Source organism: Micromonospora sp. NPDC049004 (genome assembly GCF_040649315.1).
GTDB lineage: Bacteria > Actinomycetota > Actinomycetes > Mycobacteriales > Micromonosporaceae > Micromonospora.
Window position 1 is genome coordinate 268,206 of the sequence record NZ_JBEZFG010000005.1, and the last position, 57,671, is coordinate 325,876.

The 57,671-nt window shown below is 70.9% G+C and carries 50 protein-coding genes (2 of these 50 cut by a window edge); 24 read left to right on the top strand and 26 right to left on the bottom strand.

All coding sequences use genetic code 11. From position 1 onward, the window contains the following. Both AB0B97_RS17505 and AB0B97_RS17510 read right to left on the bottom strand, forming a co-directional pair. On the bottom strand, positions 1 to 1,432 hold the 5' portion of the coding sequence (locus AB0B97_RS17505) for a DEAD/DEAH box helicase (RefSeq protein WP_357494585.1). The gene continues 698 nt to the left of window position 1, outside the view; the window shows 1,432 of its 2,130 coding nt (coding positions 1–1,432); the start codon lies at positions 1,430 to 1,432; its stop codon lies beyond the left edge, outside the window. A gap of 56 nt (positions 1,433 to 1,488) precedes the next feature. After that, positions 1,489 to 3,222 carry a BTAD domain-containing putative transcriptional regulator gene (locus tag AB0B97_RS17510; RefSeq protein ID WP_357494587.1) on the bottom strand — a complete coding sequence of 578 codons (1,734 nt, stop codon included), beginning with the start codon at positions 3,220 to 3,222 and terminating at the stop codon, positions 1,489 to 1,491. A 142-nt stretch (positions 3,223 to 3,364) separates the two neighbouring features. Between AB0B97_RS17510 and AB0B97_RS17515 the strand changes: the two genes are divergently transcribed. Beyond that, entirely contained in the window at positions 3,365 to 4,183 is an 819-nt protein-coding gene (locus AB0B97_RS17515; protein WP_357494589.1) for a hypothetical protein, read from the top strand. 99 nt (positions 4,184 to 4,282) lie between these two features. Here the strand turns inward: AB0B97_RS17515 and AB0B97_RS17520 are convergent, their stop codons facing one another. The 7 genes from AB0B97_RS17520 to AB0B97_RS17550 form a co-directional block, all read right to left on the bottom strand. Then, positions 4,283 to 5,029: an SDR family oxidoreductase gene (locus tag AB0B97_RS17520; protein WP_357494591.1), complete on the bottom strand. Its 747-nt coding sequence runs from the start codon at positions 5,027 to 5,029 to the stop codon at positions 4,283 to 4,285. A 98-nt stretch (positions 5,030 to 5,127) separates the two neighbouring features. Further along, positions 5,128 to 6,237 (bottom strand): branched-chain amino acid ABC transporter permease, encoded by a 1,110-nt coding sequence (locus AB0B97_RS17525; protein ID WP_357494593.1) that lies wholly within the window; start codon positions 6,235 to 6,237, stop codon positions 5,128 to 5,130. Continuing rightward, positions 6,234 to 7,124, bottom strand: coding sequence for a branched-chain amino acid ABC transporter permease (locus AB0B97_RS17530; protein ID WP_234582425.1), 891 nt, complete (start codon positions 7,122 to 7,124; stop codon positions 6,234 to 6,236). The genes AB0B97_RS17525 and AB0B97_RS17530 overlap by 4 nt, the downstream gene beginning before the upstream one ends. After that, positions 7,121 to 7,843, bottom strand: coding sequence for an ABC transporter ATP-binding protein (locus AB0B97_RS17535; protein WP_234582437.1), 723 nt, complete (start codon positions 7,841 to 7,843; stop codon positions 7,121 to 7,123). The genes AB0B97_RS17530 and AB0B97_RS17535 overlap by 4 nt, the downstream gene beginning before the upstream one ends. Next, a complete protein-coding gene (locus tag AB0B97_RS17540; RefSeq protein WP_139586386.1) occupies positions 7,843 to 8,586 on the bottom strand; it encodes an ABC transporter ATP-binding protein in 744 nt (247 codons plus the stop codon). The genes AB0B97_RS17535 and AB0B97_RS17540 overlap by 1 nt, the downstream gene beginning before the upstream one ends. A gap of 3 nt (positions 8,587 to 8,589) precedes the next feature. Next, on the bottom strand, positions 8,590 to 9,789 hold the full coding sequence (locus AB0B97_RS17545) for a substrate-binding domain-containing protein (protein ID WP_234582424.1): 1,200 nt from the start codon (positions 9,787 to 9,789) through the stop codon (positions 8,590 to 8,592). A gap of 497 nt (positions 9,790 to 10,286) precedes the next feature. Continuing rightward, complete coding sequence (locus tag AB0B97_RS17550) at positions 10,287 to 11,399, bottom strand: glycerophosphodiester phosphodiesterase (RefSeq protein WP_357494596.1); 1,113 nt, start codon at positions 11,397 to 11,399, stop codon at positions 10,287 to 10,289. A gap of 142 nt (positions 11,400 to 11,541) precedes the next feature. Between AB0B97_RS17550 and AB0B97_RS17555 the strand changes: the two genes are divergently transcribed. Both AB0B97_RS17555 and AB0B97_RS17560 read left to right on the top strand, forming a co-directional pair. Continuing rightward, a complete protein-coding gene (locus AB0B97_RS17555; RefSeq protein ID WP_357494598.1) occupies positions 11,542 to 12,876 on the top strand; it encodes a potassium transporter TrkG in 1,335 nt (444 codons plus the stop codon). 17 nt (positions 12,877 to 12,893) lie between these two features. Then, positions 12,894 to 13,562, top strand: coding sequence for a TrkA family potassium uptake protein (locus AB0B97_RS17560; protein WP_357494600.1), 669 nt, complete (start codon positions 12,894 to 12,896; stop codon positions 13,560 to 13,562). 39 nt (positions 13,563 to 13,601) lie between these two features. Here AB0B97_RS17560 and AB0B97_RS17565 read toward each other — a convergent pair whose 3' ends face one another. From AB0B97_RS17565 to AB0B97_RS17595, 7 genes are all read right to left on the bottom strand, one after another. Beyond that, positions 13,602 to 15,245 carry a serine/threonine-protein kinase gene (locus AB0B97_RS17565; RefSeq protein WP_357494602.1) on the bottom strand — a complete coding sequence of 548 codons (1,644 nt, stop codon included), beginning with the start codon at positions 15,243 to 15,245 and terminating at the stop codon, positions 13,602 to 13,604. A 71-nt stretch (positions 15,246 to 15,316) separates the two neighbouring features. Continuing rightward, positions 15,317 to 16,879 (bottom strand): fused MFS/spermidine synthase, encoded by a 1,563-nt coding sequence (locus AB0B97_RS17570; protein ID WP_357494604.1) that lies wholly within the window; start codon positions 16,877 to 16,879, stop codon positions 15,317 to 15,319. A 36-nt stretch (positions 16,880 to 16,915) separates the two neighbouring features. Next, positions 16,916 to 17,929 carry a hypothetical protein gene (locus tag AB0B97_RS17575; protein ID WP_234582418.1) on the bottom strand — a complete coding sequence of 338 codons (1,014 nt, stop codon included), beginning with the start codon at positions 17,927 to 17,929 and terminating at the stop codon, positions 16,916 to 16,918. Positions 17,930 to 18,119: 190 nt separating this feature from the next. Continuing rightward, on the bottom strand, positions 18,120 to 18,929 hold the full coding sequence (locus AB0B97_RS17580) for an inositol monophosphatase (RefSeq protein ID WP_234582417.1): 810 nt from the start codon (positions 18,927 to 18,929) through the stop codon (positions 18,120 to 18,122). Beyond that, positions 18,922 to 19,374: a response regulator gene (locus tag AB0B97_RS17585; RefSeq protein ID WP_234582416.1), complete on the bottom strand. Its 453-nt coding sequence runs from the start codon at positions 19,372 to 19,374 to the stop codon at positions 18,922 to 18,924. Before AB0B97_RS17585 ends, AB0B97_RS17580 begins: the two co-directional genes overlap by 8 nt. Then, the gene (locus AB0B97_RS17590; RefSeq protein ID WP_357494607.1) at positions 19,371 to 21,104 is read right to left on the bottom strand and encodes an ATP-binding protein; all 1,734 of its coding nucleotides are present in this window, start codon (positions 21,102 to 21,104) and stop codon (positions 19,371 to 19,373) included. The genes AB0B97_RS17585 and AB0B97_RS17590 overlap by 4 nt, the downstream gene beginning before the upstream one ends. Next, positions 21,101 to 22,300: a fused response regulator/phosphatase gene (locus AB0B97_RS17595; RefSeq protein WP_357494609.1), complete on the bottom strand. Its 1,200-nt coding sequence runs from the start codon at positions 22,298 to 22,300 to the stop codon at positions 21,101 to 21,103. Before AB0B97_RS17595 ends, AB0B97_RS17590 begins: the two co-directional genes overlap by 4 nt. 328 nt (positions 22,301 to 22,628) lie before the next feature. Here AB0B97_RS17595 and AB0B97_RS17600 point away from each other — a divergent pair, with 328 nt between their 5' ends. Next, positions 22,629 to 25,049, top strand: coding sequence for a M28 family peptidase (locus AB0B97_RS17600; protein ID WP_357494611.1), 2,421 nt, complete (start codon positions 22,629 to 22,631; stop codon positions 25,047 to 25,049). 93 nt (positions 25,050 to 25,142) lie between these two features. On the opposite strand, the gene AB0B97_RS17605 is transcribed toward AB0B97_RS17600, so the two are convergent. Then, positions 25,143 to 26,084, bottom strand: coding sequence for a threonine/serine dehydratase (locus tag AB0B97_RS17605; RefSeq protein ID WP_234582412.1), 942 nt, complete (start codon positions 26,082 to 26,084; stop codon positions 25,143 to 25,145). A gap of 41 nt (positions 26,085 to 26,125) precedes the next feature. Beyond that, positions 26,126 to 27,145 carry a hypothetical protein gene (locus AB0B97_RS17610; RefSeq protein WP_357494962.1) on the bottom strand — a complete coding sequence of 340 codons (1,020 nt, stop codon included), beginning with the start codon at positions 27,143 to 27,145 and terminating at the stop codon, positions 26,126 to 26,128. A 279-nt stretch (positions 27,146 to 27,424) separates the two neighbouring features. Between AB0B97_RS17610 and AB0B97_RS17615 the strand changes: the two genes are divergently transcribed. Then, positions 27,425 to 28,240: a hypothetical protein gene (locus tag AB0B97_RS17615; RefSeq protein WP_357494613.1), complete on the top strand. Its 816-nt coding sequence runs from the start codon at positions 27,425 to 27,427 to the stop codon at positions 28,238 to 28,240. Next, positions 28,240 to 28,581, top strand: coding sequence for a hypothetical protein (locus AB0B97_RS17620; protein WP_357494615.1), 342 nt, complete (start codon positions 28,240 to 28,242; stop codon positions 28,579 to 28,581). Before AB0B97_RS17615 ends, AB0B97_RS17620 begins: the two co-directional genes overlap by 1 nt. A gap of 54 nt (positions 28,582 to 28,635) precedes the next feature. Here the strand turns inward: AB0B97_RS17620 and AB0B97_RS17625 are convergent, their stop codons facing one another. Then, a complete protein-coding gene (locus AB0B97_RS17625) occupies positions 28,636 to 28,884 on the bottom strand; it encodes a hypothetical protein (protein ID WP_357494617.1) in 249 nt (82 codons plus the stop codon). A 227-nt stretch (positions 28,885 to 29,111) separates the two neighbouring features. Here AB0B97_RS17625 and AB0B97_RS17630 point away from each other — a divergent pair, with 227 nt between their 5' ends. The 6 genes from AB0B97_RS17630 to AB0B97_RS17655 all read left to right on the top strand — a co-directional run bounded on the left by AB0B97_RS17630 (position 29,112) and on the right by AB0B97_RS17655 (position 36,047). Next, entirely contained in the window at positions 29,112 to 30,386 is a 1,275-nt protein-coding gene (locus AB0B97_RS17630; protein ID WP_357494619.1) for a helix-turn-helix domain-containing protein, read from the top strand. 110 nt (positions 30,387 to 30,496) lie between these two features. Beyond that, positions 30,497 to 31,075, top strand: a complete 579-nt coding sequence (locus AB0B97_RS17635; protein ID WP_357494621.1) for an AAA family ATPase — start codon at positions 30,497 to 30,499, stop codon at positions 31,073 to 31,075. Between the two features lie 1,040 nt (positions 31,076 to 32,115). Beyond that, positions 32,116 to 33,144, top strand: a complete 1,029-nt coding sequence (locus AB0B97_RS17640; protein ID WP_357494623.1) for a hypothetical protein — start codon at positions 32,116 to 32,118, stop codon at positions 33,142 to 33,144. 14 nt (positions 33,145 to 33,158) lie between these two features. After that, positions 33,159 to 33,788 carry a hypothetical protein gene (locus tag AB0B97_RS17645; protein ID WP_357494625.1) on the top strand — a complete coding sequence of 210 codons (630 nt, stop codon included), beginning with the start codon at positions 33,159 to 33,161 and terminating at the stop codon, positions 33,786 to 33,788. 581 nt (positions 33,789 to 34,369) lie between these two features. After that, positions 34,370 to 35,200, top strand: coding sequence for a DUF5984 family protein (locus tag AB0B97_RS17650; RefSeq protein WP_357494627.1), 831 nt, complete (start codon positions 34,370 to 34,372; stop codon positions 35,198 to 35,200). Positions 35,201 to 35,405: 205 nt separating this feature from the next. Continuing rightward, positions 35,406 to 36,047: a site-specific integrase gene (locus AB0B97_RS17655; RefSeq protein WP_357494964.1), complete on the top strand. Its 642-nt coding sequence runs from the start codon at positions 35,406 to 35,408 to the stop codon at positions 36,045 to 36,047. 57 nt (positions 36,048 to 36,104) lie between these two features. Here the strand turns inward: AB0B97_RS17655 and AB0B97_RS17660 are convergent, their stop codons facing one another. From AB0B97_RS17660 to AB0B97_RS17670, 3 genes are all read right to left on the bottom strand, one after another. After that, on the bottom strand, positions 36,105 to 36,359 hold the full coding sequence (locus AB0B97_RS17660; protein WP_088987488.1) for a Smr/MutS family protein: 255 nt from the start codon (positions 36,357 to 36,359) through the stop codon (positions 36,105 to 36,107). Between the two features lie 121 nt (positions 36,360 to 36,480). Further along, a complete protein-coding gene (locus tag AB0B97_RS17665; protein ID WP_357494629.1) occupies positions 36,481 to 36,849 on the bottom strand; it encodes a tetratricopeptide repeat protein in 369 nt (122 codons plus the stop codon). A gap of 89 nt (positions 36,850 to 36,938) precedes the next feature. Next, complete coding sequence (locus AB0B97_RS17670; protein WP_357494631.1) at positions 36,939 to 37,709, bottom strand: ROK family protein; 771 nt, start codon at positions 37,707 to 37,709, stop codon at positions 36,939 to 36,941. 62 nt (positions 37,710 to 37,771) lie between these two features. On the opposite strand from AB0B97_RS17670, the gene AB0B97_RS17675 reads away from it, so the two are divergent. The 3 genes from AB0B97_RS17675 to AB0B97_RS17685 all read left to right on the top strand — a co-directional run bounded on the left by AB0B97_RS17675 (position 37,772) and on the right by AB0B97_RS17685 (position 40,703). Then, complete coding sequence (locus tag AB0B97_RS17675; protein ID WP_357494633.1) at positions 37,772 to 39,409, top strand: ABC-F family ATP-binding cassette domain-containing protein; 1,638 nt, start codon at positions 37,772 to 37,774, stop codon at positions 39,407 to 39,409. Positions 39,410 to 39,447: 38 nt separating this feature from the next. Further along, positions 39,448 to 39,756, top strand: coding sequence for a hypothetical protein (locus AB0B97_RS17680; protein WP_234582398.1), 309 nt, complete (start codon positions 39,448 to 39,450; stop codon positions 39,754 to 39,756). 221 nt (positions 39,757 to 39,977) lie between these two features. Beyond that, the gene (locus tag AB0B97_RS17685) at positions 39,978 to 40,703 is read left to right on the top strand and encodes a methyltransferase domain-containing protein (protein WP_357494635.1); all 726 of its coding nucleotides are present in this window, start codon (positions 39,978 to 39,980) and stop codon (positions 40,701 to 40,703) included. 30 nt (positions 40,704 to 40,733) lie between these two features. Here the strand turns inward: AB0B97_RS17685 and AB0B97_RS17690 are convergent, their stop codons facing one another. Continuing rightward, positions 40,734 to 41,741, bottom strand: a complete 1,008-nt coding sequence (locus AB0B97_RS17690; RefSeq protein WP_357494637.1) for a LacI family DNA-binding transcriptional regulator — start codon at positions 41,739 to 41,741, stop codon at positions 40,734 to 40,736. Between the two features lie 146 nt (positions 41,742 to 41,887). On the opposite strand from AB0B97_RS17690, the gene AB0B97_RS17695 reads away from it, so the two are divergent. From AB0B97_RS17695 to AB0B97_RS17715, 5 genes are read left to right on the top strand one after another with little or no spacing between them, the layout of a single operon-like run. Next, positions 41,888 to 43,402 carry an alpha-N-arabinofuranosidase gene (locus AB0B97_RS17695; RefSeq protein ID WP_357494639.1) on the top strand — a complete coding sequence of 505 codons (1,515 nt, stop codon included), beginning with the start codon at positions 41,888 to 41,890 and terminating at the stop codon, positions 43,400 to 43,402. Between the two features lie 60 nt (positions 43,403 to 43,462). Then, the gene (locus AB0B97_RS17700; RefSeq protein ID WP_357494641.1) at positions 43,463 to 44,791 is read left to right on the top strand and encodes an ABC transporter substrate-binding protein; all 1,329 of its coding nucleotides are present in this window, start codon (positions 43,463 to 43,465) and stop codon (positions 44,789 to 44,791) included. 6 nt (positions 44,792 to 44,797) lie between these two features. Continuing rightward, positions 44,798 to 45,763, top strand: a complete 966-nt coding sequence (locus AB0B97_RS17705; protein WP_357494643.1) for a sugar ABC transporter permease — start codon at positions 44,798 to 44,800, stop codon at positions 45,761 to 45,763. Between the two features lie 10 nt (positions 45,764 to 45,773). Next, entirely contained in the window at positions 45,774 to 46,631 is an 858-nt protein-coding gene (locus AB0B97_RS17710) for a carbohydrate ABC transporter permease (RefSeq protein WP_357494645.1), read from the top strand. After that, entirely contained in the window at positions 46,628 to 47,653 is a 1,026-nt protein-coding gene (locus tag AB0B97_RS17715; protein ID WP_357494647.1) for a glycoside hydrolase family 43 protein, read from the top strand. The genes AB0B97_RS17710 and AB0B97_RS17715 overlap by 4 nt, the downstream gene beginning before the upstream one ends. A 42-nt stretch (positions 47,654 to 47,695) precedes the next feature. On the opposite strand, the gene AB0B97_RS17720 is transcribed toward AB0B97_RS17715, so the two are convergent. After that, positions 47,696 to 49,192 carry an amino acid permease gene (locus AB0B97_RS17720; RefSeq protein WP_357494649.1) on the bottom strand — a complete coding sequence of 499 codons (1,497 nt, stop codon included), beginning with the start codon at positions 49,190 to 49,192 and terminating at the stop codon, positions 47,696 to 47,698. 196 nt (positions 49,193 to 49,388) lie between these two features. Here AB0B97_RS17720 and AB0B97_RS17725 point away from each other — a divergent pair, with 196 nt between their 5' ends. Together AB0B97_RS17725 and AB0B97_RS17730 are read left to right on the top strand one after the other, a co-directional pair. Continuing rightward, positions 49,389 to 51,038: a family 10 glycosylhydrolase gene (locus AB0B97_RS17725; RefSeq protein ID WP_357494651.1), complete on the top strand. Its 1,650-nt coding sequence runs from the start codon at positions 49,389 to 49,391 to the stop codon at positions 51,036 to 51,038. Between the two features lie 178 nt (positions 51,039 to 51,216). Then, positions 51,217 to 51,753 (top strand): phospholipase, encoded by a 537-nt coding sequence (locus AB0B97_RS17730; protein ID WP_357494653.1) that lies wholly within the window; start codon positions 51,217 to 51,219, stop codon positions 51,751 to 51,753. Between the two features lie 88 nt (positions 51,754 to 51,841). On the opposite strand, the gene AB0B97_RS17735 is transcribed toward AB0B97_RS17730, so the two are convergent. Further along, positions 51,842 to 54,688, bottom strand: a complete 2,847-nt coding sequence (locus AB0B97_RS17735) for an adenylate/guanylate cyclase domain-containing protein (RefSeq protein ID WP_357494655.1) — start codon at positions 54,686 to 54,688, stop codon at positions 51,842 to 51,844. A gap of 151 nt (positions 54,689 to 54,839) precedes the next feature. After that, positions 54,840 to 55,052: a zinc ribbon domain-containing protein gene (locus AB0B97_RS17740; protein WP_234582386.1), complete on the bottom strand. Its 213-nt coding sequence runs from the start codon at positions 55,050 to 55,052 to the stop codon at positions 54,840 to 54,842. Positions 55,053 to 55,135: 83 nt separating this feature from the next. On the opposite strand from AB0B97_RS17740, the gene AB0B97_RS17745 reads away from it, so the two are divergent. Beyond that, positions 55,136 to 56,713, top strand: a complete 1,578-nt coding sequence (locus AB0B97_RS17745) for a lytic murein transglycosylase (protein WP_357494657.1) — start codon at positions 55,136 to 55,138, stop codon at positions 56,711 to 56,713. 72 nt (positions 56,714 to 56,785) lie between these two features. Next, positions 56,786 to 57,671: the 5' portion of a GNAT family N-acetyltransferase gene (locus AB0B97_RS17750; RefSeq protein ID WP_357494966.1), read on the top strand. 131 nt of this gene lie beyond the right edge of the window; the window shows 886 of its 1,017 coding nt (coding positions 1–886); the start codon lies at positions 56,786 to 56,788; its stop codon lies off the right edge, out of view.

Here is a 57,671-nt window from a genome sequence, read left to right on the forward strand (position 1 = left end):
CGCAGTCGGTCGCCTCGGTGTCGTCCAGGCGTTCCCGTAGATACCGCATTCGGCAGTCGGACGTGGTCGCGTACTCCCGCATGGCCTGTTGCTCGACGGTGCGCGCCTCGGCGACGCGGCGCAACCGGGCCTCGTCATAGACCCACGGCTCGCCGGTGGCGAGCCAGCCACCGCGCACCCGGCGGACCGCGCCGTCCACGTCGAGGACCTTGAGCATCAACTCCAGGCGGGTCCGGCGCAGGTCGACGAGGGGTTCGAGGGCCTGGGTGGAGAGCGGACGGTCGGTGTGCAGGGCGGCCAGCACGGCCCGGACCTGCTGCTCGGGCGGGAACGCCAACGAGGCGAAGTAGCGCCAGATCGCGGCGTCCTCGACGCCGGGCAGCAACAGCACCTCGGCGTGCTCGACGGCGCGGCCGGCGCGGCCGACCTGCTGGTAGTACGCGATCGGCGAGGGTGGTGCGCCGAGGTGGACGACGAAGCCCAGGTCGGGCTTGTCGAAGCCCATGCCGAGGGCGCTGGTGGCGACCAACGCCTTGATCTTGTTGTCGAGCAGGTCCTGTTCGGCGGCCCGCCGGTCGGCGTCGTCGGACTGCCCGCTGTACGAGGCGACCGGATAGCCCCGGGAGCGCAGGAACTCGGCCGTCTCCCCCGCTGCCGCGACGGTGAGCGTGTAGACGATGCCGGACCCGGGCAGCTCGTCCAGGTGGTCGGCGAGCCAGGCCAGCCGGTGCGACGGGCTGGGCAGGTCGAGGACGCCGAGCCGCAGCGACTCGCGGTCCAGCGTGCCGCGCAGGACGAGCGCGTCACCCAACTGCTCGGCCACGTCCTGGGTGACCCGGGCGTTGGCGGTGGCGGTGGTGGCCAGCACGGGCGTGCGCTCCGGCAGGTTGGCGAGGAAGGTGCGCAGCCGCCGGTAGTCCGGCCGGAAGTCGTGCCCCCAGTCGGAGACGCAGTGCGCCTCGTCGACCACCAGCAGCCCGGTGGTCGCGGCCAGCTTCGGCAGCACGCCGTCGCGGAAGTCCGGGTTGTTGAGCCGCTCCGGGCTGATCAGCAGCACATCCACGGCACCGGCCTGGATCTCGGCGGTGATCTCGTCCCACTCGTCGAGGTTGGCCGAGTTGATCGTGCGAGCCCGGATGCCGGCCCGCGCGGCGGCCTCCACCTGGTTGCGCATGAGCGCCAGCAGCGGCGACACTATGACGGTGGGGCCGGCCTGGTCGCCCTGCCCACTGTCGCGCAGCAGGGCGGTGGCCACGAAGTAGACGGCGGACTTGCCCCAACCGGTGCGCTGCACGCAGAGCACCCGCCGCCGGTCGACGACCAACGCCTCGATGGCCCGCCACTGATCCTCGCGCAGTCGGGCGTGCTCACCGGCCAGCCGGCGCAGCACCGCCTCGGCCCGCTCCCGTACCGCCGCCCGTTCGTCGCCCATCCGGCATTTCTACCAGCGCCGTCCGTCAGAACCCCGGGCCGCGCGGGAGGCGCCGGTCACGATCCGCGCGTTCGCGCCTCGTCGGGTCGGGACGCCGGGGGCAGGAAGAGCAACAGGTCGCGCAGGGGCTCGGTCGCACTCGGAGGCAGCAGGCAGCGCGCCGCGAGCTCTTCCATCGAGGCGTACGGGCCGCGCAGCCAGCGGTCCACCACGATCTGCCGGCCCTGCTCGCTCGTCAGGCCGGGCAGGGCCGTGAGCACCTGCTCCGGGACCGCGTTGACGTCGACCAGTCCACCGTCGTCGAAGGTGCCGGGCAGGTCGGGCCGGCCAAGTCCCAGCTCGGCCCGGGCGGCCGGGTAGTGGTAGAGCAGGTAGCGGGCGTGCTCCCGCCGGATGCGCCGCTCCTCGTCGGCGCGACCCCGGGCGCTGTCCGGTCTGCCGGTGATCGCCTCCCAGAGTCCACGGCTGAGCAGGACCACATGCACCGCCCCGGCGAGCCAGGTGACGAGGGCCAGGCCGAGGAAGGTCACCGCCTCCGGCCCGGGCACCTCGGCGTCCGGATTCTCGATGTCGAGCATCGTCACCTCGACGACGAGCAGCGCGAGGTAGCCCACGCCCGCGACCGCGAGGCGCCAGCTCCGGCGCCAACCCGCGTAGGCCAGGATCACCAGCCAGGTCAGGCAACCGAACGAGAGCAGGACGAGCACCGTACCGAGGATCGTGACGGTCCTGCTCGCCCAGCGCGGCGCCTGCCGCCGCGGAGGTTTCGTGCCGCTCGCCGGAGGCGGCGAGTACGGAGGCGGCGGCAGGGGCGGCGGCGGCGAGAACGGGGGCGGCGCTGACACGACGGCCGGCGCCGCCGGTCCCGGTTGGGTGGGGATGAGACCGGCGGGTGCGACCACCGGCCGCGGTGTCTCCGGGTCGGGCGCCGTAGCGGCCACCGGCCGCGGTGTCTCCGGTTCGGGCGCCGTGGCGGCCACCGGCGGCGGTGTCTCCGGTTCGGTGGAGGGCTTCGCCACCGCCAGGGTCGGATCGGAGCGCAGGATGCGCCGGTGGAGTTCCTGCAACACCTCGCCCGGCTCGATGCCGTACTCCTCGCGGAGCAGGTCGCCGAACTCCCGGTAGGCGGCGAGCGCCTCCGCCTGCCGCCCGCTGCGATAGAGCGCGAGCATGAGCTGGTGTCGCAGCCGTTCCCGGACCGGGAACTCGGCCACCAGCTCCACCAGCTCGCCGACCGTCTCGCGGTGCCGGCCGAGGTCCAGCGTCAGCTCAGCCCGGGTCTCCAACGCGACGGCCCGCAACTCCACCAGCCGCTGCCGGGCCGCCTCGAAGATCGGTCCGGTGAAGCCGGTGAACGGCTCCCCCTGCCACAGGTCCAGGGCGGTGGCCAGCTCACTCAGCGCCTGCTCGGTACTCCCGGCCGCATGCCGCTGCCGGGCCGCCTGCACGCCCCGTTCGAAGCGGACCGCGTCCACCGCCTCGGGGTTCACCCGCAGCAGATAGCCGGCGTCGGTCAGGCTGAGCACCTGTCCCGGCGTGCGCGGCGACCGGTCCGGTTCCAGCACCCGACGCAGTCCGGCCACGTACTTCTGCACGACGTTGGGGCCGTTCGCGGGTGGCTCCTCCGGCCAGACCGCGTCGACGATCTGCCCCGTGGACACCGGGCGACCGGCGGAGAGCAGCAGTACGGCGAGCACCGCGCGCTGCTTGCCCGGACCGAGGTCGATCTCCCGGTCGGCGTACCAGGCCCGCTGAGGCCCGAGAATCTCGAAACGCAGTTGGCCTGACATGCGAGTTTCCGCTCCTGACACCCCCGGGACAGCCGGACGGCAGTGCCCGGCAGCCGGACGGCAGCATATCGGCAGCCGAACCGCCGTGCCGGCCGGCAGCATCGTCGTCGGCAGAAGCCAGGCAGCGAGAAAGAGAAGTGCGATGACACAGGCAACGGGCACCGCCGGCACCATCCGACGGACGGTCTTCACGGCCGCCGCCGTGCTGGCCTCGACCACCCTGCTCGCGGGTTGCGGGTCGAAGAGCGAACCGGCCGCGGCGCCACCGAGCAGCCCGTCCGCCAGCCCGAGCGTCAGCCCGAAGGAGGCGCTCCTCGACGCCGTCCCGGACGGCACCGAGGGGGCGTTCCGGTTCAGCGGCAAGGACGCGTCGAGCACTATCGACGGCCGGATCGACCCGGCGGCGAAGGCATTCGAACTCAACATGGTCATGCCGCCCGACGACGGCATCGTGGTGAAGATGTCGTTCCTGGTGATCGAGGACCAGAACTGGGTGAAGGCGAAGTTCAGCGGCCGTCCCGGACTGCCGAAGTTCCCCGACAAGTGGATGAAGCTCGACCCCACGAAGCTGACCGACGCCGCGAGCATCCCGACGTACGACGGCGTGGACCAGGGCAACGCCGGTCCGCTGATCCAGGCCGCCACCTCGGTCGAGGAGAAGAGCCCCGGTCAGTACGCCGGGTTCATCGACGTGAGCGACACGGAGGCGGCGAAGGCGCTGGAGGAGGGCGAGGCGGCGGCCCTCGGGGAGGCCGCCAAGAAGGTGCCGTTCACCGCTGTCGTCGGCGCGGACAAGCACCTGGCCTCGCTGACGTTGAAGATGCCGGCAGCCGGCAAGGCGAAGGCGTACGACTACGTCGTGAAGTACGCCGACTACGGCAGCGCGCCGAAGATCAGCGCGCCGACCGGCGCCGCCGCCACGAAGGCGCCGGCGGGGGCGTACGAGCTGCTGAACGGCTGATCAACGACACAGAGGGCGGCGGCCACACGGGGGGCCGCCGCCCTGTCGTCGTGCGCGGACGGTGGCGTGCTCGGTGCGCTGCGGATCGGCGTGGCGTGCTCAGCGGCCGAGGACCGAGCCGCCGTTGACGCCGAGGACCTGGCCGGTCACGTAGCCGGCAGCCGGGCTGGCGAGATAGCGGACCGCCTCGGCGATGTCGTCCGGCAGTCCGGGACGCTTGACGAGGGTCTCCGCGACCCGCTTCGCGTACCCCTCGGGTGTCATCCGGTCGCCGAAGAACTCGGTCTCGGCGACGTAGCCGGGGCTCACCACGTTGACCGTGATCTGCTCCGGGCCGAGCTGCGCCGCCAGGGTGTACGCCCAACCGTGCAGGGCCGCCTTCGCCGCCGCGTACGCGTCAGCGCCGCCCCGCTGCGCGGCGATCGAACTGACCATGATCACCCGACCGCCGGGCCGACGCAGCGCCGGCCGCAGCGCCTCGGTCAGCAGCACTGCGGTGAGCACGTTGGCGTCGAGGTTGGCCCGCCAGTGCGCGGCGGTGCCGGCCAGCGTGTCGGTGTCCCCGGCCAGGTAACCGCCCGCGTTGTTGACCACCACGTCGACCGGCCGGTCACCGAGCGCCGCGAGGACCGCGTCGAGCTGCCCAGGATCGGTCAGGTCCGCCGTCACGGCGGTGACGGCGTCCGGCCGACCGCAGTCGGCGGAGATCCGGTCGGCGGCAGCAGTCAACACGTCCACCCGCCGCCCGACGATCAGCACGTCGTACCCATCCCGGGCAAGCGCCCCCGCGACGGCCGCCCCGATCCCGGTCCCACCCCCACTGACAACCGCAACCCGCTGTCCCACCTGACTGCCTCCCCATCCGCAGAACCCCGTCGATCATGAAGTTATCGCCACCCGCGACGGCGTGTCGTGGCAATAACTTCATGATCAACGGGGTGGGTTCACCGGCGGGGGGACGGGCGGAGGGATCTGGTCAGGGCGGTTAGGCGGGGGGCGAGGCTGGTCATGCCTCCGGGGAAGAAGTACACGGCCAGGATGAAGACCGTGCCCAGGACGAACAGGGGCTGGCTCAGCGGGTGGCTGAGGACGGCCGGCAGGTTGTCGACCGCGTCGCTCGTGCCGAACGCGGTGAGCCGGTGGTCCAGGTACATGTAGAGGACGCCGCCGAGCACCGGCCCCCACCGGGTGCCCGGCCCACCGAGCACCACCATGACCAGCAGCGACAGGGTCAGCTCGGAGGACGTGATGTGCGGTGACGCACCGCCGACGATCAGGACGTAGACCACCCCACCCGCCGAGGCCAGCCCGCCGGCCAGGGTGAACGCCACCAGCTTGTAGCGGTACGGGTCCAGCCCGAGCACACCGATCCGCCGCTCGTCGTCGCGCAGCCCGGCGAGCACCCGCCCGGTCGGCGACCCGCTGACCCGGTGCACGACGAACACCACAAGGGTCAGGTACGCCAACGCCAACCAGTACAGGTTGACCGTGTTGGTCACCCCCACCAGCCCGGCGGGCAACCCGGACACGTCCAGCGGCAGACCCTCCTCGCCGCCGGTCAGCCCACCGAAGTCCCGGGCCACCAGGATCGCGCCGACCTGCGCGAAGGCCAGGGTGACCATGGCGAACGCGATGCCCACGGTCCGCAGCGCCACAGCGCCGAGCAGCGCCGCGAGGATCGTGCCGCCGGTGACGGTCAGCAGCGCCGCCTGCCACAGCGGCAGTCCGGCCCGGGTGACGAGGATGTCGGTGCCGTAGACACCTGCGGCGAAGTACAGCGCGTGCCCGAAGGACAGCATCCCGGTCCGGCCGAAGAGCAGGTCGTACCCGGCCGCCAGCCCGCCGAAGATCAGGCAGATGGCGAGCAGTTGCAGGGTGCCGGGCGAGTTGACCGGCCCCTCGAAGATCCCCGGCAGGGAGATCGTCGAGTACGGCAGGATCGCCATCACGACAAGCGCGACCAGTGGCAGGAACGGGCGGACCCGATGCCACCGCCCTCGCTGCGGGGTCAGTTCGTCGGGTACCTGCGCGGGAGGCGCGTCGATCACCGTCATGCCGTTGCCACCTTTCCGGCGATGCCCTGCGGGCGCAGCAGCAGCACCACGGCCAGCAGGCCGACCACGCAGATGTCGCCCAGCCCGGACGTGCCGTAGTAGTTGACGAACTGCTGCACCAGCCCGACCACGACCGCCGCGTACGCGGAGCCGACCACCGAGCCCATCCCGCCGATCACCACCACGATGAACGCGAAGATCAGCAGCGAGCCGCCCTGTCCGGGCGAGACGGTGCCGAAGTAGACGCCGCCGAGCGCGCCGGCGAGCGCGGCAGCGGCCCCGCCGATCGCGAAGACCAGGGTGAACGCCTTGCGCACGTCGATGCCGAGCGCGGTGACCATCTCCCGGTTCTCCACTCCGGCCCGGATCACCAGGCCATAGCGGGTCCAGCGCAGGAACGCCAGGATCGCGCCGAGCACCAGCACCGCCGCGACGATCAGCAGCAGGCCACCGTTGGGCACCTGCGCGCCGAGGATCCCGGTCACCTGCCGGGTCCAGTCGGGGCGCGGGAACGGTCGGGCGTCCGCACCCCAGGTGGCCTGGAGCAGCGCCACCCCGGCCAGCGACAGCCCGACGGTGACCAGCACCTGCTCGATGGTGCGCGAGTAGAGCGGGCGGATCAGCACCAGCTCGACCAGGATCGCCACCAGTGTGCCGGCGGCCACCCCGAAGGCGACAGCGAACACGAAGCCGAACCCGTCCGGGCCGGCGCCCGGCAGGTTGCCCGCCGCCCACCAGGTGCCGTACGCGCCGACGCCCAGGAACAGCCCGTGCGCGAAGTTGAGCACGTCGGCCAGGCCGAAGACCAGGGACAGGCCGGACGCGACCAGGAAGTACAGCGCCGCCAGGCCCAGCCCGGTCAACGTCAACAGGATCACCGTGCTCATGCCCTGACCTCCGCGCCCACACCCAGCAGCGACTTCGTCAGCGCGGTCTCCAGCAGCAGGTCCTGCGCGTTGCCGGTCCAGGCGACCCGGCCGGCGGAGAGCACCACCGCGTCGCGGGCCAGCCGGCGTACGACCGCCAGGTTCTGCTCCACGAGCAGCACCGGCACCGACTCCGCGACCCGTTCCAACACCTCGGCCACCTCGGTCACCACCTTCGGCGCCAACCCCTTGGTCGGCTCGTCGACCAGCAGCAGCCGGTTGTCGTTGAGCAGCACCCGCCCGATCGCGAGCATCTGCTGCTGCCCGCCGGAGAGCGAACCCGCCCGTTGGCGTCCGCGCCGGTCCAGCTCCGGAAAGAGCGCGAAGACCTTGTCGTACGCCGGAGTGGTGCCCCGCCGCTCGGCGAGCCGCAGGTTCTCCGCGACGGTGAGGCCGGCGAACACGCAGCGGTCCTCGGGCACGTAGCCGAGCCCACCGCGGACCAGCCGGTGCGTGGGCCGGGCCAGCAGACTCTGCGCGCCCATCCGGATCGTGCCGCGGACCTCGCCGGCGGGCGGGGTGAGACCGACGATCGCGCGCAACGTGGTGGTCTTGCCGACCCCGTTGCGGCCGAGCAGGACTGTCACCCCGGTCGGGGCGACGGTGAAGGACACGCCCTGGAGGATGTGCAGCCCGGAGATCCGGACCGACAGGTCCTCCACGGTGAGAATCGGTTCCATCAGAGCGACTCCCCGAGATACGCCTCTTGCACCGTGGGGTTGGCCATCACCGTCTCCGGGGTGTCGCAGGCCAGCAGCGCGCCGTGGTGCATGACGGCGATCCGGTCGGCCAGCTCCAGGATCACGTCCATGTGGTGTTCGACCATCAGCACCGCCCGGCCGCTGTCCCCGGTCAACGACTTGATGACGGCGACCAGTTCGGGCACGTCCTCGGCGCTGACGCCGGCCATCGGCTCGTCGAGCAGCATCACCCGCGGTTCACCGGCGAGCAGCAGAGCAATCTCCAGCTTGCGCTTCTCGCCGTGCGCCAGGGTGCCGGCCAGCGCCGTACCCCGGTGGGCGAGGCCGACCCGGTCGAGCGCCGCGTCGGCGGCGGCGGCGACCTCCCGGTCGGCCGCCGCCCGCCGCCACAGCGCCATCGAGCCCCCGCGGTGCGCCTGCACGGCGAGCCGGACGTTCTCCCGCACGCTGAGCGAGCCGAAGACCGACGACGCCTGGAAGGTACGGCCCAGACCGAGGCGGGCCCGCCGGTGCGGCGCAAGCCCACCGATGTCCTGCCCGTCCAGGGTGATCCGACCCTCAGTGGCCCGGCGCAGGCCGGTGATCAGGTTGAACAGTGACGTCTTGCCGGCGCCGTTCGGCCCGATCACGCCCAGGAACTCCCCGGGCGCCAGATCGAGGTAGACGCTGTCGACGATGGCGACCTCACCGATCCGCCAGGTCAGACCGCGGGTGGCGAGCATTTCTCAGCCCTTCATCGCCACGGCCGGCGGCGCGGTCTCGTCACCGGTGAGGCTCTTCTGCGCGGTCGCCGTGAAGGCAGTGCCGCTGCCGGTCAGCTTGGCCTGGAACATCGGCTGGAGCAGCGCGTGGTCGGCGGCCCGGATGGTCATCTTGCCCTTGACCCCGTCGAAGCTCCAGCCCTCCAGCGCGGTGACCATCTTGTCGACGTCGTCCCCACCCTCCTGCGCGGCGCGGACCACCATCTGGGCGGCGGCGAAGCCGTCCGGGTGGAACAGGTCGATGGTGCTGACCTTCGCCTTGAGGGCCTTGCTGGCCTCGGTGTCGGACGCACCGTCGAAGTAGTGCGACAGGAAGGAGATCTTCGCGCCGGCCGCGCCGAAGGTCGGCCAGGAGGCCCGGATGTCCAGCCCGGTGACGACAGTGGTGGAGGAGAGCACTCCCTGCTGGTCGAGCGTCTGCCACATGGCCGGTGCGGTCGTGCCGGCCCAGGCCACGAAGAGCAGGTCCGGCTTGGCGGCCTTGATCTGGCTGGCGAACGGCGTGAACTCGGTGGCGCTGGCCGGGGCCCGGACGCTGCTCACGGTGGCGCCCGCGCTACCGATGACCGCCTTGACGGCCGCCTCGTTGGCGTCGCCGAACGCGCCGTCCTGGGCGAAGACCACCACCTTCTTGCCGGCCGGGTCGCCGATGAACGACTTGGCGGTCACCACGTCCTGGTAGGACTGCCGGCCGGAGCGGAACGTGTACTTGTTGGCCCCGGTCACCGCGTCGGTCGCGGCCGGGCCGGAGATGAAGAGAACCTTGTTCTGCGCCGCGATCGGCGCGACCTGGAGCGCCACACCGGACGCGGTCGAGCCGGCAATGATCTTCGTACCCTTGCCGATCAGGTCCTTCGCGGCGGAGACCGCCTTGGCCGGGTCACCGGCGTCGTCGACCTCGGTCAGCTCGATCTTCCGGTCACCCACCTTGCCGGTGCCCTTGGTGGCGAAGTCCAGCCCCGCCTTGAACCCCTCGACGTACTGCTTTCCGTAGCTGGCCAGGGCTCCCGACTGGGAGTACACCAGGCCGACCTTGACCGGGGCGGCGTTGTCGCCGCCGCCGGTGGCGGTGTCCTGCGGGCTACCGCAGGCCGTTGCGGCGAGCGCCGCAGCCATCATCGTGGCGGCGGAGAGGAACGCCCGCCGCGTGTGCCGGACCGTCATCGCGACTCCAGGTGAGGACAGGATGCTGTGTTGTCGGCTCACGCTAGAAGTGACGTCACCCACGGGCTATGTGGCGGAAACACACAAGTAACCGGAAGTGGGTGGCCCGGGGTTACAGCGGACCGCACTACCACCCTCCGCGCCGGCCTCCCGATGGCCGCAAGCGCCGCAGATGGATCGACGGGTGTGTCGCCCCGAACCATCCGCTATCCGCCATCCGCCGTCAGCCGCAGGCCGTCGTGGTCCGCCGGCTGCGGGCACCGCCGCCGCCCCGCCGCCCCTCAAGGTCGAGCAGGCGAAGATCGTCGCAACTTCCCTGATGTTGCTGCCTCCGCCGGCCCCGAGACAGCAATTTCCCTGATGTTGCCGTCTCGTGCCGCGCTTCGCCCCGTCGAGATCGTGCTCGATCATGGATGTAGTGGCCTCCGGGGCGCGGCGAGGCCACTACTTCCTGGATCCAGCACGATCTTGCGGGTGGTCTCGCGGCTCGGACTGGGTCAGAGGCCTGCGCGGGCGGCGACGGCGGTGTCCGGGTGGTCGCTGAACACGCCGTCCAGACCCAGGCCGAGGAAGAGTTCGTACTCGGACGTGATGTCGCCGCGCGCGTTCGGGTCGGTGCCGATCCGGAAGTCCACGGGGAGGAACTGGTTCTCCGCGCGGAACGTCCAGGCGTGCACGAGCAGCCGCTCGCGGTGCGCGTCGCGCACCACGTTCGTCGGGGCGAGCAGCTTGCCGGCGGCGTCGCGGGGCACGATCAGGTTCTTGTTCGCCCCGATGCCGTCGGCATAGCCGGCGATCCACTTCAGGCCGGCCGCCGTGGCGAGGTCCTGGTAGCTGCGGGTGTCGCCGGCGACGGTGAAGTCGTACGGGCGGCCTGTCGCGTCGAGCAGCTGGACGAGCTTCACGTCGGTCATCCGGCTCAGCCGGCGCAGGTTGGCCGTCTCGAACGACTGGATGAAGACCGGCGAGTTCTTCCGGTCCAGTTTGTTCCGCCGCAGCACCGCGAGCAGCGGCTCCTCCAGCGGCAGGCCGATCGACGTGAAGTAGCTCGGGTGCTTGGTCTCCGGGTAGATGCCGATGGTGCGGCCCCGTGCCCGCCCCTCGGTGCGAGCGAGGTCGATGACCTCCTGGAGGGTGGGTACCTCGAAGCGGCCGTCGAAGGCGGTGTTCGCCACGCGGACCTGCGGCAGCCGCTCCTTGGCCCGCAGCGTCTTGAGCTCGGCCAGGGTGAAGTCCTCGGTGAACCAGCCGGTAACGGCGACACCGTCGATGGTCTTCGTCGCCTTGCGGGCGGCGAACTCCGGGTGCGTCGACACGTCGGTGGTGCCGGAGATCTCGTTCTCGTGCCGGGCGACCAGGACACCGTCGGAGGTGGACACCAGGTCCGGCTCGACGTAGTCGGCGCCCATCCGGATCGCCAGCCGGTACGCCTCCAGGGTGTGCTCCGGACGGTAGCCGCTGGCGCCCCGGTGACCGATGACGATCGGCCGGTCGGTGCCTCGAACGCGGTCCGCCCCGGTCGAGGGGTCGGCGGCGGCCATGGTGGGCACGGCCACGGCGGCGGCGAGCAGCGCGCCGGCCACGCCGAAGATCGAGAGGGTACGTCGCAACGCCGTCTCCTGTCATCGAGGGTTGTCGCAGACAGCAGACCGCCCGCGATTGACCGGGAGTTGGTCGATGACTGGCCGGCAGGTGAATCTCCGGAATGGGCGTTCCCACTCGGGCGGCCACCCGGAAAAGGAAGATTGTCTGGTGCGCCGGTTACTCCGCAACCCCGTGCGGCTGGTGCCGCTGGGGTTCCTGGTGCCGATCATGCTCGGCACCGCGCTGCTGCTGACGCGCTGGTCGACCGTCCAGCACCAACGTCCGCCCCTGGTCACCGCCCTGTTCACCGCCACCTCGGCGGTGTCCGTCACCGGCATGGCCGTCACCGACACCCCCAACTACTGGTCCGGCGGGGGTCTGGTGGTGATCACCCTGCTCACCCAGCTCGGCGGCCTGGGCATCCTCACCGTCGCGGCGCTTGTCATCCTCGTCGTCTCGCGCCAGCTCGGGCTGCGCAACCGGCTGCTGGTGCAGGCCGAGACGGCGGAGTTCGGGGTCGGTGACGTGGCCCGGCTGCTGCGCCGGATCGCGGTGACCGTCTTCGCGTGTGAGGCGGTGATGACCGCGCTGGTCGCCGGCCGGCTCTGGTGGGCGTACGACTACACACCCGGTCGGGCCCTCTGGTCCGGCGTGTTCCATGCCATCCAGGCGTTCAACAACGGCGGATTCGCGCTCTACTCGGACGGGCTGCTGGCGTTCGACCGCGATCCGTGGGTGTCGCTGCCGCTGGCGTTCGGTGCCATCGTCGGCGGGCTCGGGTTCCCGGCCCTGTTCGAGGCCGTACGCGAGTGGCGCCGGCCGGCGCGTTGGGCGGTGGCCACCAAGCTGACCATCTGGGGCAGCGTGGCGTTGGTGCTGCTCGGGGTCGCCGGCCTGCTCGCCGCCGAGTGGACCAACGTCAGCACCATCGGCCTGTACGACGCCGAGGGCAAGGTGCTCGCGTCGTTCACCCAGATCGCGTTGAGCCGCACCGGTGGTTTCAGCGTGCTGAACATCCAGGACCTGCAGGAGGAGAGCTACCCGCTGCTGATCGTGTTGATGTTCATCGGCGGCGGTAGCGCCAGCACGGCCGGTGGCATCAAGGTGTCCACGTTCTTCCTGCTGGCGTTCACCATTTGGGCGGAGCTGCGCGGCGAGCCCGACGTGACGGTCGGGCACCGCCGGGTGGCCACCGCCAGTCAGCGGCAGGCCGTCACCGTGGCCCTGATCAGCGTCGCGCTGGTCACCGCCGGAACGATGCTGCTGTTGCTGCTCACCGAGGGCGTGCGGTTCATCGCCGCCCTGTTCGAGGTCACCTCCGCGTTCAGCACCACCGGGCTGACCATCGGCCTGGCCAGCGAGCTGCCGGCCAGCGGCCAGGTGGTGTTGACGGTGCTGATGTTCATCGGCCGGGTCGGGCCGCTCACCCTCGGGTCGGCGATCGCGCTGAACACCCGCCGCAGGCTCTACCGCTATCCCCAGGAACAACCAATTGTCGGCTGACGAGAAGGAGGGTCGAGGTGTCGGCGAGACGATCGGACGGCAGCGGCATCGTGGTGATCGGGCTGGGCCGGTTCGGGTGCCACCTGGCTGGCGCTCTCACCCGGATGGACCGTGAGGTGCTGGCCATCGACCGCGACCCGGATCAGGTGCAGCGCTTCTCGACCCAACTTGACCGGGTGGTCCAGGCGGACGCGACCGAGGAGGGCGCCCTGCGGCAGCTCGGCGTCACCAGCTTCGACCGGGCCGTGGTGGCCATCGGGGCCTCGGTGGAGGCGAGCGTGCTCACCGTGCTGGCGCTGGTCGAGCTGGGTCTGCCGCAGATCTGGGCCCGCGCCACCTCGCAGAAGCACGCCAAGATCCTGTCGTCGGTGGGCGCGCACCACGTGATCTTTCCGGAGGCCGAGACCGGGGACCGGGTGGCCCACCTGATCGTCAGCCGGCTGCTCGACTTCATCGAGTTCGACGACGACTTCGCGATCGCCACCGTCCGCGTGCCGCAGTCGCTGGCCGGTCGCACCCTGCTCGACCTGCGCCCGGAGGAGCGCTACGGGGTCCGGGTGATCGGCGCGAAGGTGCCGGGTGAACGCTTCCGGTACGCCTCGGACGACACCGAACTGCCGCAGGGCGGGGTGCTGGTCGTGGAGGGTGGGATCGACCAGGTGCAGCGGTTCGCGGGGCGACGCTGACGCCTCACCGCGGGTGACGAGCGTGCCCCTTAGGCACCTTCACCCTTTTCCCGGACCACCCGGCCCCTTCGCGGTCGCGGGCTTCGGCGGCTTCGCCTTCTCCTTCTGCGGTGCTTTCGGCGCCGGCGCCTTGGGAGCGACCTTCGTGGTGGTCTTCGTCGTCTTCCTGGTCGGCGCCTTCGTCGGGGCCGGCTTGGCCGGCGGGGCCGTGGACGGGGTCGTCCCGGCCACCCCGGAGACGCGTACGCCGCAGGTGGCGTCACCGAGCCGGAACTCCACCGGCAGCGGATTGGCCCCGCTGTACGTCCCGGCGAGGGTGAGCTTCTCGGCCGCGCCCGGCGCCAGAGTCGTCCGCTGTGCCGCGGGTCGGATCTGCACAGTGCCGCCCTGCTGCTGCACCGGGGCGGGCTCCGCCTTCGTCACCGTCTGCTGCCCGGGGAACGTGAAGTTCATCGTCCAGTCCCGCAGCTCGTGGTCACCGGTGTTGGTCAGGGTCAGCTCGGCGGTGAAGTCCTTGCCGGAGTCGGTGCGCAGCGCGTACGCCACCTCGCAGGGCGCCGGCTCGGGCAGGCCCATCCGCGCCTCGGTGGTGGGCCGGTCCTCGCCGCTGGCCGGGCTGCGGGAGGTGAAGCCCCACATCGCCCCGGTGACCGCGATGAGCCCGACGGCTGCCACCCCGGCCTCCACCCGCCGCCGCCGGCTCACCCGTCGGTCGCGGCTGCGCCGGGTACGCGACAGCGGCAGCGCGTCCGTCTCGGCCGACCAGGGCAGGATCGTGGTGCCGGCGTTGGCCAGCGCGGCGGGATCCAGCGGACCGCCGGCCGGTGACACCGGCACCGCCGCCAGCATGCCGGCCGCCTCGGCCAGGGTGCGGGCCAGCTCGGCGGTGCTCGGCCGGTCGGCGGGGCGCTTGGCCAGGCAGCGCCGCACCAGGTCGGTCACCGCGTCGGGCAGCCCGGGCACCGCCGGCATCGGGTCCGGGTCGCTGTACATGTGCGCACGCAGCATCTGCGTGGTCGTGTTCGCCTCCCACGGCAGCCGGCCGGTGAGCATCCGGTAGAGCAGCAGCCCCACGGCGTACACGTCGGTGGCCGGGGAGACCTGGCCGTTGTCCAGCCGCTCCGGCGCGAGGTAGGCGGGCGTGCCGAGGAGCGCGCCGTCCGGCCCCTTCTCGCTCTCCCCGACCAGCGCGGAGATACCGAAGTCGACCACCTTCACCCCGGTCGAGGTGAGCATGACGTTGCCCGGGGTGACGTCGCGGTGCACGACCCCACGAGCGTGCGCGGTGGCCAGCGCCGAGCTGACCTCCGCGCCGATGGTCACCGCCTCCCGCCACGGCAGCCGCATCTCCCGACCCAGTCGGCCGGCCAGCGAACCGCCGTCGACAAGCTCCATCACCACGTACGGCACGGTGAGGCCGACCTGGTGGGACTCGCCGTAGTCGTACACGTTGGTGATGTTGGGGTGGCAGAGCCGCGCGGCGGCCTGCGCCTCGACGCGGATCCGGTGCCGGAAGGCCCGGTCGCTGGCCAGCCGCGAGGCCAGCACCTTCACCGCGACCTGGCGACCCAGCACCTCGTCGTAACCGCGCCAGACCACGGACATGCCGCCCGCGCCGAGCTGCTCGATGAGCCGGTACCGCTCATCGAGGAGTTGCGCACCGTTCCGGTCCCCACCGCCCATGGTGGCCGATGTTGCCCGCAGGAGAACGGGCTACACCTGAAGGATCGGAATCGGTCAGGAATATCACCCGTTCAGGCGGTCGCCAGCAGTTGGTCCACCGGGGCGTAGTCGTCGGTCAGCACCATCGCCTCGCCGACGAAATCCGTGAGATCCGTGCCGGAGAGCAGACTGACGCTCCGGTCGACCTCGTCGAGGCGGGCGCGGACGGCGGCCAGCGGCAGTGGCGCGTCGGAGCCGACGATGAGGAAGTTGCTGCCCCGTTCCTCGGCGAGCGCCTCCGGTGGGGCGATCAACGCGACGTGCGTGAACTCGGCGGCCACCGTGGCCAGTTCGGCGCGGATGAACCGCAGTGGCGGGTAGTCGATGACGTTCTGCACGTACACGCCGCCGGGGCGGGTCACCCGCCGGATCTCGGCGGCCATCTCCCGGGTCGACAGGTGCCAGGGCACCACCAGGTGGCCGAACGCGTCGCCGACGACCAGGTCGCGGCTGTCCGCCGGTTCGCCGGCGACGAGCATCCGGGCGTCGCCCACCACCGTCCGCAGGCCCGGCCCCGGGCGTACGCCCAGTTCCCGCTCGCCCAGCTCGACGAGCCCGCCGTCGATCTCGAACACCACGTTGTCGGTGCCCGGTCGGGTGGCGCTCAGGTACGTCGGCACGGTGAACCCGCCGCCGCCCAGGTGCAGCGCGTCCAACCGCTGCCCGGCCGGCGCGACCACGTCGGCGGCCGCGCCGATCCACTTGGTGTACGCGTACTCCAGGTGCTTCGGGTCGGCCAGGTCGACGTACGAGTGCTGGGCCGAGTTGAGCAGCAGCGTCCGGCCGCTGGGCCGGTGCGGGTCCGTGGTGACCCGGGCGCAGTGGTACGCGGTCTCGATGTCGCACGGGTTCGGCGCGACGGTGGACAGTCCCGCCCCGAGCAGGCCGAGCACGGCCAGCGCGGCCCGGGTACGGGCCGGACCGGGCAGGTCGGTGCCCGCCTGCCGCCGCAGATACCACCCCAGGCCGATGCCGGCCAGCCCGAGCGCCACCGCCAACGACAGCAGGATGACGGTGCTGGGCAGGGCGGCGACCAGCACGAACCCGGTGAGCAGGGTGGCGGTGATCCCGCCCAGGGTGCCGATGCCGGAGAGCCGGCCGACCACCTGACCGGTACGACGCAGGTCGGCGAGTTGGAGCTTGACCACCAGCGGGGTGACCGCGGCCAACAGCGCCGCCGGCACGAACACGGCGAGCGCCACCAGCAGCAGGATGGCGCTGGCCGCCCCGCCCCGCAGGACCTCCCCGGCGTAGCGCACCACGGGCAGGGTCACGGCGGTGGCGATGCCGGCCAGCACCAGCGCGGGCGCCAGCAGTCCGCGCGGGTCACGCCGGTCGGCGAGCCAGCCGCCGGCCCACGCCCCGTACGCGATCGCGGCCAGCGCGATGCCGATGACCGAGCTGGTCACCTGGAGGGTCACCCCGACGTACGGGCCGACCAGTCGCAGCGCGACAGTCTCCAGCACCAGAACGGCGCCGCTTGCGAAGAAGACCAGGAAGGCGGCCAGGCCGCCCGGCAGCGCCCGGCCGGTGACCGGCACGGACGGGTCCGAGGAAACCGGCGTGGTCGCGACGTCGGACGATGGGGAGCTCATCGTCGCGATGGTACGCAGCGAAGCGGGCGTCCCGGGTCAGTACATCGAGAGATGAACATGGTTCGTGTGGCTGGCGGCCGGGCTGCCGCTACCGCTGTACGACCGCCACCCGGTGCCCGGATGCCAGATCTGCCGGTACCAGATCACGTAGAGCACACCCAGTCGGTCGGCGTTGCGCACGTGCCAGGCGGCCAGGCTGTCCCCGTACGCCTTGTCGCCGCCTGTCGCGTTCTTGTCCTCGAAGCCGCCCGCGGCGGCCGAGAAGTCGCAGGCCCGCCCCTTCGGGTGTTCGCCGCCGCCGCCCTCACGCTTGCAGGAGACGTACCGCTTGTAGCCGGCGGCCTGGGTCTGCTTCAGGGCGTTGAGGGTGCGCGGGGTGATGCAACCCGAGGTCGTCGGGTCCTTCACCGAGCAGGACTCCGACGGCCAGGACCCGTCGGAGTTGCGCGGCGCGGGCTTCGCGGACGTGGAGCTGCCGCCGCTGAAACCGTTGCTGCTGCCCGAGCTGACCTCGGCGAGAGCCGCCTCGGCCTCCTTCTTCTTCTTCGCCATCACGGCGAGCTGCTTCTGCTGCTCGCGGACCTCGGTGTCGATGGCGATCTTGGCCTGCTGGGCCTGCTGCTTCGCCTCGGTGAGATCACGCAGCCGCTTGCTGTCCCGCTGGGCCATCAGGTCGAGGTCGGCGGCGCGTTGCAGGAACGCCTGCGGCGTGGCGGTGTTGAGCAGCATCGCCGTCGGGGTGAGCCGACCCGCCCGGTACGACTGCGCGGCCACCTCGCCGACCTGGGCGGTGAGCCCGACCAGCCGAACCTCGACGGCCTTCAACTCGCCGGTCAACGCCGTCTGGCGGCGCTTGGAGTTGTCCAGCTTGGCCTTGGCCTCGATGTGACCCTTGGCGGTCAACTCCAGCGCGTCCTGCAACTTCTTGGTGCCGCCCTCACCGGGCTCCGCGTACGCGGGCAACCCGCCCGCGAGCACCAGCGCCACGGCGGCGAGCAGAGGGAGCAGTACGCGGCGAACGCGCCGCTGACTGAGCCTGGTCCTGGGCACGACAGCGTCCTTCCGTCGACCGCCGGCCCCCGGTGAACTCTGCGCGGCGGCGTCCCCGCCGGCGCCGGTCGGCGGCCTGCTGGCGGAGACCGCCGGTCACGATACCGGAACGCGCGCCGGTGACCAGCCCCGTGACCGCCCGCCGGCCACAGTGTCGACGCAGCGTGCTGCCCTCGTAGCGCAGGGCGGATCAGGAGCCGAGCAGGGCGTCGTGCACCTCGGTCCAGACCTGTTCGTTGGCAGCGACGAGCAGCCCTCGGCCCTCGTCGGCCGGGTGGTAGTCGACGCCGTCGAACCGGCGGGCCACACCACCCGCGGCGCGGACCAGCAGGACGCCCGGCGCGTGGTCCCACGGCAGGGTGCGCCAGAAGAGGGTGAACTGCTGCTCGCCGGTAAGGATGTCCAGGTATTCCCGGCCGGCACAGTGCTGGCCGGGCAGCAGCTCGCCGAGCCGCCGACCGCCGGCGCGGACCCGGTCGCGCGCCTCCGCCGGCAGGAACCGCGTCATCGCCGCGCCGCGCAGCTCGCCCAGTGGCGGCACCGCGTCGGCGGCGTCGACCGGCTGGCCGTTGAGCAGGGTGCCCTCGTCGACCCGACCGGCGGCCAGCGTCCCGGCCAGCGGGTCGAGAATCCACCCGGCGGTCGGGCGGCCGTCGGTCAGCAGGGCCACCATCAGGGCGAACGGCCTGCGGCCGGCGGCGAAGTTGGCGGTGCCGTCGACCGGGTCGACCAGCCACACGTCCCCGCTGTCGCGCAGGTGCCGCAGCAGCCCCGGATCGTCGGCGACGCCCTCCTCACCCACGACAGTCGAGCCCGGCCGCAGCCTGCGCAGCCCAGCGGAGATCAACTCTTCGGCGCGACGGTCGGCGACGGTGACCACCTCGCCGGGCGCCTTCTCCGACACGTCGGCGTCGTCGAGCTTGCGGAACAGCGGCAGCACGACCTGGTCGGCGGCCTCCACGAGCAGGTCACCGACGTCGTCGAGCAGAGTGTCAGCCACGAGGCGGCAGCTTGACCACGCTGACGAAGAACTCGTCGATCTGCCGGACCACGGAGATGAAGCGCTCGAAGTCCACCGGCTTGGTCACGTAGGCGTTGGCGTGCAGCTGGTAACTGCGCAGGATGTCCTCGTCGGCCTGGGAGGTGGTGAGCACGACCACCGGGATCCGGCGCAGCTCGTCGTCCTTCTTGATCTCCTCAAGCACCTCCCGGCCGTCGCGGCGGGGCAGGTTGAGGTCGAGCAGGATCAGGTCGGGCGCCACCGCGTCGGCGTACTGCCCCTCCCGGCGCAGGTAGGCGAGCGCCTCGGCGCCGTCGGAGACGACGGTCAGCCGGTTGCGCAGCTTGTGCTCCTCGAACGCCTCCTGGGTCATCAACACGTCGCCCGGATCGTCCTCCACGAGCAGGACCTCGATCGGGCTCTTGCCATCCGCCGGCGCGGTCATCCCACCGTCTCCCTCATGTCACCCGTTCTACCGCTTTCCGGCGGCCCGTCGGCCCGGTCCGGCTGGTCCGCCCCGGCGGAATGCTCCGGCAGCGCGGACGACGCCTCGTCCGCGGGCGTCGTGTCCCCCGCCGTGGCCGATTGCGGCTGCTCGGCAGGGTCGGCGGCGGCAGCCGCCTCCACGTCCTCGGGGCGTGCCGGGAGGGTGAACCGGATGGCAGTGCCCTCCGGTACGTCGGTGTCCACCCAGACCCGGCCGCCGTGATATTCCACGATCTTCTTGACGATCGCCAACCCGATGCCGGTGCCCGGGTACGCGTCCTTCGAGTGCAACCGCTGGAAGATCACGAAGATCTTGTCGGCGAACTCCGGCTCGATGCCGATGCCGTTGTCCTGGCAGCTGATCTCCCACTCGGCCCCGACCAGCCGGGCCGAGATGTGCACCTTCGGCGGCGCGTCGGGACGGCGGAACTTGATCGAATTGCTGACCAGGTTGGCCAGCAGGTTGGTGAGCAGCGGCTCCTCGCCACGGATCACCGGCAGCTCGGTCCAGGTCAGCTCGGCGTCGGCGTACTGCCGGGCCGCCTCGGTCTGGCCGGCCACGTCGCCCATCACCTTGTTAAGGTCGACGTCGACGAAACCTGTGGTGAGCCGGCCGATCCGGGAGAACGCGAGCAGGTCGTTGATCAGGCGCTGCATCCGCTGCGCGCCGTCCACCGCGAAGGCGATGTACTGGTCGGCCCGCTCGTCGAGCTGCCCGGCGTAGCGGCGCTGGAGCAGCTGGCAGAAGCTGGCCACCTTGCGCAGCGGCTCCTGCAGGTCGTGCGAGGCCACGTACGCGAACTGCTCCAGGTCACGGTTGGACCGGGTGAGCTCCTCGGCCTGCTTCTGGAGCTGGCTGTTGACCCACTCGATACGCTCGCGGGCCTCGCGCACCTCGGCCAGGTCGGAGGCGATCTTCTGGCGCATCGCGTCCACGTCGTCGCCGAGCCGGATGAACTCCGGTGGGCCGACGGTGGCGATGCGGTGCTGGTAGTCACCCTCGGCGACCTCGCGGACCTGGGTGGCCAGCCCGGTCAGCGGCCGGATCACCATCCGGTCCAGCGAGAGCAGCAGCACCGCGCCGGCCACGACCACCACCAGGGCCGCGATGATCAGCAGGAGGACCAGCAGGTTGCTGCTGTTGCGGACGTTCGCGGCGGACTTCTCGCGGGCGGCCAGGATCTCCTCCTGGAGGTCGCCGACCGCCGAACGCACCTCGTCGAACCGCTGCCGTGCCTGCTCGGTGACCAACGCCTGGCCGGCGCGGGTGCCATCCTGTTCGGTAGTGGCGATGACCGGCTCGGCCACGCTCTCGCGCCACTGCTCGGCCGTCTCCTCGACGACCCGCAGCTCCTGGCCGATCTGCGGGTAGTCGTCGAGCAGCCCTCGCATCGCGGCGATGGTGGCCTTCTCCTGGTCGAGCCCAGCCTGGTACGGACCCAGGTCGGCCGGGTCACCGCTGACCGCGTACCCGCGAACCGCCGTCTCCTGGTCGAGCACCGCGTTCAGCAGTTCCTGCGACTGCACCCGCAGCGGGCCGGTCTGGTTCAGGATGGCGTCGATCTGGGTGCGGTTGCGGGCGGCCATCGCCGCCTCCGCGGTGGCCAGGCCGATCAGCAGCACGCCCACGATGGTGAGCAGCGTGATGACCCGGCGGCGCAGACTCCAGCCGCCGCTCACCGGCTTCACCGGCCACCACCCCGGCTGACCAGCAGCATGGCCACGTCGTCGGCGAGCGGGCCGCCGTTGATCTGCTCGGCCCGACCGACCAGCCAGGCCGGCAGCTCGGGCAGCGACACCTCCCGGTTGGCCGGCTCGTCGAGCAGCCCACTCAGGCCCGGCACGTCGAGCCGTTCGTTGCCGGCGCCCACCCGCCCCTCGATCAGGCCATCGGTGTACATCAACAGGGACCAGTCATCGGTGTCGAACTCCAGGTCGTAAGCGATCGGCCGGCGAGGTCGTACGCCCAGCAGCAGGCCGCCGGGCGCGGGCACCGGGACGACCCGGCCACCGGAGAGCAGCAGCGGCGGCGGATGCCCGGCGAGTCGGACGGTGGCCCGATTGGCGTCCAGGTCGAGTCGGGTGGTGGCCACCGTCGCGAAGATCTCCTGAAGTCGGCGCTCACTCATCAGCACCTGCTCCAGTGCGGGCAGCACCTCGTCGTCCGGCACCCCGGCGAGCACCAGGGCCCGCCACGCCACCCGCAGTTCCACACCGAGCGCGGCCTCGTCCACCCCGTGCCCGCAGACGTCCCCGACGATCAGGTCGAGACGGTCCGGACGGGTCTGCACCACGTCGAAGAAGTCCCCGCCGATCAGCGCGGCGTGCCGACCCGGCCGGTAGAAGGTGTGCACCGCCACCTGGTCGGTCGTCATCAGCGGTTGGGGCAGCAGGCCGCGTTCGAGTCGTGCCGACTCGGCCTGGCGCAACTCGACCTCACGGAGCCGGCGGGCGTTCACGTCGGCGCGCTTACGCTCGACCGCGTAACGCAGGGCCCGCGTCAGCAGCACCCCGTCGACCTGACCCTTGACCAGGTAGTCCTGTGCGCCCTCGGCGACCGCCACGATGCCCAGGTGCTCGTCCGAGCGGCCGGTCAGCACGCAGACGGCGGCCCCACTGGACATCTCCAGCACCTGGCGCAGCCCGTCGAGCCCCTGCGCGTCGGGCAGACCCAGGTCGAGCAGCACGCAGTCCACGCCGGTGATCCGCTGCCGCGCCTCGCTGAGGCTGGTCGCGACCACCAGGTCGATCATCGAGTTCGTCTCGGCGAGCAGCTCACCGACCAGGAAGGCGTCGCCTTCGTCGTCCTCCACCAGCAGCACCCGCAACCGCTCGCCGGGCGGCACGTTGCCGTGCCGCGACAGGCCACCGTGCGGGTACGGCACAACGGGGGACGCGGCCAGGCCGCCTCCCCGGTGCGGCCGGGTCACCGCCGCGAGACGCGGGAGTTCGCTGGTGATGTCGGGCTCCTTCCGAGTGCCCTGCTGATCCTGTATTAGACAACGGTCGCACACAACACGATGGGCGCGGCACGGGCGGGGATGGGCCGGATCACTGCCCGCCGTGGGACAAACCGGGCAGCCGGTCGGTGCCCGGGTGGCCGAGCGACCCCGCCGACGGGCGGGAGATCGGTGGACGCCCGGCCATCCCGTCCCCGGCCACCGGAGGGCAGGATAGTGCCACCCCAGGCCCCACCACCTTCGAGGAGTTCGGATGGGCGCACCCCCCACCCCCGTCACGGCGGGCGTACCGCTCCGGCCGAATCCGGGCGTACCCCCGGCCGGCCGTGCGCTGACCCGACCGCGCCGGCGGCTGCTGGCCGCCGCGGCGGCGCTTGTCGCGCTGGCGGCCGTCGGCGCCGGCAGTCTGCTCGACCTGCGCACCCCGACGCCGAGGCCGGCGGACGCGCCGGCCGGCGAGTTCAGCGCCACCCGGGCGTACGAGGACGTCCAGGTGATCGCGGCCCGGTCGCACGTCGCCGGGAGCCCGGCCAACGACCAGGTTCGCGCGCACGTCGAGCAGCAGTTGCGCGGCCTGGGCCTGGAGACGGCGGTGCAGGACACGGTCGCGCCGGAGGCCGGTCAGCTCAGTGGGGCGGCCGGCGGGGCGACGGTGGCCCGGGTGCGCAACGTCGTGGCCCGACTGCCCGGCACCGACCCGACGGGACGGGTGTTCCTGGTCGCCCACTACGACTCGGTGCAGACCGGGCCCGGCGGCAACGACGACGCGGCCGGCACCTCGGCCATCCTGGAGGTGGCCCGCGCGCTGAGCACCGGCCCCCGACCCCGCAACGACATCGTCTTCGTGCTGACCGACGCCGAGGAGGCGTGTCTCTGCGGCGCGGCGGCGTTCGCCGCGAGCCACCCGCTCGCCGCCGACGGCGGCGTGGTGCTCAACCTCGAGGCGCGTGGCTCCACCGGTCCGGTGATCATGTTCGAGACGTCGAAGAACAACGCGAAGCTGGTGGACGTCTTCGGCCGGGCCGCCCCGCACCCGGTCGGCACCTCGTTCGCGGTGGAGATCTACCGGGCGCTGCCCAACGACACCGACTTCACCGCCTTTCTGGACCAGAAGTTCGTCGGGCTGAACTCGGCGTACATCGACGGCGGCGCGATCTACCACACGCCGCTGGACACCCCGGCCGCGATGGACCGGAGCAGCCTTCAGCAACACGGGGACAACGCGCTGGGCCTGGCCCGGGAGTTCGGCCGCACCGACCTCACCGACCTGCGCTCCGGGTACGACGCCACCTACTTTCCCGTTCCGGGCGGGCTGGTCCGCTACCCCGGCTGGCTCGTCCTGCCGCTGGCAGTGCTCGCGGTGCTCGCGGTCGCGGCGCTGGGCTGGCTGACCCGCCGCAGCGGCCGGGCCAGCACCGGACGGTTGGCCGCCGGCTTCGGCCTCGCTCTCGTGCCGATCGTGGTCGCGCCCGTCGCCGCCCAACTGCTCTGGCTGGCGATCACCGCGATCCGTCCGGGGTACGCGGAACTGCTCGACCCGTACCGGCCGATCTGGTACCGGTTGGCCGTGCTGGCGCTCGCCGCCGCCATCCTGTTCACCTGGTACGCGCTGGTCCGCCGCCGGATCGGCCCGGCCGCGCTCGCCGTCGGCGGGCTGGCCTGGCTGGCGCTGCTCGGGGTGCTGCTCGCCGTGGCGGTGCCCGGCGGGGCGTACCTCACCACTCTGCCGGCCCTGGCCGGCGCCCTCGGCGGGCTGGTCGCGCTGCGGACCCGGCAGACCGGGCCGTGGCCGGTGGTGGCGGTGACGGCCGCCGCCGCGGTCGGCGTGGTGATCCTGCTGCCGACGGTGGTGTTGCTCTTCCCCGCGTTGGGCATGGCGATGGGTGGGGTAGCCGCGCTGGTCGCGGTGCTGCTCGGCCTGGCCGCGCTGCCGGTGGTCGACCTGCTGCACCCGCAGGCCGGCGGGCAGCGCGGCCTGGTGGCACTGCGGGCCCGACGACTCGCGGTGCTGCCGGCCGGGGCCGCCGCCCTGGCGGCGGTGGTGCTCGCCGGGGTCGGGCTGGCCGTGGACCGCTTCGACGCCGCCCACCCCGCGCCCACCCACCTGATGTACGCCCTGGACGCGGGAACCGGGCAGGCCCGCTGGCTGAGCCGCGAGAGCGACCCGCAGCCGTGGACGGACGGCTACGTGGACGGGGTGGCCAGCGTTGCGGACGACTTCCCCGGCCTGGGCGACGGTGAGCTGCGGGCCGGCCCGGCGCAGGCGGCGAACCTGCCGGCGCCGAAGCTCGATGTGCTCGCCGACACCAGCGCCGGCGGTGAGCGCACGCTGCGGCTGCGGCTCACCCCGCAGCGGGCGGTCCGGCTCGCCACCCTGCACGTCGACACGGCGACCGCCACCGTGTTGCGCGCCGAGGTGGCCGGCCGTCAGGTGCCGGTGGAGCCCCGCGCGGGCAGGTGGGGCTTCGGACTGGTCTTCCACGCCCCGCCGGCGGAGGGCGTCGAGGTCACGTTGACGCTGCGGCCGATCGCCGCGCAGGTGGCGCTGCGGGCGATGGACGCCAGTGACGGGCTGGACGCGCTGCCCGGCTTCCGGCCCCGGCCGCCGGCCGTCGGCGTGGTCGGATCGCACAGCTCCGAGATGCTGGCGGTCGCCCGCACGTATCCCCTCTGACGAGACGGGTCATGGTCCGGCGGGGGTGCTCCCCGCCGGACCCGCGGCCCTTGCTCTGCACCCGCGGACGCACCACCCACCTACGGTGCCCGGTCAGTGCGGCGCGGCCGGACCCAGGTCACTGGGGTCGGTGTTGCCGCCGCAGACGATCACCGCCACCCGCTCCCCCGCCTGCGGCACGTACGCGCCACCGACCAGCGCGGCCAGCGCCGCGGCACCACCGAACTCGGCGGCGACCCGCAGCTCCGACCAGAGCAGTCGACGCGCCCGCACCAGGTCCTCGTCGCTGACCAGCACGGAGACCACACCGGTCCGGCGGGCGGTGTCGAACGCGATGTCGCCGATCCGGCGGGCGCCCAGCGAGTCCGTGGCGACGCCGCCGACCTCGATGTCCACCGGCCGGCCCGCCTTGAGCGCGGAGTGCAGGGTGGGGATCTGCTCGGGTTCGACGGCGACGACCCGCACCGACCCGTCGAACCAGCTCGCGATGCCGGACACCAGTCCACCACCGCCGACCGCCACCAGCACCGTGTCGACCCCGTCGAGCTGCGCCTCCAACTCCCGCCCGACGGTGCCCTGACCGGCCACCACCTCCGGTTGGTCGTACGCGTGCACGACCAGCGCGCCGGTCTCCCGCGCCCGCTCGGTGCTCGCCGCCAGGGCCTCGGCGTAGTGCTGGCCCACCTGCCGCACCTGCGCGCCCAGCCCGGCCAGCCGCTGCACCTTCACCGGCGACGAGGTCACCGGCACGAAAACCTCCGCCGTCACGCCCAGCGACCGGGCCGCGTACGCCACCGCGAGCCCGTGGTTGCCACCGGAGGCGGCGATCACCCCGGCCGACGGCAGCGGCCCCTGGAGCATCCGGTTGAACGCGCCACGCGGCTTGAACGAGCCGGTGTGCTGGTGCAGCTCCAACTTGAGGCTGAGCTGGCCGGGCACGCCCAGGTCAGCACCATCGACAGCGATGACCGGAGTTTCGCGGACCCGCCCGGCAACCAGCGCGGCAGCGGCCTCGACGTCGCTTCTGTTCACCATCGGAAACGCCCTCTCACTGGGACCGTGGTCGGTGAGCCATCCTATGGAGCGTCAACGGGGTCACCCCTGTCGGCTGCGCGCCGCAACCGGCGGTGCTCGGCGGTCACCACCCCCAGCAGGGCCAGGTCGATCGCGACCACGGCTACCGCGTTGAACTGGTTGACCGTGAAGTTGAAGACCTGCCCGAACAGCAGGTTGACCAGTAGCGCGAGCTTGAAGAACCGGAACGCCTCGATCCGGTTCGAGCGCAGCAGCCACGCCGCCCGCAGACTGAGCACCGCCGTGACCAGCGCGGTGGCGGTGACGCCGAGCACCGCGCCCCACTCGCGCTCCTGGTCCAGCTCCCCGGTCACGCCGTCCAGCAGCACCGCCACCACGACAACCAACGGCTCCACCACCAGGTAGACCACACCCAGCCAGACCAGCCAGCGCTGCCGGGTCGCCCAGGCACCGAGACGCCGGGCCAGGTCCGCCGCCCGCTGCCAGAACCGGGCCGGCGGCGGCTCACGCCGCGGCATCGCGTCCAGCAACTGCTCCACGGCCGCCTCGACGGCCGGCCCCGCGCCCCGCAGGAGACGCCGTACCTCCGCCCGACGCCTGTCGGTCAACCCGGCGGGCTGACCGCTGAGCACCACGTCAAGCGCGTTGGCCGTACGCTCCGCCGGGGTCAACTCCGATCGACCGGTACGCCCACGTACCGCCTGGGTGAGCAGGACGAGCAGGGCGAACGCGACGTAGATGATGGCGGCAGCCGGGGCGTAGAAGTAGTCGGTGCCGGTGGTGACGAACTTGCCCACCTCGTCGATGAACAGGCCGAACCCGACGCCGCCGACGATGGCCCCTGCGGTGCGCGCCCCCTCGCCCAGGAAGATCAGCGGGATCCCCAGGCCGACCGCGAGCAGCAGGCCGCCCCAGAGCACGTGCGCGATGTGCAGCCCGCCGCCGCCGAGCTGCGGATAGTCGGTGGCCTCCAGGTACGCCCGCAGGGCCAGCACGGTGACCACACCGGAGAGCACGAAGGCCTGGAGGTGGGACGCCGCCTCGACCGCCCGGGTCGGCAACCGGCGGACCAGCCAACCAACTCCGGGGCGGTGGCGCGAAGGTCCAGATGACATGTTTCGAAACCTAGTAGCCACCCACTCCGCGCGGACGTGGTCCGGTCGAGCCGGCGATGCCAGCACGGATCCGTTCGTCCCTCGTCGTGGGCACGCTGTCCGCGGTGGCGCCGCTGGCCGCGTGCGCCCTCCTCGTCACGAGGTGATCGGCGCCAGCTCGCCGACCTGGAGTCGATCGCTCAACCGGGGCCGCGGGACGTGGCACGGCCGGGCAGAATGCCACCCATGCGCCGGCTCACCACCGTTCTCTGCCTGCTGACTGCCGTGCTGCCGGGAGTGGCTGCCTGCGCGACGCCGCAGACACGGCCCGGAGCCGCCGCACCCAGCGCGTCCGCCGCGTGGAGCACCTACCAGGCCGAGGTGAGCGGCGTGACGCCCGGTCCGGGTGCCCGGGCGGTGACCGTGCAGGTCGAGGCGCTCGCTGGTGGCGATGGTTGCTCCCGCAACGTGCGGGTCGACAACCAGACCGAGGAGAACGGCGTCATCTTCGCCGACATCGTGCAGGATTCGGCCGGGTCCGCCATCGTTGGCGCCTGTCCGACCTTCGAGCCCGCCGAAGTGACCCTCACGTCGACGGAGCCGATCGGCGACCGCGCGCTGTCGCTCAACCAGAAGACATGGGCGCTGAAGAACGGCGCCTACAGCCGCTGCGATGAAAACCTGGGCTGCAACCCACCCAAGGACCGCTGCGACCCGACCTGGACGCGTGCGGCCGTACGGGGGATGGACGTGTCCCGCCACTCGCAGGGTCACGTCGAAGCCTGCGACGGGAAGTGGCTGGTCATGACGGTGCCGGACGACCCGGCATCGTGCGGCGTCGAGCCACGCCCGGGGTGCGAGGTGAACACCGCCGTGCGGCGCTACTTCCTGCGGAACGAGCCGGCCGGATGGTCGATCATCGCCCGGACCACGTCGGGTGGGTGCGACGCGGTCCGCAAGGCAGCGATCACCTTCCCCCGGGAACTCTGCGCCAACCTGAAGCCGACGGCCCGGCTCGTCACCGTGGCACCAACGCCGCCGTCCGGTCGGCCCGGCGGCTGATGGCCCTGTCGCCGCCGCGCCCCGACGTCAGCAGCAGGGCCGCGTTCCTGGTGATGATCGGCTGGTATCTGGCCATCGTCGTGGCGTTCGGCCTGTTCCTCGGCACGCTCTCCGGCTCGGTTCCGCCGGCCTGCGGGGAGGTGTGCGACTCGGAACGGTCCCGGATGCTGCTGTTCGGGCTTTACGTCGCCCTGCCGGCGATGTTCCTCGCGCTGCTGGTCAGCCTGGTGACGCTAGCAGTGCTGGTCCCCCGTACGCGGAATCGCTCGTCGGCCCTGGTGGGCACCCTCAGCGCGGTGCTACCGCTGGCCGCGTGCGGCCTCCTCACCGCCAGCCTGTGACAGTGCGCCCAGTCGGAGTAGGACATGACCCGTCGCCTGGGTGGACGCCGCCCATCAGCGCGTCCAGGCCACGAACCGCTCGTACAACTCGGCCGGCGCCACCTCGGGCAGCTCCACGACGACGACGAAGAGCAGCCCACTGACGTAGATGGAAAGGCCGATGCGGTCACACCCGTACGCCTCGGCCAGGCGTACCCGCGCCGGATGGCACGGCCAGGGTGTGTCTGCCGCACACGTCTGACAGTGCCACTGCGGCCGGCGCGGCAGGTGCTCCCCGTCCATCCGGCGATCGAGCGCTGACACCGACCGTTCAGCCCGATTGGCCCGTGCCGTCTCCCACTCTCGAGCCATCACAGAGCCGCCCGCCTACCGTCGCGGTTGCCGTCGCGCGCCGTGATTCCATACGCGCCGGACCGCTGTGGATAGCAGGTTGCTGCGCCGGTCTTGTCCAACTGGACCTGATTCCGTCTGCTCCACCAGCGTTTGAACCGCTCCCGAACCGCCACCACGCCTCCCGCTGGTCACTGCGCGTGCTCGTCCGATACACCCTGCGGCGGTACGCTCACATCGGTCGACGGGTTGCGCGTTGCCAACCCGCATCGGCAACCCGGCAACTCCGGCGGGAGGCGCGAGACATGCCAACATTCGGCGCCCGAATGCGGACAGCGCGGGAAGCTCGCGGCCTCAGCCTGGCCGCTCTCTCGGAGCTGCTGCCCGCCGACAAGGGGCACCTTTCCCGCCTCGAGAACGGCCGTCGCCGACCGGGTGAAGATCTGGCCCGCCGGATCGACGACGTCCTGGCCGCTCGTGGGGAGCTGATCGCCTGCGCCGCCCTGGATATCGCCGCCGCCTCCGACACCCGGCCGTCGGAGACCGTCGAGCTGCTACATCGAATGCACGCCAGCGACACCGCCCCCGCCACCATCGAGACGTTGCAGGCGACCGTGACCGAGCTGTGCTGCCAGTACGGGTGGCGCGACGCCGGGGAACTCCGCGCCGAAGGTCAGGGTTGGCTGCGCGAGGTCGCCCGACTGCTGCAGCGCCCCACCGGGCTACGGCAGCACCGCGAACTGCTGGTGTGCGCAGGCTGGCTGGCCCTGCTGATCGGCTGTGTCGAATACGACCTCGGCAAACGCGCCAGCGCCGAGGCCACCCGTACTGCCGCCCGTCAGCTCGGCGAGGAAGCCGGCCACGCCGGCATCACCGGCTGGGCGTGGGAGATGACGGCGTGGTTCGCACTCACCCAGTCGCGGCACGAGGCAGTGTTGACTGCCGCCCGAGCTGGGCAGGAAGCCGCCGGCCGGCAGCGGGTGGGGGTGCAACTGATCGCACAGGAAGCCAAAGCGCTGGCACGACTCGGCGACCTTCAGGGCGCGCGGGCGGCGCTCGATCGAGGTCGGCGGCTCCTCGACGACCTCGGTGCGCCAGACCGGCCCGACAACCACTTCGAGGTCGATCCTGGCAAATGGCTGTTCTACGCGATGGACGCCTACCGCCTCGCCGAACACGACGCTCTCGCCGAGCACTACGCCAACGAGGTTCTGCGTCTCGGCACCGGATCGGACGGCATCGAGCGGTCACCTATGCGGATGGCCGAAGCCAGACTCACTCTCGCCGCCACAGCCCTGCGCGCTGGCGAGCTGGATCGGGCCGTCGAGGAGGGGGTGGCGGCGTTCGCCGCTACTCGGCGGTCCCTGCCCTCGCTGCTGCTCGTCGCCGGCGAAGTTGACGTCGAACTTCAGCGTCGCTACCCCCACGAGCAAGCCACTGCCGACTTCCGAGACGCGCTGAACGCGATTCGGTAGCCACACCCGCCGATGACGTTGACGGAGCACTCTTGTTAAGACCGCCCTTGAGGAACACCAAGGCGTCCAGCGATACGGGTCGCCGATCCGGTCGAACTACCCTCACCGTCATGCCGCACCTGGACGCCACTGATCCCCTGCCGCACCGCCCCCGCCGCGTCCTGGTCGCCGGGACCTCGGGCGCCGGAAAGACGACCCTCGCCTCCCGCATCGCCATCTCGTTGCAGGCGCCGCACGTGGAGATCGACGGCCTCTTCCACGGGCCCTCGTGGACCAGACGTCCCTCCTTCGAAGAAGACGTACGGCGCTTCAGCGCCGGCCCCTCCTGGGTGACCGAGTGGCAGTACGAGGCGGTTCGCGCCCACCTCGCCGACCTCGCGGACCTGCTGGTGTGGCTGGATCTGCCGAAGGTCACCGTTATGCGCCAGGTCGTCCGGCGGACCGCCGTCCGTCGTCTTCGACGCCGGCGGCTCTGGAACGGCAACGTCGAACCGCCGCTCTGGACCCTGTTCACCGACCCCGAGCACATCGTCCGCTGGGCGTGGAACACGCATTCACACACGGCCGTGCGCATCGAGGCCCTGGCGGCCCGGCGTCCGGACCTTCCCGTGGTGCGCCTCCGCAGTCACGCCGCCGCCGATCGCTGGCTGCGCGGCCCGCTGAAGCAGGCTCAGCCCAGCAGGTCGTGACCGTGGCTGCCTCCAGCGGCTCGAGCTACTTCCAGCGGTATTGATCTCGGCGGCCGGCAGGGACGACCAAAGCGGGGCTTCACGCCTCCCGAGCTGGGAGCAGACAGTCAACGTTGGTCAACCTCTGTCGCTGCCGGTTCACCTTCGACGGCCTAGCAACGGCATGATCTTGGTGCCGCAATCCCTACAGCCCGACCACCCAGAGGCTCGGCTGATCAGCCACGGAACCGGCGATCACGCGCGCTGTCGCCGCTGCCGTCGGAGCAGCCAGCGTGGCTTCAATCCCCCGTCCCTGTCGATGTGCTCGCACAACTCGCGTTGCCTGTATCCGCCAGGAACACCCGCGCCGACAGCGATCCAAAAGGCGCTCGCGTCTCTCATGTGTCCGCTACCCGTGAACCAGCTCATCCCCGGGTTCTCTTCGCGAAGCGCCCTCAGGGCGGTTGAGGCAAGTCCCTGCCGCTGGTACTCCTCAGCGGTATACGGCTTGTCCACCCATGCTGCTCGGCAGTACTGGCACACGATGTACTCGACCGCGAAGGCGAACTGGCCGTTCAAGTTCGCCTCCCTACAGCGCCATCCAAAGTACCGACCAGAGACGGTGTCCTGCCAAGGTGTTCCCAGTGTGGGAAGTTGGCCGAGGGTATAGCGCGGGCGCCGGTCCACCCGACCTCGCGTCAGGTGGTAGAGCGCGGACCGGATCGGCGTACGACCAGAGGACCGACCAACGCTCGTCAGCGCCTGGTCCCGCAGCCGCTGCACCTCCGGCTCAATCTCACGCATCACGGAGCCAACGCTAGCGGCGGTGCGGATGACGATCCAGGGCAGAAATTCTGTCGGGGATCTGAACCCCATACACCTGCGACTTTAGGAGATCATCTTTTAGGGGGCCACCTTCGGCCAACCCTGCATAACCCTCGTCAGCGCCTCCAAGGGGTCGGAAGTAGACCCAGGTATGACCGCATGAGGGGTTCCTGAGCGCTCGCGATCTTCGATAGCGTTCCCCTCTACTTTCAACGTGGGGACTCCGGAGGTACTCAGTGGCGGTGCGGCAGCCCAAGAGGCGGATCCGAAACGAGTTCACGTTAGGTGAGGGGGCCGCCGAGTACGACGGCCTGCTTCGCGAGGCGTTCTACGAGACGTGGCTATACCGGGCAATCGTGTCCCGGGATGATCAGCGGTGCTTCCTGATTGGACGCACCGGAAGCGGCAAGTCTGCATTGTTTCGCCAGATGGAGTTTGAACATAGCGATCACCTAATTCGGCTAAGCCCAGAAGATCTATCATTGACTTACATCGCAGAGCTGCAAGTGGTGCGTTTCCTGAAATCGCTGGACGTTCACCTGGATCCACTATTCATTGCACTCTGGAAGCACGTCCTAATAATTGAAATCGTCAAACATCGCTATCAGGTAGACTCTCCCGAAGCGAAGCAGCGCTTCCTGAACGGACTGATGGATAAAATCAAGCGAGACAAGAGCAAACAGGAGGCTCTCAAGTACCTAGAGGACTTCGACGGAAAATTTTGGCAGGAAACAGACGAGCGCGTCAAGGAGATCATTGAGAAATTCGAAACGCAAGTAAAGGCCGAAGCCGGCGCGAAGATCGGAGCCGGACTAGCGAGTTTCAGCGGAAACGTTGGTGACACGGTGATGGAGTCGGGGGAAAAACGAAGGGAGCTAGTCAATCGATTCCAGCGCCTGGTGAATGAAACACAGCTACCTCGCCTAAACAAAATGGAGCGCGTCTTAAACGAGGACATCCTCGACTCCGCCCAGCATTACACTTATATCGTCATTGATGACCTTGACCGCGATTGGGCGGACGAGCAGATCACCAATGATATCATTCGGTGCCTTTTCCGTGCGGTAATGGATCTCAAGCGGGTTGAAAATCTGAAAATCTTGGTCGCACTTCGAACAACATCTTCGAAGCTCTCGATTTTGGCAGGACCGGCGGGCAGGAAGAGAAGTTCCGTGGCCTCAGCCACACGCTTAGATGGTCGAAGAACGAGTTGCGCGACCTTCTGGATAATCGTGTTAGTGCGGCCGCCCAACGCCACGGCCTGACGGACGTCAAGTCGATGGATGAGCTTCTTCCCCGCACCAACCCCACTAGAGGAAACCCACTCGACTACATCCTCAACCGAACACTGCTTCGGCCACGTGACGCTATCGCGTTCCTGAACGAATGCTTTACGCTCTCGAACGGAAAAGAGAAGCTAACGTGGACAGCAATCCAGTCGGCCGAGTCCGCATACTCTAAGAACCGCCTACTTGCGTTACGGGATGAATGGAAGCCAACCTATCCCGGCATCGAAGAACTACTTGCTGCGTTCACTCGCTCCCCCAACACGCTCGATTGGGATGAAATGGGGAGACGACTGGCCGAGTGTGCCGTCCTGATTGCGGAGCCCGATTTCCCCGGACGAACTTGGTTAACTCCCATCGCAGAGCCGCTTTGGTCGGCGTCCAGCTCGGATGACACTGCTGAAGTCCACCAGCCGCTAATCCGACTTCTTCACAACATCGGATTCATCGGGTGCATTACCACTGTGGATGAGGCAATAGGTTCTGAACGTCGACAGGTGGACGAGCCTGCGATTTACAATAACGATCAGCCCAGTTTTGCTGACCACGTCAGTAATTTGCGCAGAGTCTCGGCGTTCACGGTCCATCCGGCCTTTCGGCCCGCCCTGGATATCCGATACTGAGCAGCGGCCGGGCACTCAATTTGACGCCGCGACGCCTACTCAAGCTTCAGTACACCGCACCGTGGGGAATCACTCCTGCCCGCACCATCCCGTCGGCCTTCGTCCGCACACCGTTGGAGCAGGTGTGGCCTGCTCGGCTTGGCCCGGACGAAGGTTGCCGGGATGGCGCCAACCATCCCAGAGCGCCCGAGCGCCCCGCCGGAGGCACGTCCTGGTCGTCACCCCCAACATCGAAGCCCCGGATCTGCCACTCATCATGGCGGCCCGGGGCTTCTTCGTATGTCGCGCCGCCGGCGGGGATGGAACCGTTCGGGGTGCGCCCGTGCGCTTGCGCTAAGGGCGCGGGGTCCCCGATCGGCGGCCCGGTTGGGTCGGCCCCTGGTCGGCGGCGCGAGCGGCCTGCGAAGCGGGCCGCCTTGATCTCGTACAGAAAGTTCTCACAACATGGGGATCACCGTGGTTGTCCTCCGTCGACTGATGCGCAACACTCGTCCGCCAACTGATCTGCGACACCTCCGCACGCTGATGCGGCTACTTCCGGGCTCTCGATCGGCCGCCGAATGTTGCGGGATACTGCCTCAATGATCAGGTTCCGCTTCGAGCTGTACCCACTGGACAAGGTGTCGCCGTGGGGCAGTGACCAGCCGAGGCTCCACTGGTTCGGCCTCACTGAGGGTTGGTACTGGCTCGAAGCAGGCGGGCAGGAGCTGCTGCGCCGCACCCGGGAGGTTCACCCGCATCCCTACATCGACTACTACCTGGCGCGGCTTTGGGAAGACGCCATTGTCCTTACACCCGAGGTGCTGGAGCCGGTCCCCGACGATCTGCAGCCATTCATCGCCTCCGACCCCACGCAGTGGACGTGTGACCCGCTCGAGTTCGTGGCCGAGCCGGATGAGGAACGGACCGACGACGGGAACGCGGACGTGCCCGACCATCCAGTCGTCACGGCCGCGATCTGGCACGGCGACCACTACCTGGACTTCGGTTACCTGCGCAATCCTCCCAAGCTCCGGGTCTGGCGCACCGCCCGCGGCGATCGGGACGAGATCACCATGGATTGGCGGCACGAGGACGACGGCGAGATCGGTTTCACCGCCGACCCCACAGTCCGGCTCAGCGTCCCGACCAGCGCATACCTTGAGGCCGTGCACACCCTCAACCGCGAGCTGATGTACAACATGGGGCAACGGGTCGAAGAGCTGGAACGCCTCGGTGGGCTACCTGGCGTGAATCTTGACCTCGTCCAGCTGCGGCGGGAACACGAAGACCGACGGCATTGGCTTGCCAGGAACCTCAACCGCTCCCCGAAGACCGACTGGAACGTCGTCCGCCAAGGTGCCCGCCTGCTGCTCGCTGACGTTCAACGGATCGACGCCCCCAACGGGCTAGGCACTACTTCGAGCACCTGACCGGGACAGCATCCGCTCCTCGGCATGACAGGAGCTTGCGTGGCGGCCATCCTCTCGCCCCTAGCTTGCTGGATCTGTCGCGTATCACCTGGCGGAGCTGCGTCGCACATCAGCGTTCGCGGTCAAGAGCATCCGCCGGCCGAAGCCCGCTCCAACCAAGGTGGTGCCGTGGCCGGTCACCCGGTTGACAGCATTCAGGGAGAACGTGCGGCCCCGATACCGGATCACGGTGGACCTGGGGGCGGGATGCGGCCTACGGCAAGGAGAGATATTCGCGGTCAGCCCCGAGGATTTCGACCCGAACCGCCCGGTCCTGCACATCACTCGGCAGATCAAGTTGGTTCGTGGCTCACTGATCTTCGCTCCGCCAAAGGGCGGCAAGTCCCGTGAGGTTCCGTTGCCCGACTCGGTGGCCGGCAGGCTCAAGCAACACGCGCGGAACTGCCCGCCGGCTCCCGTGACCCTGCCGTGGGAGACGCTGACCGGCGAGCCGCGAACCGTCGAGCTGTACCTGACGACGCCCGCCGGCCTGGCGCTGTCCCGCTCGATGTTCAACTCCGGTGTCTGGAAGCCCGCGATCCGGGCGACCGGCATTCCCGATGACCGCCACAACGGGATGCACGTCCTGCGCCACACCTACGCCTCAGTCCTCCTGGACGCCGGAGAAAGCATCAAGGCTCTGTCGGCCTACCTGGGCCACGACGACCCGGGCTTCACCCTCCGGACCTACACCCACCTACTGCCGGCCAGCGAGGATCGCACCCGCCGGGCCATCGATAAGGCACTCCGTGGAGACCAGCCCGGCGCAGACGCTCCGCAAGCCCGTGACGGCCTGGACACGGCATGATCATGGTTCACCGACCTCGGCAGAGCCCTGAGATGCAGGTCAGAGGGCATGCCGTCTCTACTTCCAGCGGAAGTGGACGAAGAGGCGGCCGAAGTTCTTCGAGTCCTTCTCCACCCGGTGGTAGAGCTGTTTGACGTCCTTCTGGTCGAGGAACCGCAGCACCCGCTTCTTGAGCTGCCCCGACCCCTTGCCCGGGATGATCTCCACGAGGGTGGCCTTCTTCGCCACCGCCTCGTCCATGATCCCGCGCAGCGCGCGGTCGATGTCCTGGCCCTTGTTGAAGATGTCGTGCAGGTCCAGCTTGAGCTTCATGCCGCAGCCCCCGGCCGGTCAGGTCCCATGTCCGCCATCCTAGGCACGCCCGTCGGCCCGCCCGCCGGACGACGAAGGGGCGGCCCGTAGGACCGCCCCGTGCTCGTCACCAGTTCTGCGCTCAGCGCGTGCCGCCCACCCGGGTCTCCACCCGCTGCAGCGCGATCCGGTAGTCGTCGTTGGCCGCGTACATCGCCGCGGCGATCCGCAGGTGCCGCAGCGCGTCGGTGTGCCGGTTCAGCCGCTCCAGCGTCCGCCCGAGCACGTGGTGCGCGTAGTGGTCGCTGGGGTCCCGCTCGACCAGCTCGCGCAGCTGCTCCTCGGCCCGGTTGAGCTGGGCCGACTGGAAGTACGCCCGGGCCAGCAGCTGCCGGACAGCCGCGTTGCCGGGTTCGGCGTCGACGATCGGTTCCAGCAGTCGGGCCGCTCCGCTCGGGTCACCGGTCTCGAAGAACATGGTCGCCCGCCGGTAGTCCGCCAGAAGATCCATCTGCCCACCTCCTCGGGTCGCGCCGTCACCTGTTCCGACGCTGGCACAACACTGGGCGTTTGGCGACTGTTCCCCGTGTCGAAATCGGGTCAGGTGCGGGCGTCCCGGCGGCCGGCGGCCAGCTCCCAGGCGCGGACGCCGCCCACGATCCCGGCCGTGTTCGGCACCACCACCACATCGTCGCCCATCCGGGCCAGCTGCTCGGGCCGGATCAGCCGGGAGTTGCCCCCGCCCAGGTAGAGCCGGTCCCACCGGAACACCGGGCGCAGCCCGTCCACCACCTGGCGGATCCGCCGGGACCAGAAGGCGTCGCCGAGCCGCCGACGCTCCGGCTCCCCCACGTACGTGTCGTACGTGGTGCCCCAGCGCACCGGCGCGTGCGACAGCTCCAGGTGCGGTGCGAGCACTCCGCCGTCGAAGAGGGCGCTGCCCAGCCCTGTTCCCAGGGTCAACACCAGTTCGCAGCCGGTGCCGGCGACCACACCCGCACCGTGCACCTCGGCGTCGTTGAGCACCAGCGCGGGCACCCCGAACGCGTCGGCCAGCGCGCCCCGCGCGTCCCAGCCGGACCACTCGGCCAGCAGGTCCGGGTCGACGCGGGAGCGGGGGCCGCTGCGGGTGACGTAGTGCGGGGTGGCCACCACCACTCCGTGCCGGATCATCCCGGGTACGCCGACCGTCAGCCGGTCCGCCGTGGGCAGTCGCCCGCCCAGCTCCAGCAGGGTCTGGACGAAGAGCGCGGGCGGCAGCGGGTACGGGGTCGGCACCCGCAGCGGCCGGGCGCGCATCGTGCCGGCCTCGTCGAGGACCGACGCCTTGATGCCCCCGCCACCGCAGTCGATCGCCAGAGTGGTCACCACGTCGTTGAGTCTGCCCGCTGCCGTCGGCTCTTATGCGGGCAGCCGGATAGGCTGCCGTCCTGATGAGCGCCACGATGATCGTCAAGGACCTGGCCGCCGGGCACGGGGACCGCCCACTCTTCTCCGGGCTGGACCTGGTCGTCGCCCCGGGCGACGTGGTCGGCCTGGTCGGGCCGAACGGGGCCGGCAAGTCGACGCTGCTGCGTACCCTCGCCGGATTGTTGCCGGTCGAGGCCGGCAGCGTGCGACTCAGCCCGCCCACCGCGAGCGTCGGGCACCTGCCGCAGGAGCCGGAACGGCGGCCGGGCGAGACGGTACGCGACTTTTTGGCCCGCCGGACCGGGGTGACCGCCGCGCAGGCGGCGCTGGACGCGGCCACCGAGGCGCTGACCGCCGGGGCGGCGGGCAGCGACGACGCGTACGCCGACGCGTTGGAGCGCTGGCTCGCCCTCGGCGGCGCGGACCTGGACGAGCGCGCCGAGCAGGTTAGCGCCGACCTGGGCCTCGCGGTCGACCTGGACCACCCGACGACCGGGCTGTCCGGCGGTCAGGCGGCCCGCGCCGGGCTGGCGTCGCTGCTGCTGAGCCGGTACGACGTGTTCCTGCTCGACGAGCCGACCAACGACCTGGACCTGGCCGGCCTGGAGCGGCTGGAGGAGTTCGTCACCGGGTTGCGCGCCGGCACGGTGCTGGTCAGCCACGACCGGGAGTTCCTCACCCGCACGGTGACCCGGGTGCTGGAGCTGGACCTGCCGCAGCAGCAGGTCAATCACTTCGGCGGCGGCTACGCGGCCTACCTGGAGGAGCGCGAGGTGGCGCGGCGGCACGCCCGAGCCGACTTCGAGGAGTACGCCGACACGAAGGCCGGCCTGGAGGCGCGGGCCCGCACCCAGCGTGGCTGGATGGAGAAGGGCGTGAAGAACGCCCGCCGCAAGGCCACCGACAACGACAAGATCGGCCGTAAGTTCCGCAGCGAGTCGAGCGAGAAGCAGGCCGCCAAGGCCAAGCAGACCGAACGGCTGATCGAACGACTCGACGTGGTCGAGGAGCCCCGCAAGGAGTGGGAGCTGCGGATGGAGATCGCTGCCGCGCCCCGCGCCGGCGCCGTCGTGGCCACGCTGCGACATGCGGTGGTACGCCGGGGAGGCTTCACCCTCGGGCCGGTGGACCTCCAGATCGACTGGGCGGACCGGGTCGCGGTGACCGGGGCGAACGGTTCGGGCAAGTCGACCCTGCTGGCCGCGCTGCTCGGGCGGCTGCCGCTGGACGAGGGCACCGCCTCGCTCGGGCCGGGAGTGGTCATCGGCGAGGTGGACCAGGCTCGGGGGCTGTTCCTCGGTGACGCTCCGTTGATCGACGCGTTCCACGCGGCCGTACCGCACCTGACGCCGGCGGACGCGCGGACCCTGCTGGCCAAGTTCGGGCTGCGGGCGGCGCACGTGCCGCGGCCGGCGGCGACCCTCTCTCCCGGCGAGCGGACCCGAGCGGCGCTGGCCCTGCTCCAGGGGCGCGGGGTCAACCTGCTGGTGCTCGACGAGCCCACCAACCACCTCGACCTGCCCGCCATCGAACAGCTCGAATCGGCGCTGGCCAGCTACCCCGGCACGCTGCTGCTTGTCACCCACGACCGGCGGATGCTTGCCGCCATCGAGACGAACCGTCGGCTGCGGGTCGACGCCGGACGGATCGCCGAGGATTGATCCGTGCCGAAGGGCCGGGCCGGGGTGAGAATGACGCCATGCTCAAGTGGGAGTACGCCCTGCTGGTCCGCCGCCGCCAGGCGGCGACCAACGACCTCGGCTGGGAGGTCGTCTTCGTCTGGTACGGCCCGGACGGCTCGATGGTCGACGTGACGCCGTACGGCGACACCGCGTTGGCTCACCTGAACCGGGCCGGCGACCAGGGCTGGGAACTGGTCGCGATGAGCGAGGACCCGTCTCTGCCCGGCAACAACGAGTTGCACCGCTACCACCTGAAGCGGCCGAAGCCCGCCGCCCCGCAGCCCCGCCAGCGGATGCGCGGCAGCCGTCGCACCCTGTCCGGCTGACCGCCGTCGCGGACGCCTGGATCGGCGCGGCCCCACTCCGCGAGGCCACCCTCCGATGAGCGTGATGACTGGGCGGCATCTTGATGCCGCCCAGTCATCACCCTCGACCGGGAGGTGCCTCGGACGGCCGACACGCCAGCCGACAGCCGGGCAATCACGAAACGGTGGAAACGGGAATACCGGGCGCGTGGGCGGGTAACGCGCGGCGGGAGGTGGCCCGAATGGTCGCTTTGGCACAGACTCCGCCCTCGGCCGACCGGCTGCGGTTGATCGACGAATCCCTCGCGCAGGCGTGGGCGGACCAGGTCCGGCACGACGACCGACTGCGCGCTCTGGCGGTCGAGGTGCGCTTCGACCGGGGGGTCGCCCATCTCACCGGGGAGGTGGCCGAGCCCGCCGAGCTGCGGCTGGTCCGCGACCTGGTGGGGCGGCTGGCCGGCGTCTACGGCGTCTGGTGCCGCGTCGGCGTCGGTGGCCGGGAGCCGGTGGTGGTGGACCTGGGGTGCGGGCCGACCAAGCAGTGGTCGAGCAACCTGGGGTTGGACATCTACCCGGCGCCGGGGGTGGACGCGGTCGCGGATCTGTCCGGCTCGCTGCCGCTGGCGGACAAGTCGGTGGACGTCCTCTTCGCGGTGCACATCCTGGAGCACCTGATCGACTTCCTGCCGCTGGTGGACGAGTGCCACCGCGTACTGCGTCCGGGTGGCGTCCTGCACGTGATGAGCCCCTGGTGGGGGCACGTGAACGCGGTCGCCGACCCGACGCACGTCCGGCTGATGGACGTGCAGACGTTCAAGGGGATCTGCCAGCTCCGACCGCCGGGCACCCCGCGCTGGTATCCGCTGCACGCGGGCTGCGACGGCGCCTCGATCTTCGCCGACCTGACCCCCCTGCCTCCGGAGGCCGACCCGGCACCCCCGTCCCACCTGGCCCGCTTCTTCGACTGAGCACCGGCAGACGGCGAACCCGGTGCCGGATTACGGGGCCTGGGTGGACTCGCGGATCTCCAGGCGGTAGGGGGCGGAGAGCTCCTTCGCCGGGGCGGCGCGGTCGCCGTCCAGGCGGTGGGCCAGGAGTTCGACGGCCAGTTGGGCGATCCGCTCCTTGTCCGGAGCGACAGTGCTCAGGGTCGGGATCGAGAACCTGCCGTCCTCGATGTCGTCGAAGCCGACCACCGCCACGTCCCCGGGCACCCGCAGGCCGGCCTCGTGCAGGGCACGCAGGGCGCCCAGGGCGAGCGTGTCGTTGAAGCAGAAGACGGCGTCGGGGCGTACACCGGCGGTGAGCAGGCCGCGCATCGCGGCCGCGCCGTCGGCGCGGTGCCAGGCCGGCGCGGGCGCCACGAGGGTTTCGTCGTAGGGCAGGCCGGCGGCGCGCAACGCCTCGGCGTAGCCGGCCAGGCGCAGGCGGGCGCTGGCGCCCTCGTCGGTGCGCTGCGAGCCGATGGCCGCGATCCGACGGTGGCCGAGCTTGATCAGGTGGTCGGTGATCTCGCGGGCGGCGGTCACGTTGTCGATCACCACGCGGTCGGCGGGGCCGTGGTCGACGCGCTCGCCGAGCAGCACCATCGGGGTGCCGTCCAGGCCGGCCAGGTCCTCGGCGGTCAGCGCCAGCGGGCTGAAGATCAGCCCGTCGATCAGGTGGTCGGTGATGCCGGAGGCGACCACCCGCTCCTGCTCGCGCCGGCCGCCGGTCTGGTCGATGAGCACCGTCCAGCCGTAGTCGGCGGCGGCGGTGACCACATAGCGGGCGAGTTCCGCGAAGTACGGGATGTCCAGTTCCGGCACCGCCAGGGCGATCACCCCGGTACGCCCCTTGCGCAGGTGACGGGCGGAGAGGTTGGGCCGGTAGTTCAGTTCGGCGATGGCCTCCTCGACCCGGGCCCGGGTGTCCGGACGTACGTGCACGTAGCCGTTCACCACGTTGGAGACGGTCTTCACCGAGACGCCCGCCCGTTCGGCCACGTCCTTGAGCCTGTGTCGCACGCCGCAACCTCCCCGATGTAACCCAGCGCACCATACCTCGTCAGCAGCTCTTTACAACGTTGCCTACAACGTTGTAGAAACGAGGGACGCCGGGTGGGCGGTGACTGCGGTCACCCGGTTCCGGCACTGAGGAAAGGTGGCATCCCTTGCGGACCGCGCAGCTGACGATCGACCCGGCCTTCAAGATCGGGCCGGCCGACCGACGTCTCTTCGGCTCGTTCGTCGAGCACATGGGGCGGTGCGTCTACGGCGGCATCTACGAGCCCGGCCACCCCGACGCCGACTCCCGCGGCCTGCGCCGCGACGTGCTGGACCTGACCCGTGAGCTGGGCGTCTCGGTGGTCCGCTACCCGGGCGGCAACTTCGTCTCCGGCTACCGCTGGGAGGACGGCGTCGGCCCGGTCGGTGACCGGCCGCGCCGGCTCGACCTGGCGTGGAAGACGATCGAGACCAACGCGTTCGGGCTGGACGAGTTCATGACCTGGGCCGCCGAGGCCGGCGTCGAGCCGATGATGGCGGTCAACCTGGGCACCCGCGGCGTCCAGGAGGCGCTCGACCTGCTGGAGTACGCGAACCACCCGGGCGGCACCGAGCTGTCCGACCTGCGCCGCAAGCACGGCGCGGAGGACCCGTACGGCGTGCGGTTGTGGTGCCTGGGCAACGAGATGGACGGCCCGTGGCAGGTCGGCCACAAGACCGCCGACGAGTACGGGCGGCTGGCCGCCGAGGCGGCCCGCGCGATGAAGATGATCGACCCGTCGATCAGCCTGGTCGCCTGCGGCAGCTCCAACCGGCGGATGCCCACGTTCGCCGCGTGGGAGGCGACAGTGCTGGAGCACACCTACGAGCACGTCGACTACATCTCGGCGCACACCTACTACGACCCGTCCGACGGCGACCAGGCGAGCATCCTGGCGTCGGCCGTCGACATGGACAACTTCATCACCGAGGTCGTGGCGACCGCCGACCACGTGGCCGCCAGGCAGCGGCAGAAGCGCAAGCTGAAGATCTCGTTCGACGAGTGGAACGTCTGGTACGAGTCCCGCCTCCAGGCCGACCTGGACCGGCGTGGCTGGGTCGAGGCGCCCGCGCTGATCGAGGACGACTTCACTGCGGTGGACGCGGTGGTGGTCGGTGACCTGCTGATCACCCTGCTCCGGCACGCCGACCGGGTCGGGGTCGCCGCCCAGGCCCAGTTGGCCAACGTGATCGCGCCGATCCGCACCCGCAACGGCGGCCCCGCCTGGCGGCAGAGCATCTTCCACCCGTTCGCGCTGACCGCCCGGTACGCCCGGGGCACCGTGCTGCGCACCGAGCCGGTGTCGCCGCGCTACGACACGAAGAAGTACGGGGACGTCCCGGTGCTCGACACGGTCGCCGTGCACGACGAGGAGACCGGCGAGCTGACCGTCTTCGCGACGAACCGTGACACGACGGACCTCGCATTGGACATCGACCTGCGCGGCCTGCCCGGACTGTCCGGTTACTCCTTCCAGAGCATCGCCGCCGGGTCCGACCCGTCGGCGACGAACACCGAGGCCGAGCCCGACCGGGTGACGCCGCGGGAACTGCCCACCCCCACCCCCGACGGCGGCCGGTGCACTGTGCGTCTGCCCGCCGTGTCGTGGAGCGTGCTGCGCTTCGGCCCGACCGGCGTCTGATGTCGTACCGGTTCTGAGCAGGCACAATTCATCCCGTCCCCCTCCAAGGAGAGATACAGCATGATCCAGAACGACATGAGCCGGCGACGCCTGCTCGGCCTCGGTCTCGGAATCGGTGCCGCGGCCTCGCTGACCCTCGCCGGCTGCGGCGGCGGCGACAGCACCTCCGGGCCGGCCGCCGGTAACGGCGGCAAGGAGTACACCGGCCCGAAGGTCGACCTGAAGCTGTGGAACGGGTTCACCGGCGGCGACGGCGACATCTTCAAGGCGCTGGTCAACCAGTTCAACACCGAGCACAAGAACATCGCGGTGTCGGTGGCCACGTACCAGTGGGAGGACTACTACAACAAGCTCCCGGGTGCGGCCTCCAGCGGCAACGGTCCGGACATCGCGGTCATGCACATGGACCAGCTCGCCACCTTCGCCGCTCGTGGCGTGATCACCGAGCTGGACGACGTGGCCAAGAACCTGGAGCTCTCCGAGGGCGACTTCGCCCCGACCGTCTGGAAGGGCGGGATCTACAACAACAAGCGGTACGGCATCCCACTGGACATGCACCCGCTGGGCTTCTACTACAACAAGGCCGTCATGCAGAAGGCCGGCCTCGACCCGAACAAGCCGCCGGCGACGAAGGACGACTACACGGCGGCCCTGGCCGAGCTGAAGAAGGCCGGAGTGCAGGGCTTCTGGGTCAGCCCGTTCCAGTTCACCGGCGGCATGACGTTCTACTCCCTGCTCAACCAGTGGGGCGCCACCCTCTTCGACGCCGAGGTCGCCAAGGCGACGTTCAACACCGACCCGGCGGTCGAGGCGTGCACCTGGCTGGTCGACATGATCAAGCAGGGCTACTCGCCGGCCAACGTCGGGCAGGACGCCGACTACCTGGCGTTCAAGAGCGGCAAGAACGCCTTCACCTGGAACGGCATCTGGCAGATCAACGACCTCAAGAAGAGCCCCGAGGTCCAGTGGGGTGTCGCCCCGCTCCCCCAGATCGGCAGCAAGCCGTCCGCCTGGGCCAACTCGCACAACTTCACCATCGTGAAGCAGCGGGCCAACGACGCCAACAAGGTCTCCGGGGCGAAGGTCTTCATCAACTGGCTGAGCCAGCACTCGCTGGACTGGGCCAAGGGCGGGCAGATCCCGGCCCGCAAGGAGGTCCGCGAGGGCGCCGAGTTCAAGGCGCTGCCGGAGATCTCGTCGCTCGCCCCCGAGCTGGAGTACGCGGCCTTCCCGCCGGCGGCACCGGGCCTGGGCGAGGTCATGACGACCTTCTACAACTCGTTCAACGAGGCCGCGCTGGGCAAGAAGTCGCCCAAGCAGGCGCTCGACGACGGCGTGTCCAAGGCCAACAAGCAGCTCGAGGACAACCGCAAGAAGTACGGGAGCTGATAACCCGTGGCGGACGTGATCGAGGTCGGGGCGGCGCGCGGTGACGCGCCGCCCCCGGCGGCCAACGCAGTCCGCCGGGGCGCCTCGGCGGGCCGGACCGGACGGGCGACGCCATACCTGTTCCTCGCCCCGTACCTGGTCCTGTTCGGGGTCTTCGGCCTGCTGCCGATCATCCTCGGCCTCTGGCTGAGCGTGCACCAGTGGGACTTCCAGCTGCCCAACCGACCCTTCGTCGGGTTGGACAACTACACGGAGCTGTTCTCCAGCGACTCCGCCGTCTACGGCGACTGGTGGGAGAGCGTCCGGGCCACCGCGATCTTCACGGTGCTGTCGGTGCCGCTGCTGGTGGTCGTACCGCTGGGGTTGGCTCTGCTGTTGAACCGCTCCTTCCCGGGCCGCACCTTCTTCCGGGCGATCTACTTCGCCCCGTACGTGCTGGGCGTGGCGGTGATCGGCCTGCTCTGGCGGTTCCTGCTCGACGCCAACCTGGGCCTGGTCAACCGGCTCCTCGGAGTCGTCGGCCTGCCGTCGGACACCCCGTGGGTGACCAACATGCCGTGGGCGTGGATCTCGCTGGTCGGGGTGACCGTCTGGTGGACCTCCGGCTTCAACGCGGTGATCTACCTGGCCGGTCTGCAGGACATCTCGCCGGAGCTGTACGAGGCGGCCCGGATGGACGGTGCCAACGCGTGGCAGCGGTTCCGCAACGTGACACTGCCCGGACTGCGGCCGGTGCTGCTCTTCGTGATCACCACGACGGTGCTCGCCTCGGCGAACATGTTCGGTCAGTCGTTCCTGATCACCCAGGGAGCGCCGGGCACGGAGACCCGCACGGTGGTGTGGTTCATCGTCGAGGAGGGCCTGCGGGACAACGACGCCGGTCGCGCCGCCGCGATGAGCATCGTGTTCGCCCTGCTGCTGGCAGTCGTGAGCATCGCCAACTTCCGCCTCTTCCGCTACCGGGAAGACTGAGGGGACCGCCATGACGACGCCCACGCCGACCACCAACGGCTCCGCCCCCGGGCTGCGCCGGGTCGTCTTCTACGCCACCCTGGTCGCGCTTACCCTGATCTTCCTGACCCCGCTGGTGTGGATGGTCATCACCTCGCTGAAGACCTACACCGCCGCCCAACAGATCCCGCCGAGCTGGCTGCCGGACCCCCTCGCCGGGTACGGCTACGAGCAGATCATCAACAACTCGGCGAACCCGGTGCTGCGCTGGTTCCTCAACAGCATGGTGGCGGCCACGCTGCACTCGCTGCTGGTGCTGGTGACGGCCTCGATGGCCGCGTACTCCCTGGCCCGGCTGCGGTTCCGTGGACGCGGGGTGACCTTCGCGCTGATCGTCGGGACGCTGTTCATCCCGCCGACCTCGCTGATCATCCCGAACTTCCTGATCGTCGACCAGCTCAACTGGATCGACACCCTCGCCGTGGTGGTGGTGCCCGGCGCGGCCAGCGCGTTCGGGGTGTTCTTCCTGCGGCAGTTCTTCCTCTCGCTGCCGAACGAGCTGGAGGAGGCCGCTACCCTCGACGGCGCCAACCAGTGGCAGATCTTCGTCAGGGTGGTGCTGCCGCTGTCCAAGCCGGCGCTGGCCACCCTGGCCGTGCTGTCGTTCCTGACCAACTGGAACGACTTCCTGTGGCCGATCTTCGTGCTGTTCAGCCCGGAGAAGTTGACGCTCCCGCCGGGCCTGGGCCTGCTCCAGGGCTCGTACGTCACCGACTACCCGGTGATCATGGCGGGCGCGGTGCTGGCCAGCCTGCCGGTGCTGATCCTCTTCGTGCTCGCGCAGCGGCACATCATCCAGGGCGTCTCCCGCAGCGGCCTCAAGGGATGACGCGCTCGACCGCCCGGCGACGCGGCGCGGCGGCGATCACTCTCGCCGCCGCGCTGCTCGTCACGGGCTGTTCCGACGGCGACGAGACCACCTACACGAGCAACGGGAGTGGCCCGAGGATGTTCACCAACCCGGTCGTCAGCACCGACGCCCCGGACCCGCAGGCGATCCAGGTGGGCGACACCTGGTACCTGTTCCACACCAACTCGCAGGGCCGCAACGTCCCGGTGCGCACCTCGTCGAACCTGGTCGACTGGACCGAGGCGGAGGACGCCCTGCCGACGCTGCCGGACTGGGCGGACCCCGGCAAGACCTGGGCGCCGGAGGCGATCCAGCTGGCACCGGATCGGTTCCTGCTCTACTACACGGTCGCCGGCCGGGAATCCGGCCGGCAGTGCGTCGGGCGGGCGGTGGCCAGCGCGCCGCAGGGGCCGTACGCCGACGAGGCGACAGGCCCGCTGATCTGCCAGGCCGACCTGGGCGGGGCGATCGACGCCAGCCCGTACCGGGACACCGACGGCAGTCTCTGGCTGCTGTGGAAGAACGACGGCAACGCGATCGGGGTGGACACCTGGATCTGGTCGCAGCGCCTCGCCGACGACGGCCTGACCCTCGTCGGCGAGCCAACGAAGCTGCTCAAGCAGACCGAACCGTGGGAGGGCACCCTGATCGAGGGGCCGTTCTTCCACCGCCAGGACGGTCGGCTGCTCCTGTTCTTCGCCGCCAACGCCTACGACCGGGCCGAGTACGCCGAGGGCTACGCGGTCTGCGAGGGCCCGACCGGCCCGTGCGTGAAGGCAGCCGAGAACCCGATCCTGAAGAGCAACGAGGCCGCCTCCGGCCCGGGCCACGCCTCGATGGTGGTCAAGGACGGCCGCACCTGGCTGCTGTACCACGCCTGGCCTCCGGGCCAGGAGGGCAGCACCGACCCCGGCCGTCAGGTGTGGCTCGACGAGGTGACCTGGGTCGACGGCAAGCCTGTCGTCAAGGGTCCGACGGCCACGCCGCAGACCCGCCCCTGAGCTGACGAGTGCGGAGGGGCGCTCGGCCCCTCCGCACATCGGTCAGGCGCTCGGTTCGCGTGGCGTCGGGGCGACCGCCGGTTCGTGCTGGGCCAGCCGGTTGCGGCGGTAGCCGTAGCCGAAGTAGATGATGCCGCCGAGCAGCATCCAGGCCAGGAACCGCAGCCACGTCTCCACCGACAGGTTAAGCATCAGGTAGAAGCAGGCCAGCGCCGAGACGACCGGCAGCACCGGGGAGAACGGCACCCGGAACGGCCGCTCCAGGTCGGGGCGCTTGCGGCGCAGGATCGGCACCGCGATCGAGACCAGCACGAACGCGCAGAGCGCGCCGATGCTGACCAGGTCGGCAAGCGCGGACAGCGGCAGGAAGCCGGCCAGCAACGCGACCGCCACCGTCATGATCGCCGAGATCCGGTACGGGGTGCCCCAGCGCGGGTGCACTGCCGCGATCGAGGGCGGGATCAGGCCGTCCCGGGCGATGGCGAAGCCGATCCGGCCCATCGCCACCAGGTCGACCAGGATGACGCTGGTCAGGCCGGCGACCGCGGCGATGGAGACGAGCGTCGCCGCCCAGCCGGCACCCACCGACTCGAACGCCGAGGCGATCGGGGCACCCCGGTCGATCTCGGTATAGGGCACCATCCCGACGACCACAAGCGAGACGCCGATGTAGAGCACTGTGGAGATCAGCAGCGTGCCGAGCAGGCCCAGGGTGAGGTCCCGCTTGGGCTTGCGCGTCTCCTCGCCCAGGTTGGCGACGGCCTCGAAGCCGGTGTACGCGAAGAAGACCACCGCGGCGGCGCTGAGCACCCCGACGAAGCCGAAGACCGACGGCTCCAACCCGAAGAGCGCCTGCGTGACAGGCTGCTTGATGCCGTCGTCACCGCTGCCGGCGGGCTCGGCCGGCGGGATGAACGGGCTGAGGTTGGCCGCCTTGACGAAGAACAGGCCGGCGACCACCACGAACACGCAGATCGCCACCTTGACCAGCACCAGCAGGTTGGTGACCCGGGCGGACTCCCGGATGCCGACGATCGCCACGACGCCGAGGATCAGCACGATGGCGATCGCGCCGATGTTGACAATGCTGCCCTCCTCACCGAACCACCGGGTCGGCAGGTCGAGCAGCTCGGCGAGGTAGCCGGACCAGCCGCGGGCCACCACCGCCGCGCCGAGCGCGAACTCCAGCAGCAGGTCCCACCCGATGATCCAGGCGACGATCTCGCCCATCGTGGCGTACGCGTAGGTGTAGGCGCTGCCGGCGGTCGGCACGCTGGAGGCCAGCTCGGCGTAGCAGAGGGCGGCGAGCAGGGCGACCACGCCGGCGATGGCGAAGGAGATCACCACGCCCGGACCGGCGCTGTCGCGGGCCTCGATCCCGGTGAGCGTGAAGATGCCCGTGCCGATCACGATGCCGATGCCGAAGCCGGTGAGGTCGACAGCGCCGAGCCGCCGCTTGAGCCCGAGCTGGCCGTCGCTGCCGTCGGCGTCGCCCTGGGCTATGACGTCCTTGATTGGTTTGGTTCGCAGCACGGACATGCGCTCACCCCTCCCCACCGCGCGGCCACCACCGCAGCGGCCGGTGACCGCCGTGCTACCCAGCCGGAGGAATGGTCAACCACGAATACTTGCGGTGGCGACGCGATTGTGAAAATTTCCTTCTGTACGCAGATAGGCAGCGGCGAATCTTGCCGCACCCACAGTGCACGGGAGCCCCAATGAAGGGACATACCGCATGAAAGCAACCCGACTCGCAGCCGCCGGTCTGGCCGCGGTTCTGCTCGGCTCACTCGCCGCCGCCACCCCCGCGAACGCCACCACCACCCCCACCACCCCGACCTGCGTCACCAACCCGGCCACCCCCAAGCGACAGTTCCGGGCGATGTGGATCTCGTCGGTGGTCAACATCGACTGGCCCAGCAAGGCGTCCCAGACCAGCCCGGACCGGGTCGCCGCCCAGCAGGCCGAATACCGGGAACTGCTCGACCTCGCCGAACGGTTGAACCACAACGCCGTAGTGGTGCAGGTCCGACCGACCGCCGACGCGCTCTGGCCCTCGCCGTACGAGCCGTGGTCGGAGTACCTGACCGGCGTACGTGGCCAGGACCCGGACTGGGACCCACTGGCCTTCCTGGTCGCCGAGTCGCACAAGCGCAACCTGGAGTTCCACGCCTGGTTCAACCCGTACCGCGTCTCCATGCCGGCCCCCGGCGGCGCCGGCGCCGACCTCAGCCAGCTCGCGCCCGGCCACCCGGCCCGGCAGCACCCGGACTGGACCTTCGCCTACCCGCCGGCCGGCGTGGCCGGCAGCCGGCTCTACTACAACCCCGGCATCCCCGAGGTCCGCGAGTTCGTCCAGACCGCGATGATGGACGCGGTCAAGCGGTACGACATCGACGGCGTGCACTTCGACGACTACTTCTACCCCTACCCCAGCGGCACCTACCAGGTGCCCGACGACGCCACCTTCGCGGCGTACAACCGGGGCTTCACGGACCGGGCGGACTGGCGGCGGGACAACATCAACCTGCTGATCCAGGAGATGAACGGCAAGATCAAGGCGGCGAAGCCGTGGGTGAAGTTCGGCGTCAGCCCGTTCGGCATCTGGCGCAACGCCAGCGCCGACCCGCTCGGCTCGGACACCACCGGCAGCCAGTCGTACGACATCATCTCCGCCGACACCCGCAAGTGGGTCAAGCAGGAGTGGATCGACTACGTGGTGCCGCAGCTCTACTGGTACATCGGCCAGTACCCGGCAGCCGACTACGCGCGGCTGGTCCCGTGGTGGGCCGAGACCGTGCGCGGCACCCGGGTCCAGCTCTACATCGGCCAGGCCGACTACAAGAGCGGCGATCCGGCGTACGGGCCGTACTGGCAGAACCCGCGTGAGCTGTCCGACCACCTCACGCTCAACCGGTCGTACCCCGAGGTGCAGGGCAACGTGCACTTCTCGGCCGTCCAGGTGCGGGCCAACCGGCTCGGCGCCACCGACATCTACGCGGCCGAGCACTACTCCCGCCCGGCCCTCGTGCCGGCCATGCCACACCTGCCGGCGAAGCCGTTGCTCCTCCCGGTGGTCACCAGGGTCGCCCGGGAAGCCGACGGGGTGCGGCTGACCTGGCGCCAGCCCGCCGACGGCGTGGGCCCGCTGGGCACGGCCACGTCGTACGCGATCTACCGCTTCGACGGCACCACCCTGCCCGGGCGGTGCGCCACGGCGGACGCCACGCACCTCGTCGACACCGTCCGGGCCACCCCCGGCGGCGTCCAGTCCTGGGTGGACACGACGGCCGAGCCCGGCCACCGGTACACCTACCGGGTGACGGCGCTGGACCGTACCGCCAACGAGAGCCCGGCCAGCCCGCCGGCGTTCCTGCTGCACTGACCCGTTCCGCGGAATGCCCCGGGTGCCTCGCGCACCCGGGGCATTCGTCTGTTTGAACGTATGTCACCAATAGTTGGCGGCGCACATACCGCCCAGTTGATCAGCTGATCGACACTCATCGACATCCGGTAACCCGCCGGTAACTTCCGTCCCACCGCTCACCCCGCGGAGGTAAACCGTGCCCCGACGTCTCGCCACCCTGTTCGCCTCGGGCGCGCTCGCGCTGCTCGCCACCCTCGCCGTCGCCTCCCCCGCCGCCGCCGTCACCCCCGCGGAGCGACTGTCCGTGCTGTCGAGCTGGACCCAGACCAGCGCGTCCAGCTACAACTCCTGGAACAGCGCCCGCGTCAACCGGGCCCCCTGGAACGAGTACAACTTCGACTGGTCCACCGACTACTGCTCGTCCAGCCCGGACAACCCGCTCGGGTTCACCTTCAACCTGAGCTGCTACCGGCACGACTTCGGCTACCGCAACTACAAGGCGGTCGGCCAGTTCTCCACCAACAAGTCCCGCCTGGACAACGCCTTCTACGCGGACCTGAAGCGGGTCTGCGTCACGTACAACACTGTCGTCCGCCCGGCCTGCTACAGCCTGGCCTGGACGTACTACCAGGCGGTGCACATCTTCGGCTCGGTGGCAGCCGTCCAGCAGGCCGACATCGACCGAGCCGCCCGCATGAAGGCCCAAGCCGAGGCCAAGGCCGCAACCCGCTAACCCCACCCCACCCGTCGCGTTGATCATGAAGTTGTTGCCCGTCCGCCCGGCGTGTCGCGGCAACAACTTCATGGTCAACGGTGGGAGGTCAGGCCCGTTCCGTTCGGGTTGCCGGATGGTGGCGGTTGGGGTCCGCCGGGTGCGGGGCCGGCGCGTGTTGGGACAGGTCGGTGCTGAAGCGGGTCGAATCCGCCGCCAGGTCCGGGTGTTCCACGTCCAGCGCCAGCGCCACGGCCTCGTCCAGGCCCATCTCGGCGCCCTCCCCGTACGCGTCGTCGAACGCCGCGTCGCCCGCCATCGCCCGCAGCTCCGCCTGCTGGTCGGCCCAGTAGCCGCCGTAGATGCCCGGTGTCGCTCGCATGCTCGCCCGGGTGGCCTGGGCCGCCCCGAACAGCCGGGCGGCCGTCAACCGGTCGCCACCGAGAGCGCAACGCACCGCGATCGCGTTGAGCGTGTCGCAGGCCCGGCCGTGGTAGCCGTGCCCCATCCGTGAGCGCAACGCCACCAGCAGGTGCTCGTGCGCGGCGATCACGTCGCCCCGGGCCAGCGCGACCATCCCGAGCAGCATGTCCACCGAACGCCGGCCCCGCTCGACCGGCCGGGCGGCCTCCACCGGACGCGCCGCTCCCAGCAGCTCCGCCGCCTCCTCCAGCGCGCCGCGCCGCCACAGCAGCTCGGCCAGGCTGAACACGGCGAACAGCGCCTCGCCGACCACGTCCTGCCCGTGGGCCCAGTCGATGACCTCCCGACAGACCCGCTCGGCCTCGAAGAACTGGCCCATGTCCACCAACGGCGCGGCCCGGCCGGCGAGCACCCGGGCCAGCAGCCCGGCGTCGCCGGCCTGCCGGGCGGCCGCCTCCGCCCGCTGCGAGTAGCGCAGCTCCTCCGCGAACTCGCCGTCGGCGCCGGCGTGCAGGGAATGCATGTGGTACGCCGCCGCCAGCTCCGCTTCCGGGATCCGCTCGCCGGTCTCGGCGATCCGTCCGTACAGCCGGAAAAGCCAGAGCCGGCCCTCCCGGGCCAGCCCGCGCTCGCGCCACCACTGGTCCAGTCCACCGGCCAGGCGGAGACCGGCACGGGCGCTGCCGCCGGTGGCACACCAGCGCAACGCGGACCGCAGCTCGTCGGCCAGCGGGTCGAGGGTGTAGAGCGACAACGTCACCGGCCGGCCGTCCGGCCCCAGGTGGGCCCGCTCCAGCGCGTGCGCCGACCAGGCCACGTGCCGGTCCCGGGCAGCCTGCTCCTCACCCGCCTCGGCCAGCCGTCGCGCCGCGTACGCCCGAATCGGGTCGAGCATCCGGTACGAACTGCCGGCGGCGCGCGGCTCGGCCAACACCATCGACTTGTCGACCAGCACCGACAGTGGATCCAGCGGGTCGTCGCCGAGCAGCCACTCCACCGTCGGCAGATCCACCGGCCCCGCGAAGACCGCCAGCCAGCGCAACAGCCGCGCGGCCCGGGGCCCCAACGTGCGGTACGACCAGGTGACGGTCGCCTGCATGGTCAGATGTCGTTCGGTGGCCGAACGCTGCACGGCCCTGCTCGCCGGGGTGGGCGGCGGTGTCCCGATCGCCGCTGCCACGAGGTCCACGGTGTCCTGTTGGTTGCCGGACCAGCCCCGCTCCACCGGCGGCGGATCCGGATCCTCCCGGCCGGCGTCCAACGTGCCGAGGACGTCGTCCAACCGCTCGGCCAGCTGACCCACCGAGAGCACCCGCAGCCGGGCGGCCGCCAACTCGATGGCGAGTGGCAGCCCGTCCAGCCGCTGCACCACCCGCCGCAGGTCGGCCGACTCGGACGGATCGGGCCGCCGACCGCCACGGGCCGCCGCCGTACGGTCCAGCAGCAGCGCGACCGCGTCGCTCTCCACGCCGTCCGGACGGGGATCGACCGAGAGCGGCGGGATCCGCCAGACCACCTCGCCGGGCAGGCTGAACGACTCGCGGCTGGTCGCCACCACCCGCACCCCGCCCCCGCCGGAGAGCAGCCGTGAGATGACCTCGCCGCAGGCGGCCGGTTGTGTGTCGCAGGTGTCCAGCACGACAAGCATCCGGCGGGCGGCCGCGTACTCGACGAGGGTGTCCAGCATCGGGCGGCCCGGCTCGGGCCGCAGCCCGAGCACCGCGGCGATGGCGAACGCCACCAACCCCGGGTCGGTCACCGCGGCGATGTCGACGAACCAGACCCCGTCCGGGTACGCCTCGACGACGCTACCGGCCAACTCCACGGCGAGCCGGGTCTTCCCCGCGCCACCCGCGCCCAGCACGGTGACCAGTCGGTGCCGCTCGACCAACCGGCCCAGCTCGGCCCGCTCAACCTCCCGCCCGACGAACGAGGTCACCTGGGTCGGCAGGTTGTGCGCCACCGCGTCGGCGGTGCGGGGGCGGGGGAACTGCCGTTCCAGGCCGGGCGCGACCAGTTGGAACAGCCGCTCCCGGTCGTCGAAGCCACGCAACCGGTGCAGGCCCAGGTCCAGCAGGGTGGCGCCCGGGGGCAGCGGATCGGCCCGACGGGCGGTGGACGCCGAACAGAGCACCTGACCGCCGTGCGCGGCGGCGGCCACCCGGGCGGCCCGGTGCACCTCGGGGCTCGCGTACTCGCCGTCGCGGGGCTCGGCGTAACCGGTGTGCAAGCCCATCCGCACCCGGGGCGCGGCCTCCTCGGTGGGCCAGTCGTGGCTCGCCAACGCCCGCTGGGCGGTCAGGCAGGCGGTCAGCGCCGCCGCCGCGTCGTCGAAGGCCAGGAAGAACGAGTCGCCCTCGGTCAGCAGCTCCGCGCCACCGGTGGCGGCCAGGGTGCGGCGCAGCAACCGGCGGTGCTCGGCGAGCACCGGGCGGTAGTCCGCGCCGAGCAGTTGAGCCAGCCGGGTCGAGCCCTCGATGTCGGTGAACACGAAGGTCACCCAACCGCTCGGGAGCTGGATCCGTGGCGACATGCGTGGAACCTCCGCCCGTGACGTCGGGTTCATGCTGCCTGACTCCGAGCGGTCACGCATCGTGAGAACGGCCGGGCACGTGCCGCCTCAAGGTGCCACTCGAACCCGCTCCCGGCAAGGCCAGCCACCGGCCGGCCACCGGAACGCCAGCTCAGCAGCCGCAGGCACCACCGCAACAGCCACCGCCACCAGCGGGAGCTTGCGCGCCACCAGCGCCCCGACCGGTGACCGACACCGCCGAGAGCAGCTTGACCGTGTCGGCATGACCCTGCGGGCAGGTGGCCGGGGCGCCGGCCTCCGCCATCGGACGGTTGACCTCGAAAGTGTCGCCGCATGCGCGGCAGCGGAACTCGTACCGGGGCATGGCGATCAGGGTACGTGGGCCTGACGCTCGCCGGGGACATGAGTGATACTCGACGGGTGGTGGACGGCGAGGACAAAACGCGTGTGCAACCGCTTCGGCCGGCCGCGCCGCTGGACGGGCCGCTGGCCGAGTCGGGCGCCGCACCGGATCCGGCGCCCGCAGCCGTGCCCCGCCCCCGCCGGCCCTGGCTTCGCGGCGGCACGACCGACGCGAAGGCCAAGACTCCCGCGACGTCCGTGACCACCGACGCACCCCTTTCCCCGAACGTCGATACCCCGACCGGTGACCAGTTGGGGGCCACCGCCACCGGCGACCTCGCCCCCGCGAAGCCCTCTTCGGACACCACCGACCCCGACGCCCCAACCGCAGCCGCCGCCGGCAGCGCCGAAGCCGGCCGCGCCGGCGCGGAGGCCGACGACGCGAAGGCCGAGAGCCCGACGCGCGACGACGCCGAGGGCGACACCGCGAAGGCCGACAGCATCGGAGCCCCGAAGACCGACAACCCGCGAGCGGACACCGCGGAGGCCGAGAGCGCGAAGGTCGACGGCGCGAAGACCGACACCGCGAAGACCGACGACGCGAAGACCGACACCGCGAAGACCGACGGCGCGAAGGTCGACACCGCGACAGCGGCGGGCGCGACAGCCACCGACGTGACGGCGACCAAGGTGGACGGTGTCGCCGTGGTGCCGGTGCCCGAACGTGGCCGTCGGCGGCGGGTGCCGTTCGCGCACGCCGTACGGGTGCCACCGCCACGTCAGGCCGCGGTGACCGCCGCCCGGGCGACCCGCGCCTGGGCCCGCCGGCCCAGCGGACGACTCACGGTCCCGGGAGTCTTCCTGCTGGTCCTGGTGGCCGCGACCGCCGCGGCGGGGGCGTTGCTCGTCCCGGCGACCATCCGGGGATCCCGACCGGTGGCCGACGTCACGGCCGCGCCGACCGTGGCCCTGCCGCCGGCGGTGCCCCTCGACCCGCTGCCCACCGGTCCCCTGCCCACCGGGCCGATGCCGACCGCGCCGCTCCCCACCGGAGCGTTCCCCAGCGGCGGCATGCCGACCGGGCCGGCCGTCGGTCCGACGGCCGGCGGCCGTCCCTCGGACTCCCTGGCCGCCTGGGCGCAACAGGTCGCCGCCAAGGTCAACATTCCCGCGACCGCGGTGCAGGCGTACGGGTACGCCGAGGTGATGCTCGCCCAGACCAACCGCAGCTGCGCGCTGAGCTGGACGACGTTGGCCGCGATCGGCCAGGTCGAGTCCGGGCACGGCTCGGCCAACGGCGCGCGGTTGGGGGCGGACGGCAAGGCGCTGCCCCAGATCATCGGGCTGCCGTTGGACGGGAACGGCGGCCGGATGCGGATCATCGACACCGACCGCGGCGTCCTCGACAAGGACAGCACGTTCGACCGCGCGATCGGGCCGATGCAGTTCATCCCGACGACCTGGCAGGAGATCGGCGCGGACGCCGACCAGGATGGCGTCAAGGACCCGCACGACCTGGATGACGCCGCTCTGGCGGCCGGCAACTACCTGTGCAAGGGCGGCCGCAACCTCAGCATCCCGGGCGACTGGTGGAACGCGATCCTGTCGTACAACGACGTGCGCCAGTACGCCAAGGCCGTCTACGACACCGCTGACCGGTACGGACGGGCCAGCCGCACGTGATGTGATCGTCCGCGTACATTGGAGAACTGGACACTTCCCCCGAGCAGCCGTTAGCGGCAAGCTAGACGGGTGATGGTGCGCGAGTGGGACCCCAGGACCGCGTCGTCCGCCGAGATCGCGTCGCTGCTGACAACGCTGAACGCGGTGCTGGCGGCCGATCTGCCGCAGGACCCGCCGTGGCGGGAGACCTCCCTGCGGGAGTATCTCGGCGAGGTGATGCCCGGTGAGCGGCGGATCTCCTGGCTCGCTCAGGCCGAGCCGACCGCTCCCGGTGAGACGGGCGCCGTCCTCGGGCAGGTCCACGTGCTGCTCCTCGGCGACATCGGGGTGCTCGAGGTGCTGGTGCATCCCTCCGTCCGACGCAACGGCCTCGGCCGCGAGCTGGTGCTGCGCGCCGCCCGCCGCGTCTACCAGGAGGGTTTCCAGTCGATCGGGGTCGAGGTGGTCGGCGACACGCCGGCGGTGGGCTTCTACGAGTCGCTCGGCTTCACCCGGGAGTACGTGGAGACGCGCAGCGTTCTCGACCTGACCTCGGTGGACTGGGCCGAGCTGGCCGAGATGGCCACCGGGATCGGCGCGGGCTACCACCTGGAGTTCTACCCCGGTGGGCCACCGGACGACCTGATCGAGTCGTACGCGCGGGCCAAGGCCGAGGTGCGCGACGTCGACGACGGCGAGCTGCGTCCCAGCTCGTATGACCCGGAGCGGTTGCGGGACAGCCTGGACACCCTGCACCGGCGGGGCATGAAGCCGTACATCGTCCTGGCCCGGCACGAGCAGAGTGGTGAGGTGGCCGGCCTGACCGAGGTCGTGGTGCCGGCGCAGCACCCGACCCGCGCCGACCAGTACGACACGATCGTCGCGCAGGACCACCGGGGTTACGGCATCGACCGGGCGATCAAGGCGCGGATGCTGCTGGAACTGCGTTCCGCCGAGCCGGAGCTGGCCGAGGTGCAGA

Excerpts from the sequence above, each read along its gene's own strand:
- AB0B97_RS17510 (WP_357494587.1), bottom strand. The coding sequence starts at position 3,222 with ATGTCAGGCCAACTGCGTTTCGAGATTCTCGGGCCTCAGCGGGCCTGG.
- AB0B97_RS17515 (WP_357494589.1), top strand. The coding sequence starts at position 3,365 with ATGACACAGGCAACGGGCACCGCCGGCACCATCCGACGGACGGTCTTC.
- AB0B97_RS17525 (WP_357494593.1), bottom strand. The coding sequence starts at position 6,237 with ATGACGGTGATCGACGCGCCTCCCGCGCAGGTACCCGACGAACTGACC.
- AB0B97_RS17530 (WP_234582425.1), bottom strand. The coding sequence starts at position 7,124 with ATGAGCACGGTGATCCTGTTGACGTTGACCGGGCTGGGCCTGGCGGCG.
- AB0B97_RS17535 (WP_234582437.1), bottom strand. The coding sequence starts at position 7,843 with ATGGAACCGATTCTCACCGTGGAGGACCTGTCGGTCCGGATCTCCGGG.
- AB0B97_RS17540 (WP_139586386.1), bottom strand. The coding sequence starts at position 8,586 with ATGCTCGCCACCCGCGGTCTGACCTGGCGGATCGGTGAGGTCGCCATC.
- AB0B97_RS17545 (WP_234582424.1), bottom strand. The coding sequence starts at position 9,789 with ATGACGGTCCGGCACACGCGGCGGGCGTTCCTCTCCGCCGCCACGATG.
- AB0B97_RS17565 (WP_357494602.1), bottom strand. The coding sequence starts at position 15,245 with ATGGGCGGTGGGGACCGGAACGGTGCGCAACTCCTCGATGAGCGGTAC.
- AB0B97_RS17570 (WP_357494604.1), bottom strand. The coding sequence starts at position 16,879 with ATGAGCTCCCCATCGTCCGACGTCGCGACCACGCCGGTTTCCTCGGAC.
- AB0B97_RS17585 (WP_234582416.1), bottom strand. The coding sequence starts at position 19,374 with ATGACCGCGCCGGCGGATGGCAAGAGCCCGATCGAGGTCCTGCTCGTG.
- AB0B97_RS17600 (WP_357494611.1), top strand. The coding sequence starts at position 22,629 with ATGGGCGCACCCCCCACCCCCGTCACGGCGGGCGTACCGCTCCGGCCG.
- AB0B97_RS17605 (WP_234582412.1), bottom strand. The coding sequence starts at position 26,084 with ATGGTGAACAGAAGCGACGTCGAGGCCGCTGCCGCGCTGGTTGCCGGG.
- AB0B97_RS17615 (WP_357494613.1), top strand. The coding sequence starts at position 27,425 with ATGCGCCGGCTCACCACCGTTCTCTGCCTGCTGACTGCCGTGCTGCCG.
- AB0B97_RS17620 (WP_357494615.1), top strand. The coding sequence starts at position 28,240 with ATGGCCCTGTCGCCGCCGCGCCCCGACGTCAGCAGCAGGGCCGCGTTC.
- AB0B97_RS17635 (WP_357494621.1), top strand. The coding sequence starts at position 30,497 with ATGCCGCACCTGGACGCCACTGATCCCCTGCCGCACCGCCCCCGCCGC.
- AB0B97_RS17645 (WP_357494625.1), top strand. The coding sequence starts at position 33,159 with ATGGATGAGCTTCTTCCCCGCACCAACCCCACTAGAGGAAACCCACTC.
- AB0B97_RS17650 (WP_357494627.1), top strand. The coding sequence starts at position 34,370 with ATGATCAGGTTCCGCTTCGAGCTGTACCCACTGGACAAGGTGTCGCCG.
- AB0B97_RS17660 (WP_088987488.1), bottom strand. The coding sequence starts at position 36,359 with ATGAAGCTCAAGCTGGACCTGCACGACATCTTCAACAAGGGCCAGGAC.
- AB0B97_RS17665 (WP_357494629.1), bottom strand. The coding sequence starts at position 36,849 with ATGGATCTTCTGGCGGACTACCGGCGGGCGACCATGTTCTTCGAGACC.
- AB0B97_RS17675 (WP_357494633.1), top strand. The coding sequence starts at position 37,772 with ATGAGCGCCACGATGATCGTCAAGGACCTGGCCGCCGGGCACGGGGAC.
- AB0B97_RS17680 (WP_234582398.1), top strand. The coding sequence starts at position 39,448 with ATGCTCAAGTGGGAGTACGCCCTGCTGGTCCGCCGCCGCCAGGCGGCG.
- AB0B97_RS17685 (WP_357494635.1), top strand. The coding sequence starts at position 39,978 with ATGGTCGCTTTGGCACAGACTCCGCCCTCGGCCGACCGGCTGCGGTTG.
- AB0B97_RS17700 (WP_357494641.1), top strand. The coding sequence starts at position 43,463 with ATGATCCAGAACGACATGAGCCGGCGACGCCTGCTCGGCCTCGGTCTC.
- AB0B97_RS17710 (WP_357494645.1), top strand. The coding sequence starts at position 45,774 with ATGACGACGCCCACGCCGACCACCAACGGCTCCGCCCCCGGGCTGCGC.
- AB0B97_RS17715 (WP_357494647.1), top strand. The coding sequence starts at position 46,628 with ATGACGCGCTCGACCGCCCGGCGACGCGGCGCGGCGGCGATCACTCTC.
- AB0B97_RS17720 (WP_357494649.1), bottom strand. The coding sequence starts at position 49,192 with ATGTCCGTGCTGCGAACCAAACCAATCAAGGACGTCATAGCCCAGGGC.
- AB0B97_RS17725 (WP_357494651.1), top strand. The coding sequence starts at position 49,389 with ATGAAAGCAACCCGACTCGCAGCCGCCGGTCTGGCCGCGGTTCTGCTC.
- AB0B97_RS17735 (WP_357494655.1), bottom strand. The coding sequence starts at position 54,688 with ATGTCGCCACGGATCCAGCTCCCGAGCGGTTGGGTGACCTTCGTGTTC.
- AB0B97_RS17740 (WP_234582386.1), bottom strand. The coding sequence starts at position 55,052 with ATGCCCCGGTACGAGTTCCGCTGCCGCGCATGCGGCGACACTTTCGAG.